Genomic DNA, 57,671 nt, shown 5'->3' with positions numbered 1-57,671 from the left:
TGTGGCTGGATGGATTGTATATGGGTGAACCTTTTTATGCGGAGTATGCGAAGCTGATGAAAAAAGATGCTGCTTTCGATGATATTGCCAAGCAGTTTATCCTGATGGAAAAGAATGCCCGCGATGCCAGGACCGGATTACTTTATCATGGTTATGATGAAAGCAGAACAGAGCAATGGGCCGATAAAAAAACAGGCCTTTCAGCAAATTTCTGGGGCAGGGCAATGGGCTGGTATATTATGGCTTTGGTAGATGTACTGGATAATTTTCCAGCCGGTCATCCACAGCGAAAGGAACTATTAGCCATTTTAAACCGTACGGCAACTGCTGCGGTAAAATACCAGGATCCGAAATCGGGTGCTTGGTTTGATATTTTAGATATGCCCACCAGAAAAGGCAACTATCTGGAAAGTTCGGCATCAAGCATGTTTGTATATGGTTTAGCCAAGGGCGTACGCAAAGGTTGGTTAGCACCATCATTTATGGCTGCTGCGAATAAAGGCTATGCCGGGTTAAAGAAAGAATTTGTTGAACAGGCAGGAAATGAAAGAATTAACCTGACCAAAACCGTTTCGGTATCGGGCCTGGGTGGAAAGCCTAAATACCGCGATGGCAGTTTCGATTACTACATCAGCGAAAAAGTAATCACCAACGATCCGAAAGGCATGGGCGCATTTGTTTGCGCTGCTGCCGAGATGGAAACTGATATGCTGCCAAAACCGGGCAAGGGTTTAACTGTTACTGTCGATAATTTTTTCAATAATGAATACACAACTGGCCCTACCGGAGATAAAATCCCTTTCCATTATGTTTGGGAAGAAGATGATAACAATGGATTTTCACTATTTGGAAAAGTATTTAACGATGCAGGCGTAAAAACCGCTACCCTTAAAACAGCGCCAACAACGTCAAACTTAAAAGGAAGTAATATTTATATTATTGTAGATCCTGATACGGAGAAAGAAACAGCGAATCCAAACTTTATGAATACCACACATGCCAAACAGATCAGTGATTGGGTAAAAGCAGGTGGTGTTTTGGTACTGTTATTAAATGATGCAGGCAACTGCGAAATCTCAAAATTCAATGTATTGCCCGAAATGTTTGGTATCCATTTTAACGAAGATAGCCGCAACAAAGTTCAGGGTGCGAATTTTGAACAAGGTGCGGTAAATATCCCGGCAGGCAACTCAATTTTTAGAACAGCCGGGAAAGTTTACATCAAAGAGATTTCGACGATTGTAGCCAAAAGTCCTGCGGTTTCTGCCCTAACTGATAAAGGTGATGTGGTCATCGCAACAGCAAAATATGGCAAGGGAACAGTTTTCGCTGTTGGGGATCCGTGGTTTTACAATGAGTACATCGATGGAAGAAAATTGCCTGCTGAATTTGAAAATTTTAAGGCAACGAATGATCTGGTAAACTGGCTGATTAAACAGGTTCCAGGAAAGAAGTAGATTTAACCACAGATAATAGGATGACTCAGATAATTTGATATTGGCCACGTAAAAGAATTTCTCAGTGTTAATCGGTACCTACGTGGCAAAAAACAAAGAAATATAAATGATGAAAATAAAGATATGGTTAACCCTGATCTGTAGCACCCTAATGCTATCGTGTTATGCGCAACAGCCAGCTGATTCTACCGCAGATAAAATGCTGGTGTATCAATTGGGCAATGGCGGCTGGCCGAAACAATTGGAAGATAAAAGCGTGGTGAACTATAGCGCAAGCCTCACACCGGAGCTTTTGGTCAGGATAAAAGCGACTAAAGATCTGCATGCCACATTCGATAACAAGGCCACCAGCAGAGAAGTGGCATACCTTGTTCAGGCCTATAAAAAAACACAGAACAAAGCCTATTTAACAGCGGCAGAAAAGGGATTGGATTATATTTTAACCGCTCAGTATGCAAATGGGGGCTGGCCACAGTATTATCCTGATAAAGCTTTGTACCGCTCAGAAATTACCTATAATGATGATGCCATGATCAACGTACTCAATATCTTACAGGATATTGCCACTCAGGAAAATGATTTTGAGGTAGTGAATCCAGCTTACATTAAAAAAGCCGAAAATGCCATAAAAAAAGGTGTCGATTGTATCATTAAAACGCAAGTGAAGCAGAATGGATCGCTAACCATTTGGGCCGCCCAATATGATAAAGATTCGATGTTGCCTGCCAAAGCAAGGGCATTTGAACCGGCTTCGTTAAGTACAAGCGAATCGGCAGGTATCGTGCGTTTCCTGATGAGACTTAAAAATCCTTCACCAGAATTAAAAAAATCAATTGCGGCAGCCGTAAAATGGTTTGATGCCTATAAAATTGTGGGTTACCGCTTCGATCGGAATAAAAATGTTTCAGCCTTGGTTGCCGATAACACGAGCATCACCTGGGCACGATTTTACGACCTGGAGAAAAACACCCCGCTTTTCGGCGACCGGGACAATACGATTAAAACAAAACTGGAAGAACTAAGTCCCGAAAGAAGAAACGGTTATGCCTGGTATGGCAACTGGGGGCAAAAATTAATTGAAAAAGAATACCCGAAGTGGTTAAGCACTAATGGAAAATAAATAAAAGTATAATTCGTCAGAACGGATAATTATGAATCACACTTTGTGCCTTTGTGCCTTAGTGGTTAAAGAACATTACCATGATTTTAAACAAAGAGAATTTAGCAAACATTAACGGCGAAAAGGTTAGCAAACCAAGTGATGAAATTTTGACCTTGCCTGAAAAAGTAATCCAGTTTGGAACAGGTGTTTTATTGCGTGGATTGCCGGATTATTTTATCGATAGGGCCAATCAAAAAGGCATTTTCAATGGCCGTATTTTAGTGGTTAAATCGACCTCAAAAGGCGGTGCGGATGCATTTTCGAAACAGGACAACCTATACACCCTTTGTGTAAAAGGCATTGAAGATGGTAATCATGTGGAAGAAAATTCAATCAACGCCTCCATCAGCCGTGTGTTATCGGCTTCACAAGATTGGGCTGAGATTTTAAAAGCCGCCCATCAACCTGAAATGCAGGTCGTAATTTCGAACACCACCGAAGTTGGGATCGTTAAAAGTGAAGATAAGATTACCGATAATCCTCCGCAATCCTATCCGGGTAAATTATTGGCCTTCCTGCACGAAAGATATAAAGCCTTTAAGGGTTCTGCTGAAAGCGGAATGGTGGTCGTACCGACTGAATTAATCAGCGATAATGCCGATAAGTTAAAAGAAATCTTATTGGATCTTGCGATCCAGAACAAGTTGGGCTGGGATTTTGAAAACTGGTTAAAAACAGCCAACCATTTTTGTAAAACTTTGGTAGACAGAATTGTACCTGGTAAACTTCCAGAGGCAGAACAAAGAGCAATTGAAAATGAGCTGGGTTACGAAGATGAACTGATGATCATGGCCGAACCCTTCAGGCTTTGGGCGATCGAATCATCAAGCGAAAAAGTGAAGGAAATTTTATCCTTTGCAAAAGCAGATAAGGGGGTTTCTATTGTTCCCTCAATCGATAAATTTAAGGAGCTAAAACTCCGTTTGCTAAATGGTACGCATACCATCAGTTGCGGATTAGCGATTTTAGCAGGCTTTAATACTGTAAAAGAGGCCATGGCGAATGAAGATTTTGCGAACAATGTGTTAAAACTGATGAAAGATGAAATCGCACCAGTTGTGGTAAATGAAGATATTACTTATGAAGAGGCGATTGCTTTTGCCGAAAGTGTGATCGATCGTTTCAGCAATCCTGCTTTAGAGCACCAGTGGCAGGCCATTACACTAAACTTCACTTCAAAAATGCAGATGCGCAACATGCCGTTGATCAGAAGGTACTATGCTTTGAAAAATGAAGTCCCTCAGCTTACCGCTTTAGGTGTTGCGGCTTACATTCTTTTCATGAACGTAAGCAAAGATGGCGATGTCTACGCTGCAAGTGCAAACGGAAAAACCTATCCTGTGCAGGATGAATTTGCTGAAATCTTATACGAATACTGGAAAAGCCCGGAAACAGTGGTAGACAATACACTTGGCGACAGGCGTCTTTGGGATAAAAACCTGAACAATTACCCAGGCTTTAATGCAGCCGTAAAATCTTATGTTGAATTATTACAAAATAAAGGTGCAAAAGAAACTTTAAGTAACTTGCATTCGGAAAGAACAATTTAAAATGGTTACGAGAATTTTAAAAATCCATCCCAACGATAATGTACTCGTTGCCCTGCAAAACCTGGCAAAAGGTGAAACCGTGATTTACGATGGACAGGAATATATTTTACAGGATGATATCCAGGCCAAGCATAAGTTTTTTATGCAGGATATGAATGTGGGTGATCACATTATTATGTACGGCGTATTGGTAGGCAAAGCGCAGCACTTTATTCTTAAAGGTGGTTTAATGGATACCGAAAATACCAAACATGCATCAGATCCTTACGAATTCCGTCCATACCATTACGAATGGCATGCCCCTGATGTTTCTAAATTTGAAGGAAGGACATTTAACGGTTATATCCGGAGTGATGGCCGTGTAGGCACCGCAAATTACTGGTTGTTTATTCCAACGGTTTTTTGCGAAAACCGCAATTTAGATGTCATCCGTGAGGCTTTGCACAACGAGCTGGGTTATGCCGTAACCGATAAATACAAATCTTATGCCCACCAACTGGTTGAGGCTTATAAAAACGGCGAGATTTTAGAAGAGGCTGATCCAGGTTCTATCGGATTGGCAAATCCATCTACCAACCGTGTTTTTAAAAATGTAGATGGCATTAAGTTCTTAAATCACCAGGGTGGTTGTGGCGGTACCCGTCAGGACGCTGCTGTATTAAGTAAATTATTGGCCGCATATGCCGATCATCCCAATGTTGCGGGTGTAACGGTATTGAGCTTAGGCTGTCAGAATTTGCAGGTTAAGGATTTTATGGACGACTTAAAACACCGTAGTCCAAATTTTGATAAGCCGCTATTCATATTCGAGCAGCAACAATCGCAAAGTGAAGAACAATTGGTGAAAGAAGCGATCAGAAAAACCTTTATCGGTTTAACTGAGATCAATAAAATCGAACGTCAGGCAGCACCATTAAGCAAACTGGTTTTGGGGGTTAAATGTGGTGGTAGCGATGGTTTCAGCGGAATCAGCGCCAATCCTGCGGTGGGTTATACGTCTGATTTATTGGTGGCTTTGGGTGGAACTGTGTTGCTTGCCGAATTCCCTGAACTTTGTGGTGCCGAACAACAGTTAATCGACCGTACAAAAGATGAAACCGCCGCGCGTAAGTTCATCCAGTTGATGACCGCATATAACCAATCGGCAGAAAACGTAGGATCCGGTTTTTTCATGAACCCATCGCCAGGAAATATCAAAGATGGTTTGATTACTGATGCGATTAAAAGCACCGGAGCGGCCAAAAAAGGTGGGACATCGCCGGTAGAAGATGTGTTAGATTATACCGAACCCGCAACAAAACCTGGATTAAATCTGGTTTGCACACCGGGAAATGATGTGGAGGCCACTACAGGCAAAGCAGCAGCTGGTGCAACATTGATTTTGTTTACTACAGGCTTAGGAACGCCTACCGGAAACCCGGTTTGTCCAACCATCAAAGTATCAACCAATAATGCATTAACCAAACGCATGGGAGATATTATCGATATCAACTGCGGACCAGTAATCGAAGGCGAAAAAACCATCGAACAAATGGGTGAAGACATTCTGGAATATTGCATTAAAGCGGCTAGTGGCGAGGTTATACCTAAGGCTGTGTTGCTTAACCAGGATGATTTTATTCCATGGAAACGGGGAGTTAGTCTTTAGTCTGAAGTCCTGGTTTTACCAAACTAAATTCTGTGATCTGTGTCCTCACAGATCACAATAGATAAATAGAAATTGAATTCCGGCCTTTGAGGACTTAGACCGGGAATAAAATAAAAATGAATAGATAATTGTTTTGATCATCTCAAATGGATTATCTAATGTCTCAAATCACATCGCATGAAACCTTTTTTAGACGAGAATTTTCTTTTGCAAAGCAAAACAGCCGAAAAACTTTACCACAATTTTGCAAAGCCATTACCGATTATCGATTACCACAATCACCTGATCCCGGAGCAGATTGCGAACAACACGCAATTCGCAAACATCAGTCAGGTTTGGCTGGCTGGCGATCATTATAAATGGAGAGCCATGCGTGCAAATGGTGTGGATGAAAAATATATTACGGGTGTAGGATCGGATTACGAAAAATTTGAGAAATGGGCAGAAACCGTTCCTTACACCCTGCGCAACCCTCTATACCACTGGACACATTTAGAACTTCAGCGATATTTTGGTATAAATGATCTGCTGTCGGGCAAAACTGCACAGAAAATTTTCGACGAATGTTCCGCAAAACTGCAAACACCGGAGTATTCGGTTCGTGGTTTATTAGCCAAAATGAATGTTGAGGCCGTTTGTACCACTGATGATCCTTTGGATAGTTTAAATTACCACCAGCAATTGGCAAGAGAGGGCGTTAACCTTAAAATGTTACCAGCCTTTCGGCCGGATAAGGCGATGAACAGCGATGATATTGAAGGTTTAAATGAATATATAAACAAGCTTGAAAGTGTTGCAGATAGAAGTATCAGCAGTTTTCAGGATTATATTGATGCCTTAAAAAGCCGTCACGATTACTTTGCGGCCAACGGCTGTTCGGTTTCCGATCATGGTTTGGAGCAGATTTACGCTGAAGATTATACTTCGGCAGAAATCTCGGCCATTTTTGATAAAATCCGTAACAAACAAGTTATTTCTTATGAAGAAAACCTGAAATTTAAATCAGCTATGCTGGTTTATTTTGCAGAGTGGGATCACGAAAAAGGCTGGGTACAACAATATCACCTGGGTGCATTGCGTAATAACAACGCCCGGATGTTAAGACAGTTGGGGCCCGATACCGGCTGGGATTCGATAGGCGATTTTAGCCAGGCCAGGACGCTATCTAAATTCTTAAACCGCCTGGATAATCAGGATAAACTTGCAAAAACCATTATTTACAACCTTAACCCTGCCGATAACGAATTAATTGCAACCATGATCGGAAACTTTAACGACGGCTCAGTTGCCGGTAAGGTTCAGTTTGGTTCGGCATGGTGGTTTTTAGATCAGAAAGACGGGATGATCAAACAATTAAATACGTTATCGAACATGGGCTTGGTAAGCCGCCTGGTGGGGATGCTTACTGATTCGCGCAGTTTCCTTTCTTTTCCCCGTCACGAATATTTCAGAAGGATTGTTTGTAACCTCTTTGGAGATGACATTGAAAATGGCGAATTGCCTAACGACTTGGAATGGGTTGGCAAAATTGTTCAGGATATTTCGTATTTTAACGCAAAAAATTACTTTAAATTTTAACCAAAATAGGGCTTTAAAGAGGCATTTCGTTGGAATCAAATCATTTCAATCGTTTTCCTTCCATTTTCATACCGTTACAGAAAACAGGGTGAAATACGCCGATCAGATACAAAAATGAGCACCGAAATATTCGCTTCATCAAAAAAAGGAAAAAAAGTTTTAAGCTTTGGTGAAATACTTTTACGCATCTGTCCCGATATGGACGGCCAATGGTTAAGAGAAAATAAACTTCCGTTTTACCTAGGTGGGGCAGAGCTGAATGTAGCCACGGCACTGGCCCTTTGGAAGGTGCCTTCTGCCTATTTATCGGCAGTGCCGGATAATTCGGTAACCCGCGAAATTGTAGATTACCTTGATGCCAGAAATATCGATACTACACCAATGGTTTACCACGGCGAACGTCTGGGTTTATATTATCTTCCAAAAGGGAAAGACTTAAAAAATGCTGGCGTAATTTACGATCGGGCGAACTCGGCCTATGCGGATTTAAAGGTTGGACAGATTAACTGGGATGAAGTTTTTGAGGGGGTGAGCTGGTTTCATTTTAGTGCCATCTGCCCGGCAATCAATCAATCTATTGCTGATGTTTGCCTGGAAGCTTTAAAAGTGGCCACTGCAAAAAACATTACGGTTTCGCTGGATCTAAATTACAGGGCAAAGCTTTGGAAATATGGTAAGGATCCAATCGATATTTTGCCTGAACTGGCGCAATATTGCACCCTGATTATGGGGAATGTTTGGGCAGCCAATAAAATGTTGGGTACTGTACTTCACGAAGATTTAACACTAACTGAAGGTTATGCAAAGGAAACGTTACTGCAACAGGCAACCAATACCTCTAAAGAAATATTAAGTTTGTTTCCAGCATGTAAGGCCGTTGCCAATACCTTTAGGTTTGATCATGGTAAAGGCATCAGGTATTATACCGCCATTTGCACCGCTAATGAGCTATCGGTGTCTGAAGAATATGTTTCAGATGAGATTTTAGATAAAGTAGGCAGTGGCGATTGTTTTATGGCAGGCCTGATTTATGGTTTTTACAACCAGTTATCGGCCAAAGAAACCTTAAACTTTGCTACCGCGGCGGCATACGATAAATTATACATTCCAAGCGACGCGACAACCAGTACCGTCGCGGATATAGAAAAAAGAATAATACGCAATGATTAGCAACAAGCACAAAATTTTAGATGCCATTTTAGAGCAGGGCATGTTACCCCTTTTTTACCAGGACAGCGAACCGGGTAGCGTAGAAATATTACGTACCCTGTATAAGGCCGGTGTTCGTGTTTTCGAATACACCAACCGTGGTAAATCTGCTTTGCCCAACTTTAAAAAGTTAAAGGAGATACGGGATGCCGAAATGCCCGATCTTTACCTGGGTATTGGAACCATTAAAACACCTGCAGATGCACATGCCTTTATCGAAGCCGGAACCGATTTTATTGTTGCACCGATCGTAAATCCGGCAGTTGCCGAAATTGCGAATAAAATCGGTATGCTCTGGATTCCGGGTTGCATGACGCCGACCGAAATCAGCGTTGCACAAGAGCACAAAGCCATGCTGATCAAAATTTTTCCTGCCAATATTTTAGGCCCTGAGTTTATTTCATCCATCAAAGATCTTTTCGCCGGGCAGTTATTTATGCCAACCGGAGGTGTAGAAATCAATGCCGATAACTTAAAAACCTGGTTTAAATCTGGCGTTTGTGCCGTTGGGATGGGTAGCAAACTCATCAGCAAAGAGGTAATGAACAAAGGCCTTTACGAAGAGTTATTCGACAATACAAAATTAGCGCTTGATCTCATTCAGCAAAGCAAATAAAAATTTAACACACCTAACCAAATGAACCAACCCAAAACAAGCAAATACAGATGGACCATATGTTTGCTGTTATTCCTAGCTACGACCATAAATTATTTAGACAGACAGGTACTTTCTTTAACCTGGACAGATTTTATTAAACCAGAATTTCATTGGGACAACAACGATTATGGAAATATTACCGCTCTGTTTTCTATTTTCTACGCGATATCCATGCTTTTTGCTGGCCGGCTTGTTGACAAACTGGATACCAAAAAAGGCTTTTTATGGGCCATTGGCGTTTGGTCTGTTGGTGCTTGTTTACATGCCTTCTGTGGTATAGCAACCGCAGGGATCATCAATGGAAACTGGTTTGTAGGCTTTGAGGGTGCTAAAGAAATCATTGCCCGGGTTAACGATACCGGCATGGTAGTTTCGGTGAGTGTAACCTTATTTATTTTTGCCCGTTTTGTATTGGCCGTTGGGGAAGCTGGCAATTTTCCGGCTGCGATTAAGGCCACGGCAGAGTATTTTCCTAAAAAAGACCGGGCATTTGCAACCAGTATATTTAATGCCGGAGCTACCGTTGGTGCTTTGGCCGCGCCCATTACCATTCCTTTTATAGCAAAGGCTTATGGCTGGGAAATGGCTTTCATCATTATCGGTGCATTAGGTTTTATCTGGATGGGCTTATGGGTATTCGTTTATAACAAGCCCGAATTGCATAAAAGGGTTAGCGCCGAAGAATTGGCTTATATTCAACAAGATGTAATCAACGATAGAAAACTAGCCGATTATGTGGAAGAAACTAAAGAGAAGGTTTCGTTCGTAGATTGTTTTAAATACAAACAAACCTGGGCTTTCGCCTTTGGTAAATTCATGACCGATGGTGTATGGTGGTTCTTTTTGTTCTGGACTCCAGCCTACCTGAAGTCGGTTTATGGAATGGATTCTACACAAAGTGCATTTCCGTTATTTGTACTCTACATGATTACCCTTCTTTCCATCGTTGGCGGATGGTTACCAACCTATTTCGTTGATAAAAAAGGCATGAACCCTTATGAAGGTAGAATGAGGGCCATGTTGATTTTTGCCTTTTTCCCGCTTTTGGCTTTGGCAGCACAGCCTTTAGGTCATATTACCTATTGGATTCCGGTAATCATTATCGGTATTGCTGGTGCAGCGCACCAGGCTTGGTCGGCAAATATATTTTCTACAGTTGGCGATATGTTTCCTAAAAAAGCTATTGCAACCATTACTGGTATTGGTGGTATGGCTGGTGGTATCGGTGCTTTCATTATCAACAAAGGCTCTGGTTTATTGTTCGATTATACGGGCAAAAACAAGATTGTTTTTATGGGCTTTAAAGGTGAAGAAGCAGGTTATTTCATCATTTTCTCCATCTGCGCGGTATGTTATTTAATCGGCTGGACCGTAATGAAAACCTTAGTGCCAAAATATAAAGTGATTGAACTAAAATAATCGCAGATTTAATGCGCAGGTAAAGTTAAATGATCTGCGTATTGATATATTTGCAATAAGGTTAATCTATACTTAAACCATAGATTAACACAATTATAAACCCCTAACAACCAACCCAAATTGAGTACACCTCTAAACCTCGAAAGTATTTTCGTTGAAGAGAGCCAGATTCCAGATGAATTTAGGCTCACGGAAGAAATCAATCAAAAGGAGTTTCTTTCCAATGGAGAAATGAAACCATGGAACGGACCATTTAATGAAGTGTTTTCTCCGGTATGCGTAAAAACCCCTGAAGGCTTCAAACGCAAGCGTATTGGTAGTTTCCCTGTCTGTACAGAAAAAGAATCTACAGAAGCTTTAGATGCAGCTGTAGCCGCCTATGATAACGGACGTGGGCAATGGCCAACCATGAGCGTTGCCGATCGCATTGCATGTGTAGAAAACTTCACCCATAAGATGATTGAGCAAAAAGAAATTGTTGCGAAATTGATTATGTGGGAGATCGGGAAATCTTATGCAGATTCGGTAAAAGAATTCGACCGTACGGTTGAATACATTTATGCTACGATCGACGCATTGAAAGATATCGACAGACAGTCGTCACGTTTTGAAATAGAGCAGGGTATTGTGGCCCAGGTGCGCCGTTCTCCACTGGGAGTGGTACTTTGTATGGGGCCGTTCAACTATCCGTTAAACGAGACCTTTACAACGCTTATCCCAGCCTTGATTATGGGCAATACACTTTTATTCAAACCACCTAAACATGGTACCTTATTACACTATCCTTTATTAGAGGCCTTCCGCTCTAGCTTTCCTAAGGGTGTTGTAAATACGATTTATGGCCGGGGCAATACCATCGTTCCGGGCTTAATGAAATCCGGAAAAATTAATGTACTTACCTTAATCGGCTCGAGTAAAGTAGCTAACGAACTTAAAAAGTTGCACCCTAAAGTAAACCGCTTAAGGGCAATTTTAGGTTTGGACGCGAAAAACGCGGCCATCATCACCAAAGATGCCGATCTTGATTTAGCTGTTTCCGAAACCGTTTTGGGTTCGCTTTCTTTTAACGGACAACGTTGTACCGCGATTAAGATTGTGTACGTTCACCGTAGCCTGGCACAGGAGTTCCTAAAGCGTTTGTCTGCTGAAGTAGAAAAATTAAAGTTTGGTATGCCCTGGGTAAAAGGTGTAAACCTTACCCCGCTTCCAGAGCTGAACAAACCAGAATACTTGAAAGAATGTATTGATGATGCGGTTGCCCATGGCGCGAAAGTGGTAAATAAAAACGGAGGTCAAACCTTGGAAACATTCGTTTATCCGGCAATTGTTTATCCGGTAAACAGCAACATGAAATTATACCGCGAAGAGCAGTTTGGTCCGATTGTTCCGGTTGTTCCATTTGATGACTTAGAAGAGCCCATCGAATATTTAATCGGTTCGCCACACGGCCAGCAGGTGAGTATTTTTAGCAACAACGCTGCGGTAATTTCTTCGTTGATCGATCCTTTGGTTAACCAGGTAAGCCGTGTAAATATCAACTGTCAATGCCAGCGTGGACCAGATGTGTTCCCTTTCACCGGCCGTAAAGACAGTGCCGAAGGAACACTTTCTGTTGTTGATGCCTTACGTTCGTTCTCGATCCGGTCTTTGGTAGCCACCAAATTTACAGAGGACAACAAAAAGTTGTTAAATGAAATTGTTAGAGGAGATGATTCGAACTTTTTAAGTACGAAGTATATTTTCTAAAAGTCTTATCAAACCAAGCCGCAGGTTCGCAGATTAAAATCTATGAATTTGCGGCTTTTTAGCATGTATTATAGCCTCGTTTGTGACAAGGTGATTCCTATGGAACAACGGGATTGCCTGGGCTGCATTTGTAATGCGGGTAATGTAATTACATCACGGCAATATAATCGCTATTCTCCTACATCCTCGTTTTTAGGAATCACCTTGTGACTAACAAGGACGATATCCGCCGTATTTTACTTCAAACTCTTCACCAAACTTAACTTTAACTCCTTTATCCCCCTCACTACCAAACCGGCAATTTGTTTAGCGCCTTCAGGACTTAAGTGCGTATTGTCTTTCTTTCCATTTGGGTAATTTACATTTCCCGAATCAACATGATTGAATAATTTGATGGATGGTTCTTCTCCCAGGCGGTTTAATAAACTTTCGGTTTTTACCAGCATATCAATCAAAGGAACGTTTAACGAATCGGCAACCTGACGGGTAATGCGTGGATAATCGCCATGTGAATCCATTAAAACCCCATTTTTGAAACTCCTGCGCGAGATTGGTGTTAGTAAAACAGGAAAGGCTTTTTTACTTCTGGTTTCCTTTACGTAATTCACCAGGTTGATTTTAAAATCAGCCAATGAAACGCCAACTTCTGGTTTGTCAACTTTCTCATCGTTGTGCCCAAACTCAATGAATACATAATCTCCAGGATTGAGTTGCGCTAAAATTGGTTCCCAACGTTTTTCGGCCCTAAAAGATTTTGTACTCCTTCCGTTCAGCGCCCGGTTGTCAACTTCAATGTCTACTTTAAAATAAGACTGTAATGCCATACCCCAACCTGTTTCAGGATAGGCTTTTTCTTCTTTATTGGCGGCAGTAGAATCTCCAATGATATAGAGTTTCGTTTTCTTTGGGATGAGTGTGAAAGAAAGTAAAACGGCTAAGCTACCTGTTGCTAAAACTTTAAAGAAATTTTTATCCATATTTTGTTGATCATGCTATAAATGAAGCGGGTTCCATTGATCGTTTCCGCCCAGTATATTTTTTAAAGTATAACTTTTCGCCTTTTGATCAGTCAATTGTTTCGCCCAGGGTAATCTTGTTTTTGGCGATGCCCCGCCACCATTATTTTTATATTCCGCATAAAAAACAGTTCGTTCTTTATCCGGAAACATCTTATCGCCTTTCCATGGGTTCCATCCTTCAGGTAAAATATGTTTGCCCAGATTGCAATTTATAAACACCGTTTTTGCATAAGGTCGCCAGGGTCTCCCTAAATAGGCCTTCGTAACAGACGGATCCGCAATAAGCTTACAATTTATAAAAACAAATCCAAATTTTTGCTGGGCAGAGGTTGATGCCGCTGTAACATATGAGTCACTTAAATTTTTAATGGTGCAGTTTTGAAAAACTACCGTGGCCTTACCGAAAATAAAATCGGTGGTGCCTTCGATAAAACAGTTCTGATAATATTGCCGGCTATTTTCAATTGCAGCATAAAGGGTATCCTGATTGCCCAAAAACCTACAGTGTTTTGCTAAAAACCGATCGCCTTCTACATGTAAGGCAACGGCCTGTCCTACCCGGCCCGCCGAATTGATAATGGTTAGTTTTTCCAAATGGATATCATTACCCTGAACCAATACCGTAAATGAGGTGTAGGTGCTAAACTTGGTATTTCCAAAGGCATCTTTCCCTAAAGGATTAGGCTTTCCCGAATAATCGTCGAAGGTGATGATCGTATGCTCAGCACTTTCGCCAATAATAGAAATATTAATTTTCCAGGAAGGAATAATCAACTTTTCTTTATAAATGCCATTTTTTACATAAATCTTCACTTCTTTCTCGCCTAAATCCCTTACGGAATTTATGGCCTCCTGAATGGTTTTGTAATTCTGGTTGCCATCTTGCCCAACCGTTATGGTAGAAGGGTATTTAGGGTCTTGGGCGTGCAGATAAAAAATGGAAAATGTATTAAAAAGGATTAGCGTAATAAAACTAAAGTAAGATGTTGTTGTCATTCTGATCGATTAAATCTGTAGCATAAAGTTCATTAAAAAAGGGCAGATTAAAACCTGCCCTAATCAATTATGAAATTAGTTCCTCCACCGTGGGTCACCTATTCCATTGCTTTTTAAATCTGCTTGGCTCATGGTAAAGTTGCCAGTTGCAGGGTCGGTAAAACCCGGATTTAATGTAGTAGCTGTTCCTGTGTCATATTTCGCGCCTGATGTTGCACTTCCTGATAAATATGTTGGTGCATTGAAATAATTATTTGCGGTAAAATTGGCCGCCACAATAGCGGTTGATGCCTGATTGGTCAAAATACCACCGGAACTGGCAACAATGTTTTTTGAAAAATAAATTTCGTGTTTAGCTAAGCGGATATAAAATAGTCTATTTGACGCGCCATTGCAAATGCCGTTTAGTGTATTGGTAGAAACTGATATAACAGAGGTAATGGCTGGGAAATTTGTAGAGCCGGTTGGGTCCATCCTGAAAAAATCTCTCGCTAATACCGAAGCATAAACCGTATTGTTAGAGAAGTTTAGTGTTTTGGTTAAACCTGATCTAAAGTCGATAAAATCTCCGCCATTACATTCTATATTGCTGATCACATTTCCCTTAATGGTAACAGATTCGATCAGTGCTTTTATGTTTACATACATCAGACCTTTAACATAGTTCTTGATCGTGCAATTTTCGATGGAAAGATTACCGTAAGCATTATCAGAGGCTTCATCGTAAATAATAGCCTGATTTCCATTTAGTGCGCCAGTACCATCTATCTCAAGATCTTTTAAACCCAGTCCTGCATTGGCTTTCAACCTTAGCACCATACCTTTAATAATTGGCTTATCAGTTGGTTTTGCCCCTTTCAGCGAGATAGAAGCACCTACTGTTACATCGGCATTGATGGTGTAGGTGCCAGGGAAAAGTGCAAATACATCACCTTCCTTAGCATTGGCCATTAAAGTGGTCAGATTATCCGTTGGCAATACTGCTATTGCACCTCCAAGATCAAGTAAGGTTGTAAAAGTAGTTGTACCCCTGATTTTTGCTCCATTGAATAGTTTTGCCGTATATAATGTTTCACCAGTCAAACCAGTTATAGTTGCTTCGCCGGCTGTAATTTCGGCAGGGGTTACGGTATGGGTGATGTTGCCTGGTGCCAAAGTGATTGTTGTTGCAGTTTCGCCAGCAGGCCAATTCAATACAACGGTATTTGATGTTAACTTAGCGGCATTTACAGTCTGGAAAATTTGTTCTGCATCTGTTTTTAATGTTGCTGTAATCCATTTAGAATCGGTAATGCCTTCTCCAACAGCTTTTACCCTAACGGAATACTGCGTATCGCCGGCAAGGCCGGTAACCGTATAGGGCAACTGTGCAAAAGTGATATTGCCTACCGACTTGATGGGCGTACCCGAAAAATCGGCATTTTCAAATACCTCTATGGTATATGTTTTTGCATTATTTACCGCTTTCCAAGATAACCTGATGCCTGTTTTATTTACGATACTTGCGCTAAGATCGGTAGGGGAAAATGTCCTGTCGACCTGCAGTTTAGTCACTTCTTCCAGCTCATTATCCTTGCAGGCTGAAAACCCGATTAAGGTGATCATAAGGAAAACGATGGTATATATATTATTTCGTTTCATTGCCGATTAGTTTATAACCCTAAATTTTTATTGTTTAACAACCCGTTAGACGAATCTAAAAAGACCTGCCATACCGGCCAGAACTGCTGTTTGTTGGGATCTTTTACCGCAAGTGCATCCCAGTAAGTAATGGCATCGCCACTGGCGGCCATCGTCCATGCCTTATTTGATGGATAGCCTAATGCAACGCCCTGTGCATCCGTATCGCCGAAGTTTAAGCCATAAATTTCTACGGTTTCACCATTTGCTGCAGTCCGGTAATAAATTTTGGCTGGAAGTGCTGCATACCTGCCTTGCCGGGTTTCCAATTGCTGAAGTTTGGTTTTCGCTTCCGCTACTTTAGCGCCTAATAGGTTCCAGCGGATCAAATCGTTTTTTCTCAACATTTCACCTGTAAACTCTAAGGCCCTTTCGTTCACAATAGCATCAAAAAATGTCTGTTTTGAAGCCGTTACAGAAGTCATAAATGCACTTACTTTTAATGGATTTGTAGGGAAGGCCCGGTCTCTGATCATTTTGAGATATGGAGCAGCTAAAGCTGGCCCATCCAATTCATTAATTGCTTCTGCTGCCATTAAAACAACATCTGCATAACGCATGTACATCCAGTTTAAGCCATCATCATTGGTAGAGGTAACCCGTCTTTTCATCCATTCGTAACGGTACTTGCCAAAGTATAATCTCCCCAAAGCAGAAGGTACCTGGTAGCCCCCGGTATCGCCGGTACCCCCATCCCATTCGTAAGGAACAATGCTTACATCTCTTCTTACATCATCCCGATCATATTCATAGAGCATAATCGGGTTTGGCCCATCGGTTCCGCCTTTGTTCTGCCCGGTATATTTATCTGTTTTAAGGTGTTTTACCCCAAGATCGAAAATCACCCTGCCTCTGCCTTCGCTAAAAGGAATTTCCCACATCGACTCTAAGCCTGCTGCACCACCTTCTTCATTCAGTTTTCTGAAAACCTCCTCAAAGCCTAACAACCTTAATTTATTGCTGTTGATAATTTCAACACATTCTTTTTTGGCAATGGCATACATTTTATCGCGCGTGAGATCGGGGTCAGAACTTAATTTCACAGTTCCATCAAGGCGCTGGGCATAACCTCCCGCAGCCAAGGCCAGGCGTGCCCTTAAACCCTTGGCAAAAGCCTTGCTTACACGCTCTACTTTAGCTGTTGTACTATTATCACCCGGCCATGGTAAATAGCCGGCCGCCTCATTTAAGTCGGCCAATAATTGCTTGTAAATAATATCCCTATCGTTTTTGGGTAGATATGATGTTTCGGTGGTAATGGGTTCGAAACGGGCCGGTACATCTCCCCAGCCTTTAATCAGGTCGTTATATAACACCGCTCTCAGCGTCAGGATTTCACCTAAAATCTGAGCCATTTGTGGGTTAGTGCTAATATTACCATAAGTTCTCAAACCCCTAATGGCCAGATTCGCCCTTTCAATACCTTCGTAGAATTTAGCCCAGGCATTATCAGCTGTATTCATTTGACCATTGTTTACATTGGCATCGTAATTTGACAATTTAGCCTTATCATCGATTGTTTTTAATCCGTTATACACTTCTGCATCGTTATTCAATCCATAATAAACCAAAAAACGGCCTCTGTAAGAATTAGTTTCCCCGAATGACTGTAAAATACCTGGAATTGTTCCTTCGGCCAAAGATGGCGTAGAAAAAATAACCGATTCATCTAAAGAGGATTTTGTTGGGGCATCTAATGCTTTTTTACAGCTGCTAACTATGGTAAGGGCTGTAAGGATAAACATTGTATATATAATCTTTTTCATTTTTTTTATATTAAACGATATGCTTAAAAGTTAACATTTACACCAAAAACGAACGACTTGCTTTTTGGATAAGCTGAATAATCTACACCAGGCGTTAGCGGGTTTTTGCGACGGGTAGAAACTTCCGGATCAAAGCCCGAATAGTTGGTTAGCAACCATAAATTATAAGCAGAGGCATATACCCTGAACTTTTTCATTTTTAGTTTTTCCGATATTTTTGTAGGTAAGGTGTAACCCAACGTGAGCGTAGATAACCTTAAGAACGAACCATCTTCCACTGCCCAATCGCTCAACACGAACGTTTTCATGTATGGTGACCAAAGGGTGGTATTTGCGTTCATTGCCGAAAGTTCGGCAGGATCGTTACTGATTGTGCCGTCTGCACGTAAGTTTGTCCAGCGGTTTCCGCTTGCCATTTCGGATATCATATTTCTGGAGCTGTACTTACTGGTAGAGGTATATTCGATTTTATTGGCATTGTAGATATCGTTTCCATAACTCCAGTTAAAATAGGCACCGATATCGAAGCTATATATCCTCGAATTTACAGAGAAACCGCCTGTGTGTAATGGATTTGCGTTGCCTATAATTGTTCGGTCAGAGAGATCAATTTTACCATCGCCGGAGATATCTTCGATTTTCATCGAGCCAGGACGTATTGTTCCAATAAATGCGGTAGCATCTACCACCCCAGGTTTTAAGGTCCAGTTGCCTGTTGTTGCATTGTATCCTGTAAAATCAGATACTTCGTATCTGCCCGCGCTACGGTAGCCATATATTCTGCCTACAGAAGCGCCTTCTTCAACCAAATAATCCACACCAACCTCTGTTGAAGCCCAACCGGATGAGGCATTGATGTTTTTAACTGAACCTAATGAAAGTACCTTATTTCTGTTAAAGCTGATATTTGCATTAAATGATAGATCGAAATTGGTTTTCTTTACCGCATTCCAGTTCAAAGAAAATTCTAAGCCCTTATTTTGCGTAGACCCAAGATTACGGTATTGATTGTCGTAACCGGTACCGCCCACAGGGAAGAGGATTAATAAATCTTTGGTTCTGTTTGAGTAAGCATCTATTGTACCCGTAACCTTCGAATTAAATAAAGCAAAATCTAACCCAATATTCCGGGTAATGGTGGTTTCCCATTTCAGATCGGGATTCGCCATCACCTTTGATGCAGCCCAATAATTGCTGAAGCCATTTACCCAGGTGGTAACAGAATTCTGGAAGCTTTGAACCGTTTGCCCAACAGGGATATTATTATTGCCTGCACTGCCATAACTTGCCCTTAATTTTAAATCGCTAAGCCATGATTTTGTTCCTTTCATAAAATCTTCCTGAGAAATTCTCCACGCTGCAGAAACAGATGGGAAATAAGTCCATTGGTTGCCCGGAGAAAATTTAGAAGATCCATCGGCCCTGAAAGTTGCACTGATTAAATATTTACCTGAATAATCATAATTGGCCCTTCCGAAAAAAGAGAACAGATTATTATCGTTGGAAAAATTATTATCGATTGTGTTGGCTTTTCCCTGAGTAGACAAAACCCTTGCCTGTTCGAAAGTAAATGTTTTAGGAAACCCGTGTACCACATTACTGAGTGTGCCGGCTTCAGTTGTCATATACTCTTGCCCCACCATCACATTTAAATTGTGTTTGTTACCTATAATTTTACTGAAATTGTAATTTAAGGTATTCGAGTTTCTAAAAGTATTGGTGCTTGCGTTTGTAAAAATAATAGCGGGTAAATTCTGGTTATCTGCAGAAGGAACATTTCTTACGTAATAGGTTGTTGTTCCGTAAAAACGGTCCTGGTTATTTCTAACATCATCAATTCCCACCTCAGAACGCAATCTTAAATTGTCGATAATATCGTAACTCAAAGCACCATTGATGTTGTATGCCTTACGTCGTGTGTACTGATTGTTGTCAGAAATGGAAACTAAGGGATTGTACAGGTTAAACTCATCATCAGTTTCTGTCGTGGTAGTTAATCCGGGCACAGGAAAAGGTGGATAAATCATCGCGAATTTCAGGCGGGAATCTGCAGATGAAACTTCATTTTGTTCATTGGTGCCTCCACCGTTGGTTTTGGCGTCAGAATATCTGAAGCCCAAATCTAATGTAAGCCCTTTAAATAACTTATGGTTTAATTTAAAGTTTAGATTTTGTCTTTCAAAATCGGAAAGCTGCATAATTGCCCTGTCCTTAACAAAGTTGTGGCTGATGCTATATTTGGTCTTCTCTCCACCTCCGCTGATGCTTAAATTGGAGTTGAATGTATTGCCCGTACGCCCAAAAACAAGCTCCTGCCAATCATTAGCAGGTATATTTTGATATAAATCGATATCCTGATAGTTGCCGAAATACTTGGTATAATCTGTTGGCGACTTGTCTAATAGCGAACGCTCATATTGCCAGCTGACATAATCGTAAGGCGTAAGTACATCCAGTTTGTTGGCGAGATTTCTTACACCGCCAAATACATTTAAACTTATAGCCGTTTTACCATCCTTACTGTTTTTTGTGGTCACCATGATTACACCGTTTGCACCCCTCGAACCATAAATCGCCGCAGATGATGCATCTTTCAGGATATCGATACTCTCAATATCCTGTGGAGCGATATCCGCAATGGAGTTTACAGGGAAACCATCAACGATATAAAGCGGGGTATTGTCGCCTGTAATGGAACCGCCCCCTCTCAGGCGCACCACTAACTCAGCGTTTGGCGAACCTTCGGTTGATGCGATACTCACACCGGCAACCCTTCCCTGAATAGCTTCCAGCGCAGAAGAAACAGGAGCCGCAGCAATTACGGCTGCCCCAACAGAGCCAACTGCACCTGTTAAATCTTTTTTGCGTACGGTGCCATAACCGATGTTTACGGTCACCTCTTCAAGATTGTTCGCATCTTCATCTAAAGAAACAGAAAGTTTCGTTTCATTCGTTACCGTAACATTTTTGGTTTTATAACCAATGTAAGTAAAAGTTAAAACCGTTCCCTTTGCAGGTATACTGATTTTAAAAATACCATTTGCATCGCTACTGGTTCCATTCTTTGAACCTGCAATGGTTACGCTAACGCCAACCAGAGACTGGCCATCTTTTTTATCTTTTATGGTTCCGGTAAGCTGTCTGTTCTGTGCCTGCACCTGGGATAATCCGAGAAAAGAAAGGAATGTAAATAAGAGTAAAACTTTGCTCATAATTAGTAATTTATTTGAAAATATTTGGTTATTGGGATGTTGCAATCGCTTGCAGATAGAATGTAATTCTATTTCGGGATGTTATTGTTTGTTAATATTTGGTTATGTTGGCATAACAATTTTACAAACTAAAAACCAATTGAAACCAGATTTAACTAAAAAAGTGTGCAAACGTTCCCAAAAACGTTGTGTTAACGTTTATTAATCTTGCATTCGGATTCCATCAAAGAGATATTTTTTGTAACTTGTACGCACCGCCAAAAATGAGATTTGAAACATCTACCATAAAAGATATTGCTAAGGCATTAGGACTGTCGACCTCTACAGTTTCCAGGGCTTTAAGAGACCGTTACGAAATTAGTGAGGAAACTAAAAAGCTGGTGTTGGCTTACGCAGAAAAGGTAAACTACCGTGCCAACCCCATTGCCAGAAGTTTAAAGGAACGCCGCAGTTATTCCATTGGCATTATTGTAAGTGAAATTGCCAATAACTTTTTTTCCCAGGTGATCAACGGTATCGAATCTATCGCTTATGATAAAGATTATCATGTAATTATCTCTCAAAGTCACGAATCGTACAAACAGGAAAAATTGAACGTAGAACACCTGGCATCTCGCTCTATTGATGGTTTATTGATTGCACTTTCTTCAGAAACACAAGATATCGAGTACCTCAGGAATTTGTATGCCAAAGGCTTACCAATAGTTTTTTTCGACCGTGTACCCAAGGATTTTGAAACCCACAAAGTAATAGCAAATAACTTTAAGGGTGCTTTTGACGCCACCGAACATCTTATTTTATCAGGAAAAAGAACTATTGCGCATTTAACAAATTCCGAAAATCTTTCGATAACAAAAGAGAGATTAGAAGGCTACAAAGCCGCATTAGTTAAATACCATATCGAATTCAAGCCCGAGCTGGTTAAATATTGTCAACATGGTGGTATGCACAATGCAGAACTGGAACAAGCCGTTAAAGAACTTTTGCCCTTTAATCCAGATGGGATTTTTATTTCAAGCGATCGCTTAACAACAGGATGTATTCTGGCCTTAAAGAAAACCAATCCCGAAGTAGCCCATAATATTGCAATCGCTGGCTTCACCAACTCTAATCTGGTAGAGCTATTTTCGCCATCATTAACTTCGGTTAAACAGCCAGCTTTCGAAATGGGCCAGGTAGCTACCGAACTGTTAATTTCGATGATCGAGGCCAAAAGACCTATCACAGAATTCGAAACCAAGGTTTTAGATACCGAACTGGTGAAGATGACGAAGCGGTAAATGATAAGCGCTTAGCGAATGGCGGTATGAGCAGATGTACGATCTCCAAACTCCCAACCTTCAACTCCAAACTAATTATTACCTTTGCAACATGGTAGAAATCACACTAAAAAAAGGTAAAGAAAAAGCTGCATTACAAAGACATCCCTGGGTATTTTCTGGCGCATTGGAAAAAGTTAAGGGAAAACCCGAAGATGGTGATGTGGTAAAAGTATTTGCCTTTGATAATGAATTTCTGGCTTATGGTTATTACAACAGCAATTCGCGCGTTGCCGTTCGTCTATTAGAATGGGATGAAACACAAACCATCGATAACAATTGGTATCAGAACCGTTTAAAACAGGCGATTGCCTCGCGCCAGTTTATTTTAAGTGAACAAACCAATACCTGTAGGTTGGTTTTTAGTGAGGCCGATTTTCTTCCAGGTTTGATTGTTGATCAATATGCCGATTTCTTATCACTACAGATCTTAAGCTCTGGAATGGAGAAAGTAAAGGCAGAGATTGTAGAAATACTAAAGGCTGAATTAAAACCAACGGGAATATTTGATAAGAGTGATGCCACGGCCCGTACCCATGAAGGTTTACCTGTTGAAAACGGATTGCTTTGGGGCGAAAACCCACCAGAATTTTTAGCGGTAAAAGAAAATGGAATCACCTATAATATCAATATCGCCGAAGGACAAAAGTCAGGTTTCTACTGCGATCAACGCGATAACAGGCACATTTTAGCTAGCTACACAAAAGGTAAAAAAGTTTTAGACTGTTTCAGTTATAGCGGTGGTTTTAGCTTAAACAGTTTGGCTAATGGAGCATCAAGCGTTACCAGTGTTGATAGTTCCGGTTTAGCTGTAGAAACACTAAAACAAAACGTAGTCTTAAATAATTTTGATGTAAACAAAGTAAGCACTATTCAATCCGACGTAAATAAGCAACTTCGTGCTTTTAAAGAATCAGGAGAATTATTTGATGTAATTGTATTGGATCCGCCTAAATATGCACCCTCGCGTTCTGCTTTAGATCGTGCAGCTAGAGCCTATAAAGATTTAAACCGTTTAGGCATGTTACTATTAGAAAAGGGTGGTTTGTTGGCTACATTCTCTTGCTCTGGAGCGGTTGATATCGAGACTTTTAAGCAGATTATCGCCTGGGCAGCACTTGATGCAGGTAAAGAAGTTCAGATTATTAAACAATTCTGCCAACCGGAAGATCACCCGGTTAGGATTTCTTTTCCGGAAGGGGAATACTTAAAGGGATTGTTGTTAAGGGTGCTGTAAAAAAAATGCCTTGGTCTGTGTCCTCACAGACCAATAATTAAATGGTTCATCCGCTCATTGGTTAGCGAGGTACAAAAACTGTAAATCGCCAACTGAAAACTTTCTTGTGGCGAAACATATCTCAGTGGTCTGTGCAACACAAAACCACTAAATATCCTCCGAACTTTCCGGCAACCGCTCATATTCACCTTTCCAGGCGTAAAAGCCGAAAATCATTAATCCAAAGCTAATTGGAAGGAAAATGAAGAGGATAATTGCCCATTGCAGTATCGTATTGGTGCGCTCGATATCGGTATGGGTTAATCCTACTTTATCTATGGCCTGGATAAACAGAAAAGTCATGGTTAATGGGCCTAAAACCATCCAAATCAATCCTAAAAGTTTCTTTAACGTATTCATCTTCTTGGTATTTAGTCGTTAATGTTTTCGTCTCTTTTGTTCGATAAATAAATGGTTCCGATCACTAAACTTAAAGCTGCGATACCTATCGGATACCAAAGCCCCGAGAGTGGCGTGGAACCTGAAAAACTGGCAATCAAAGTGGCTATGAATGGAACAAGGCCACCAAAAACACCATTGCCAATATGATAAGGTAAAGACATTGAAGTATACCTGATTTTAGTTGGAAATAACTCAACAAGGAAGGCCGCAATAGGGCCGTAAACCATGGTTACCAATAAAATCTGAAAGAAAATTAAGGCGACAAATTTCCAGAAAACAGGAGTGGGCAAAACTTTGTCTTTCAGTATTTCTTTACCTAAAAGAATACCTTTTGTTGCAGAAACGGTGTCGGTTTGAACTTTCTTAAAAGAGGCTCCGTTTTTAAGGATTACTTTGGAAGAAACCGTTCTTAAGCTATCTGCTGAGTTCGCGATCAGGACAGCGCTTACCGGTGCCGGTGTTGACGATAAAATATTTGCCTGTTCAATTTTGGTGTAATCCGTATCGTCCAAAAAAGTTTGATAAATAGGGCGGTAAAAAAGGATTCCCAAAAGCATTCCGGTTAACATGATCCATTTCCTGCCCACTTTATCGCTCCAGGCACCAAATACCACAAAAAACGGTGTGGCAAAGGCAATTCCCCAAAGCAAAATATACCGTGAGTCGTTAAAATCCAGTTTGCAGGTATTCTCCAAAAAAGATTGTGCATAAAACTGACCGGTGTACCAGATCACGCCCTGACCCATCGTGGCACCAAATAGCGCCAATAGTACCATTTTAAAATTCGCCTTATTGTTAAAACTTTCTTTCAATGGATTTTTAGATACATTACCCTCCGCTTTTAGCTTAGAAAACATTGGCGATTCGTGCATTTTCATGCGGATATAAATCGAAACCACAACCAATACGATCGATAAAAGAAAAGGAATCCGCCAGCCCCAGTCGCCAAAAGTTTCAGCCCCTAAAATATTTTTGGTGATTACGATAATGCCCAGCGAAAGAAACAGTCCTAAAGTTGCGGTAGTCTGAATCCAGCTCGTAAAAAAGCCCCTTCTGTTTTTAGGTGCATGCTCCGCTACATAAGTGGCAGCCCCGCCGTATTCTCCACCCAGGGCCAAACCCTGGATCAGCCTCAATATTAAAACCAAAATTGGTGCAGCATAACCAATGCTTTTGTAAGAAGGGATTAAACCGATAAAAAATGTCGATCCACCCATCAATACCAATGTGAGTAAAAAGGTATATTTCCTGCCTATTAAATCGCCAAGCCTGCCAAATACCAATGCACCAAAGGGGCGTACAATAAAACCCGCAGCAAAGATCGCCAGGGTGTTGATTAAGGCAGATGCGCCTGCATCTTCAGGAAACAATTGATGTCCTATAATAACCGCAAGGCTACCAAAAATGTAAAAATCATACCATTCAATCAGTGTGCCTAAAGATGATGCACCAATTACTTTAAAGATATTGTTCTTGGGTAGGGTTTCGCTCATAAGAAAAGGAATATTTGGTTTCCCAAGATAAACATTTGCATGACAATTGGCAACCTGTACTGTCTGTCATTTAATTTGTTACAATCTCAAACATTTCGGCTTTAGTTTTGTATTTTCATCCGTAACGAATTTATTTTCCAAGAATATATGCTTTTAATACAAAATATCAGGTTAAGTAGAATTTTAAGAAATACCTGGCATGTTGATCTGATCATGATCGCCTCCTGTACCGCCGCTTATTTCGTTCGTGAGTACTTAATTGCCCATCATTTTTCCATTCCATCCATTATACCAACCGTGTTGGGTACCGCAATTGCCTTTTTTATTGGTTTTAACAATAACCAGGCATACGATAGGTGGTGGGAAGCCCGGAAAATATGGGGCGCTTTTGTAAACGATTCGCGCTCTTTTGCAAGGGCTTTGATCAATTATGTTGATGAAGACGAAGAAAGTGTAAAGCGCATGATCTACAGACACATTGCATTTTTATATGCGTTAAAAGCCAATTTGAGAGGTACTGTCGACGAAATTTATACTAAATACCTTTCTGAAGCGGATTTAAAAGAAATTCAAAAACATAACAATAAGCATAATGCGATTTTAAATATCCAATCAAGAGATTTGCAAAAACTGTCGAAAGCAAATGCTGTTGATGGCTTCCGGTTTATTGAAATCAACGAAATGCTCACCCGTTTTTCCGATTCCATGGGGATGAGTGAACGCATCAAGAATACCATATTTCCAACCACCTATACCTACTTAACAAAGGTGTTTATCTGGTTATTTGTGGTTACCTTTACCCTTGTAATCAGTCAGGATGCAGGTCCTGCAGCTATATTTTTGGGCTGGCTGATCGGTTTTGTATTCGTTTCTACACAGATTAACGGCATGAGCCTGGTTAATCCCTTCGAAAATAATTCGGCAGGTGTTCCCCTTAACCAGATCACCAGAACCATAGAGATCAATCTTTTGCAGATGCTCGAAGAAGACAATATCCCCGAGCCGGTTAAGCCTATCAATGATGAATATATTCTTTAAGCTTTTTCCGTTTTATTTCCGATAAAGATGAATAAAAGAGATAAGAGCCAAAAGATAAGGATGACGATTATTGCATTCAGAATAGCTTTAGGATAGCCCAGTTGCACTACATCAATAAATGGATAAGGGTATTTATTGATGAGGTAACCCCTAATCACTACAAAAACAACATAAAGCAATGGATAAATAAGCCAGGTGATGGCCTGTTTATATTGTAGATTCGACTTTTTAACAAAAAACAGCCAAAAGATCAGGAAAACCAAAGGACTTACTACATGTAAAAGTTCATCAGCCGCTCTTGCCCAGCCTGTTGGCAATATCAGGCCCCTGAGCATTACATTATAAATTAAACCAACCACCACAATATATACAGTTATGGCCGTTAAGGTAGAAGACTTTGTAAATAGATGATCGGATCGGCCTTGTTTAAAGAACGATAGCCAGGTAAAACAAATGGCCACAATGATATTGGTGGTTACAGTGAAGTAAGATAAAAATACCTTAAGTGTGGCCAGATAATCTCCGCCCGAAAGTGCTAAACTTACACCGAATTGCAGCCCTAAGGAAAACCATACCAGAATGGCTGCGCAAATCACAAAAGGGCTGAAATTTTCTTTTAAATCCATAGGCTTACACTTCCACTACGCTCGAAGGAACAGAAAATTAAGAAATTAATAGGAATGAATTAAATTTAACGGACTTTATTTCTTTCTCAGCTCTTTTTATTCCCGTTTCCCGGATTTATTATTTGCTTGTTATTATTGCCTTTAATTTTTCTTCTAAAGTCACCGATTTAGCTTTAAACTGAGGATCTGAAAAAGAAATATTAGCTGTTGCATATACGATTTTTCCATCCTGCCCAACCAAAATATTCGATGGAAAACCATGATTGATATTTAGTTTTCGGATTTCATCCTTACTTAAGGATACGATTTCATATTTGTAACCATTTCTTTGCTGAAAACGCCTGGCACTTGCCGGAGTATCGTGGGTGATGCCAATAAACCGCACACCATTCGCACCATACCTCGTTACGAATTTGTTGAGTTCAGGCATTTCGGCAATACACGGCGGGCATTTCTCGAACCAGAAATTAATCACCACAATCTGATTTTTTAAATCAGTATTGGAAAAAGGCTTTTTATCAATGGTTAATCCCTTAAATGAGGGTATATCTTTACCTGCTAAATCTTCGAAGAAAGTTTCTTGCGTGGCCCATTTAACAGGGGCATCTTGTGCCAATAAGGGTAAGCTAAAAACAGACAGCAAAATGATCAAATTAATTCTCATAGATGCTAAATATAAAAAAAGTCCCACCAACATGGCAGGACTTTATGGTTTGTTTGGTTTGGAAATTCTTATTTAAAGGTAACTGAACCGTATTCGGTTTTAATAGAGACATTCGCTGCGCCGCCGCTACCAATTTTGCCTGAGTATTTTTTGGTTTCATCATCTTTGCTTACCATGTTCGAGGTTACATTCGAACCATATTTAAAGCCTGCATAAGATGTAGAAACGTTGAAATTGGCATTATAACGGTCTGCAAAACCCAATCCAATACTTACATATTCGCCGCCAAAGGTGAAGTTTTTACAGGCTGGGGTAATTTCATTTATGCTTAAGCGGTTATAGTCCATGTTGATGTTTGCATCACCATTCAGCGTGCCTAAAGTAACATTAGAATATTCTGCATTTACGGCTATTTTGCCTGCAGATGCAATGTTTAAATCGCCGTAGGCTTGTTTAGCAACCGTATTTCCTCTAACCGTATTGATATTTACTTTGGCATATTCCGAATTTAAAAGTAGGTTACCTCCAATGGTGCCAATGGTTAGGCCTCTGCCGTATTGTATTTTAATATCGGCTGATTTTCTGATGGTATTGATATTTACGGCAACATACTCAGCATCAAGTTGTAAGGTACCCACAGCACCAATGGTTACCGGTCCATTGTATTCATGTTTTACCACAGCAGCATTTAGGTCCTGGATATCGCATTTGCCATATTGAACATTGATGTAATTGTTTACGTTACTCAAATTGCCCGCAACCAGATTTCCATATTCTACTTTTAAAGAAGTTGGACCAGAAAAATTACCCAGTTCTACATTGCCATATTCCTGTGAAACCGTTAAAGGGTTTACTGAGGGCATATATACTACGTAATTTACCTTTACTTCTCTTCGCCAGGTGGTTACGCCATTTTTTACTCCACGGCCGTAACGTCCGTTTCTATCACCCATGTTCGTCCTGAAAGAAACCACATCACCGTTTTTAGTGGCATCAATACTTACGCCATCAATCAGTTTTTGCGCATCATTGTCTGAGTTGCTATAGGCTTTGATGTCTACATCAACACGCACTTCTCTTTTATCCCAGGTTTTAATGGTGATCGATCCGTATTGATTGCTCAAATTAATTTTATCGTTATTGTCTACGCTAAAACTCTTACTAAAAGTTTTAGAACGTTCGGCATCGCTTCCCGTTTGTTTATACTTTGAGGTATTCACCATCGCCAATGCCGACGATTTCTCCGCACTCTCCATAATTACTTTCTCTGACGGACTATTTACCACAGCTTCCTGCGCGTGGATTTTTACGGCGATTAAAGCCATAAAGGCTAAAAATATTTTTATTGTTTTCATGTTGTTAATCGTTAAACACCTAAGCGCTTAAACCTGCCGGCTGGTCATAAGCAATTTAAATGTGGTGAGCGTTCTCTTCTTAGTATCAGATATGTTGAATTAAGTATCAAGAAGCGAAAATCAGGTATCGAGACTGATTTAGGCTACTGTTTAACTTAAATCTGGTTAACTCTTTTGTAATCGTCAACCTGGTTTATAATTAATAATTGTTGTTTTAATAACTGTAATTGTATTTCGCGGTTTTTAACCATGGCTTTTACCACAAAAGTTTGATTGGGCGAAGTTGGCAGTTCTGCTTTTAATCTTTCGTAATCTTCGTCAAGCTTTCTCAGGTCTGCAGTAAATTTTTTGTACAATTCCGGATTTGCAGAAGCAAAAATGGCCAGACTATCTCTTTTCTCGGTAATTAAACCTGCAAAGTGGACTTCTTTCTTGGCGTATGAAGCGCTAACGTCGGCTATTTCTAAATCTTTGTTTTGCAACCTTGCGGCGTACAACCAAACTAAACCGAAAACCACCACGACAGCGGCCGCCGCACTCATCCATAAATATAGCTTTAGCGGTTTTTTTTTCTTTTTTGTATCTAATTCCAGTTCAATCTTTGCCCAAAGTGCGGCCGATGGCTCCATTACATCGAAGGCTTTACGGTTTTCCTTTACAAAGGTTTCTAATCTGTTATTCATCTCTCATCCCTTTCTGTTCTAAAATACTTTTTAACTTCTTTTTAGCCCTCATATACTGTGTGCGGCTCGTGTTTTCACTTATTTTTAAAATGTGTGCAATCTCTTCATGGTCGTAGCCCTCTAAAAGATACAAACTTAATACCACCCTGTAACCATCTGGCAATTGGGTAATGGCCATTCTAATTTCGTCAGCCTGCAAGCGCACTTCACTGTCATCAAAACTATCCTCATCAGGCACTTCCGATATTTCATCGGTACTTACAAATTCCATCTTGCGTTTACGCAGATAGTTGATGGATTTGTTGATCACAATCTGCTTTAGCCAAAGCCCGAAAGTGGTTTCCTGTCTAAAATCTACAATTCTGGTAAAAGCATCCAAAAATGCTTCCTGTAAAACATCTTCGGCCTCTTCCTCGTAATTTAAAATGCGCAGCGCCACATTATACATGGCCTTGGCATACAGCTTGTACAATTCAAACTGTGCTGCACGGCTGCCCTGCATGCATTTTTTTACGAGTTCTAGGTTCTTATCGATGTATACGGCTTCCAAAATTTCGAATATTCTGATTATAAGACATAAGGGATTTTAAAACGTTGCATCAAGGTATAAAAAAAATCAAAATAATGTTAATGCTATTTTAATATGGGATCAAATTGGCTTTCATGCTGAGTAAGGAAGCATCTCTCCCTATTAACAAGTGTTTTTTTTAATGAAAATTGATCATTATTAGGAAATGAAGGGTTCTGCGCTTTTGGCTGATCTGGTCCTGCTTTTCCTCCTGCCAATTTGAAGGAAATTGGCATCCGTCCAATCAGTTTATTGCACAGGGGCTGTGCAGGAAACAAAACTTTCATCCGTCGGCAAATAAAAATGGGGTTACTGTCAGGTTTTCTATACTTTTCGAATTTGTGGAAAATCAGTTTCCAGATCATCATAAATTTGAAAACCCTGATACAAACCATTAACTTCATGCCATGGAAACCGATTTAATCCTTTCAGCAATTAACGCGCTACACCAGAAAGCAAACCAGGCTTTAGAAAACAAAGACACAAATGCTTATATGGCCATATTTGATGATGCTTTGAGTTTTACCCCTTTTGAAAAACAAAGCCTGAACAAGCGCGATTTTACCATTGATTTAATGAAATATTTTAGCACAATCAAAGAAATCCATACCAGTTATTACCGCATTAAATCTGCTGTGGAAGATGAAATTTTTACGGAGAAAATAGCACGCAAATCGGTTATTTTAAAACCTAACCTGCTGATCTTTTCAAAAAAACAGACCATCCAGACCGAAGAAATTTACCATTGGAAAAATGTTAAAGACGAATGGAAAGTAATTGCTGTAGAAGTGGTATTAGAGGAGAAATATTAATTAAGCAGAATGGAGAAATACATCAGATGGGATGCTAAAATAGTTTTTTAGTTTTTGCGCCATTTTTAAAGTAATATCTCTTTTTCCTGATAATACTGCTGAAACATGCCCTTTACTACCTATAATTGGCTCCAGATCTTTAGCTTTTACCCCCATTTCTTTCATTTTATATTTAATAACCTCTAATGCATTCAATTCTGGTAGCTGGTAATTTTTTTCATCAAAATCTTTTATCAGAACAAGTAATAATTCCAGTTCATCACCCTCAGGTGTATTTGGTGCCGCGTGAAAAATCTCCATCAATCTTATTGATGCTTTATTGTAGTCGGTTTCGTTCTTTAGTATTTTCCAATTCATCATTTTATATCATTATCTGTTAAAATTTTAGTGTCAAAAGCAACCGTTTCAACGTTGATTTTATCGTATTCTTTATGTGTTCCGAACCAAATCACATAACAGGCCTGCTGTATGAAATTCACAGATACGACTAATCTGAAATCATTACCCTTAATATTGAAAACAACGCGGTTGTTTGCTACAACACTTGCACTTCCATAAGTACTTTTTAGCTGGTTGAAATTATCAAACTGTACTTTACTAAAGTCGTGAAACCAAACTAATAATGGTATTTCAGCCAAAGGGTAGGCTTTAACATAGTACAAAATAGTTTTCTTCACTAAAATTTTCATTATTCAAATATAATCAATAGTTTTCAAAATGAAAACTATTGATCGCTAAAAAAACGTAGCTCAAAAACCTTCGCCCATAGCATTAACTTTAAAACAAAATCGGTATTTTTGCCGCTCAATTTAGATTACAATATATGTTAAGAACAGTAACTTGTGGTGCATTAAACCTAAATAACTTAGGCGAAAGTGTTACGCTATGTGGTTGGGTACAAAAATCAAGAGATTTGGGCGGTATGACGTTTATCGATATCCGCGATCGTTATGGTATTACTCAGTTGGTTTTTAACATGGACGATAACCGCGAACTTTGCGAAGCTGCACGTTCATTAGGCCGCGAGTTTGTAATTAAAGCCACAGGTACCGTTGTAGAAAGAAGCAACAAAAACCCAAAAATGGCAACCGGTGATGTAGAGATTAAAATTTCTGGGCTGGAGATTTTGAACGCTGCGAAATTACCTCCTTTTATGATCGACGATGAAACCGATGGTGGTGATGAATTGCGCATGAAATACCGCTATCTGGATTTACGCCGTAATCCGGTTCGCAATAACCTGGTTTTACGTCATAAAATGGCCCAATCCGTTCGCCGTTATTTAGATGCTTTAGATTTTATCGAGGTAGAAACACCTGTGTTAATTAAATCTACTCCAGAGGGTGCAAGGGATTTCGTAGTGCCTAGCCGCATGAACGAGGGTGAGTTTTATGCCTTGCCGCAATCGCCGCAAACCTTTAAACAATTGTTGATGGTATCCGGTTTCGACCGTTATTTCCAGATTGTAAAATGTTTTAGAGATGAAGATTTACGTGCCGACCGCCAGCCTGAGTTTACACAGATCGACTGCGAGATGTCGTTCATCGAACAGGAAGATATATTAAATACTTTCGAAGGCCTGATCCGTACTTTATTTAAAGAAGTACGCAATTACGATCTGCCGGAAGTACCGCGCATGCAATATGCAGATGCAATGCGTTTATATGGTTCAGATAAACCCGATACCCGTTTTGCGATGCAGTTTGTGGAGCTTAACGATTTGGTAAAAGGAAAAGGTTTCCCTGTTTTTGATAACGCTGAATTGGTTGTGGGTATCAATGCAAAAGGTGCTGCAAGTTATACGCGGAAACAATTGGATGAATTAACCGATTTTATCAAACGTCCGCAGATCGGTGCCACCGGGTTAATTTATGCCCGTCATAACGAAGATGGAAGCATTAAATCTTCTGTAGATAAATTCTTCAACGAAGAAGACCTTAAGCAATGGAGTGAAGCTTTTGCAACAGAAAAAGGCGATTTATTGTTGGTTTTGGCAGGATCTACCGATAAAGTGCGTAAACAGTTAAACGAACTCCGTTTAGAAATGGGTACCCGTTTAGGTTTGCGTGATAAGAATACCTTCTCAGCTCTCTGGGTGTTGGATTTCCCGCTTTTAGAATGGGATGAAGAAACAGAACGTTACCATGCCATGCACCATCCGTTCACTTCGCCAAAACCGGAAGATATTGCATTATTGGATACCGACCCTAAAAATGTACGTGCCAATGCTTACGATATGGTAATCAATGGAACAGAAGTTGGCGGTGGTTCGATCCGTATCCACGATAGGGAATTACAGGCTTTAATGTTTAAACATTTAGGTTTCAGTGCGGAAGAAGCGCAAAAACAATTCGGCTTTTTAATGGATGCTTTCGAATTTGGTGCACCTCCGCATGGTGGTATCGCTTTTGGTTTCGACCGCTTAACCTCAATTTTCGCAGGTTTGGATTCGATCCGCGATGTTATTGCCTTCCCTAAAAACAATTCAGGCAGGGATGTAATGATTGATAGCCCGAGTACGATTGATGATAAACAGTTGAAAGAACTGAAAATTAAAACGGATTTATAGGTTCATGCGTTCAGTGGGCATTGGTTCATTGGGCTGGATGTATATATAGCTCCCAATATAATTATACTATTATCTTTAATAAGAAAGCCTCAGCATTTTAAATACTGAGGCTTTCTTTATGATATCTTTTGCACTTTATTAACGAATAAATCAATGGCAAAATGAAACATTAAACTAATATGTTTCGCTATCAGGCGGGATGCCATAATCGATAAATTTTTTGCTTTTTTGCTCTTTCTTTTTGCCAAACCAGCCTTTAACTGAGTTAAAAATTGCTGATATGTGCTCTGCATCCAATGATTTGCCTACCTTACCGGATATTAAGCCAACGGCAGCTTTGGTTAAAAAACCCGCACCTCTGAATAGCGTTTTATTCATGAACATGGGCAAGAGTAATGACATAGCCGTTCCGCTAATGTTCAATTTTTCGTCGGCCTTGAACAGATTGCTTGGTGTGGCATATCTTTTAATCAGTGCCCCCAATGTAAATTGGTGGAAATAAGTTTTTGCATCAGATTTAAGCATATTCTGCTTAAGCGTATACTCCACCTTAAGCTCTAATTTTTTAGCCTGCAGGTCTTCCAGGTTCCGGATGTTTTTATACCTTTTCATCTTCCTCCTTATCTGCAAGTTTATCAAAGTATTTTCTAATGGCAACATTAATAATCGCCTTCTCTATGTATTTATCCTTGGTTAAATAAACGATTATTGCCAAGAGTATATAAAATAAGGAAACACAGCCAAAGCCTCCTGCGTAACTACCCAATACATCAGATAGGTAAAGTGCTAACGTTACCGAGCCAAATAAAAAGGCCAGGATAAAACAAACAATAACCGCTGTACTGGTTACTAAATCGGCAAAGATTTTCGATACTTTTTCTACTAGATAAAGTCTGGTATATTCGACTCTGGCCTCCAAAAAGCCTTTAGCGTCGTCTACCAGATCTTCAATGCTTTTATCTTTATTTTCCTGCATAATTCAGATGAGGTTTAACCGGGCAAAACGCCCGGCTATGCAATTATTTATTAAGCGTGCTCTACGTCGTCGCTATATTCTTCTTCTACGCTTCTTAATTTTGTTTTAATTGAGCTTACCACTTTGTCTTTTAAGCTGGCCAGGTTGTTAATTTCGTCAGCAGCTTTATCCTTGATAGAATCGCCCAAATCTTTTAACGATTGACTTAATTTATCGCGGGTTTCATCACCTTTATCTGGTGCGAATAAAATTCCTAGGGCTGCACCTGCAGCTAATCCTGCTAAAAGCGCAACTACAACTTTTGAGTTATCATTCATAATTATGTATTTTAAGGGTTTAACAATTATTAAATATAAAACTACTACATTATTTTATTGTTAAGCTATATTTATAACTCGCTATGCTCGTTATTTGTTTTAATTCTTTCCAATCTTTCTGATGCAAGCGTACTGGTTTCGTAAATTTTAACGAGCAATATAAAATAAGATAATAACAACGGGCCAAAAACCAGTCCCAATATTCCGAATAAAGGAATACCAATAATTACGCCAATTACTGTAATGATGGGGTGAATGTTGCCAACTTTTTTTGCAATGATAAACCTCAAAACATTATCGATGTTAATAATGACCACAAAGCCGAAGATGAGCATTGCCCAACCCGCAAAATTGTTGCCGTTCGCGATCTGCAATATCGCCGCCGGAACAAAAACTACTGGTGGTCCCAAAACGGGCACAAATGAAATAAAAGTGGTGATTACGCCCCAAAATACAGGGTCTTTATATCCTAAAACATAAAATGAAATACTCACCAGTGATCCCTGCACCAAACAGATCAATCCCTGGCCTAAAACATTTGCATAGGTCGTATTCCTCATTTCATCACCAAAACGAAGTGCATTCTGTTCTCTGAAAGGGGCGTATTTTACTAAAGAAAATTCGAATTTTTTACGCTCGATCAGCATAAAATAGAGTAAAAAGTACATCACCAATAAACTTAGTATAATATTTACTGCACTCGATATCAGCGAAGGGAAGAGCTGCGTAGCCCAGCTTCCCAAGCGGTTCATACCTTCCTGTATTAAATCTTGATTGATCTTAATGGGCACAAGATGCTGTAATTTTACCAACAGGTTTTTAAAGAAAATTTCGTTACTTCTCAGTTCTGATATTTTACTGATGACCATGCTGCTTAAAGCATAAAACGGCAGAACGATTAAAATAATGCTTATCATAATCAAAAAGATGGCAACCAGTCTTTTATTCCACCCTTTATTTTCGGCCAAATGAATGTAGGCAGGACGCATAATGGTATATAGTACCAAAGTACTTAAAATGGCACTAAAAATACTTTGCAAGGAATATGCAATTAATACCCCAAGCGCAATAATAATGACAAGGTTAATGTTGTTACGCTGTTTATAGGAGAATACAGACATGTGATTTAGATAAAAGGTATTCTTTAAATGCTAAAAAGGTCAATTTTGTTTTCTCTATTTGCAATTTAGACCTCATCATCAAATTTGATGATTTTAATTTTATTATAAAGCGTTTTCCTGTCGATATTTAAAATTTTTGCAGCCTTGGTTTTATTAAAGTTAACCTCTTTTAAAACGCTTAAAATGGCCGAATATTCAGCCTCCTGAGTGGTGTTTTTTAAATGCTTTGGCTTATTGCCTGGCTTGGACTTAGGCTGGAACAGCTTTTTTTCGTGATGTTGGTTCTTTGAATAATTAAATGTTTTTAGCTCAATAGGCAAAACACTGGTTTCGATCTGATTTCCATTTGTGAGTAGGGCTACCCGCCTGATGACATTCTTGAGCTCGCGTACATTGCCGGGCCAACTGTAGGTTAAGAAACTATTCTTAACCGCCTTAGAAAAAGATGTAATGTTTTTATTCAGCTCTTCGTTCGTTTCTCCCAAAAAAAAATCTGCAAAAATGAGTACGTCTTCGCCTCTATCTTTTAGCGAAGGTACGTGAATCGAAAACTCATTGAATCGATGGTACAAGTCTTCCCTAAATGTTCCTTTTTGTATACAGTCTGCTAAATTTTCATTCGTCGCAATAATAATTCTGACATCCAAATCGATCTCTTTTGTACTGCCTATCCGTTTAATTTTTCGTTCCTGAACCGCCCGCAATAAAGTTGTCTGGATTTCGTATGATAGGTTGCCCACTTCATCAAGAAATAAAGTTCCGCCATTGGCCTGTTCAAAGTGACCGATTTTGGTAGACAGAGCACCCGTAAATGATCCTTTTTCATGTCCGAAAAACTCACTTGCAGCCAACTCTTTTGTTAAAGACCCACAATCCATGGCTATAAAGTTGCCTTCTTTGCGCAAACTGTTTAAATGGATGGTTTTTGCAACACATTCTTTTCCTGTGCCACTTTTTCCGGTTAAAATAATACTGTAATTTGTTGGGGCAATTAGATTAATCTGAGTTAACAGGTTTAATGAAGCTTTGCTTTTGCCGTTAATATATTGAGGCTGATTAAAAAAATCAACCGTTCCGTTTTTGGCGTTTTTATATTTTTTAAATATTTTTTGGGTTTCCAGTGCCTTATTTATCGTATTCAATATCTCATCAGGATACAATGGCTTAACAATATAATCGTAAGCACCAAGTTTTATAAGTTCTACAGCAAGCTTGATATCTGAATAACCGGTTATAATAATAACACCTGTTGCAGAGTGGTTTTCCTTTACGTATCTTAAAATTTCCTTGCCATCTGTATCATCCAAACGGTAGTCGCACAGAATCAGGTCGAACTTTTCGTGATCCAGCATTTCTAATGCACCGCTGCCCGTGGTGGTATGCGATACTTCGAAACCACTTTTGGTTAAGAATTTAGAAAGCAATAAACCGATATTTACTTCATCGTCGATTATAAGTATTTTGTTTTTCATTAATAGGATTTTTAGCCCTAAAAAGAACCCCGAATAATTAAGTGGGATGAGTCAAAATGATTGAGATTAAGCATTTTAGATCACGCATAATTACTCAAAAAATATTATAATGAAAAATATTTTATACATTTTAATACTATGTAGTTAGAATTAATACTACAATTGGGCTATTTGCCTAAAAATATGGCTTTTCTCTTCTCTAGAAATGCCGTTACACCCTCTTTAAAATCGGCAGTTTCAAAACATTTACCAAAGGCTTCAATTTCAATAGCATAACCATTATCGTTATTTACTGATGCAATAACCGATTTTATCGCGGCAGAAACAGCTAGAGGTGCCCGTTGCTTAACTACATTTAGAATCTCTTCTGCTTTGCTGATCAAATCTATCTGCGGAACGACATAATTTACAAGACCAATTTTCTCTGCATCAGTAGCTGTAACCATGTTTGCCGTAGTAATCATTTCTATCGCCTTGCCTTTTCCAACAAGTTGTGTTAAACGTTGCGTACCACCATATCCGGGAATCAATCCTAAAGTAACTTCAGGTAAGCCTAACTTGGCATTTTCTGATGCGATGCGCATGTGGCAGGCCATGGCAAGTTCTAATCCACCGCCCAAAGCAAATCCGTTAATGGCCGCAATAAATGGCTTTGGAGAATTTTCGATGGCATTAAAGACCCGATCATGGCCCTGTTTAGCCAGTTCTTCTCCTTGTTTACCGCTATAATCAGAAAACTCTTTAATATCTGCACCGGCAACAAAAGCTTTTTCTCCGGCTCCGGTTAAGATAACACCTCTTACTTCATCGGTTTTACCAGCAAAAGCAATGGCATCTGCCAGTTCTGCCAAAGTATCTTTATTTAAGGCATTTAACGATTTTTCACGATTGATGGTCAGGTATAAAATGTTTTCTTTTACTTCCGATATTAAATTCTGATATGCCATAGCTTAAAAATTTCTATTTTCTGTAACCCAATTTTGAATATATTCTACAATACTGGCCATGGTTGTGCCCGGTGGAAATAATTCTCCAACGCCCATGTCAGCAAGTTTTAACCGATCTGCTTCCGGAATGATCCCTCCACCGGTTAATAACACATCACCCATCTCTTTTTCTTTCATAAAATGAATAATTTTCGGAAAAACGGTCATATGCGCACCCGAAAGGATGGAAATCCCGATGGCATCAACATCTTCCTGAAGTGCTGTGTTTACAACCATTTCCGGTGTTTGGCGTAAACCAGTGTAAATCACCTCCATGCCCGCGTCGCGTAGGGAAGTCGCGATTACTTTGGCGCCCCTGTCGTGGCCATCTAAACCAACTTTAGCCACCAAAACGCGTATAGGCCGATTTAATACTTTGCTCATAGTGAATATTAAGTTGATGTAAATGTATTGAATTTATTAGGGAATTGAGAAACAGGAAATGTAGATCATGAATAAGGATTCATTGTTCATGGCAGTGCTTTTTGGTAATGAATTGCCCCATAATACCAATATATTGGTCTTTTCATCGTACGATGATGAAGTTCCGGGCTAATAACGGTCAACTGTAGGCTAATAAACCTATAATCATTGTATAAATCCGCTCAATCTTTTTACATTTGCATTCCTAATTTACAGGTTTTTATGAGTGAAGAGAAGTCATTGAACTTTATTGAAGAAATTGTTGAGAACGACTTAAATAGTGGTAAGTATGAAACTTTGGTTACGCGTTTTCCGCCGGAGCCTAACGGTTATCTGCACATCGGCCACGCGAAGGCAATATGCTTAAATTTCGGACTAACACAAAAATACGGCGGTTATACCAATCTGCGTTTTGATGATACCAATCCGGTAACGGAAAAAACGGAATACGTGAACAGCCAGCAGGAAGATATCAGGTGGCTGGGTTTTAACTGGAAAAACGAATTATATGCATCAGATTATTTTGATGACCTATATGGTTTTGCCGTTAAGCTGATCGAAAAGGGCCTTGCTTACGTTGATGAAAGTTCTGCAGATGAAATCGCAGCCTTAAAAGGCACACCAACTGAACCAGGACAGGATAGTGAATACCGTAACCGCAGCATTGAAGAGAATTTAGACATTTTTACAAGAATGAAAAATGGCGAATTTGCTGATGGGGCTTTTATTTTAAGGGCTAAAATCGATATGGCCAGTCCGAATATGTTGATGCGCGATCCGATTATCTACCGCATTAAACATGCCGAGCATCACCGTACAGGCAATAAATGGTGTATCTACCCAATGTACGATTTTGCGCACGGACAGAGCGACAGTATCGAGAACATCACACACTCGATCTGTACTCTAGAATACGTTTCGCACCGCGAATTGTACGATTGGTTTATTGAAAAACTGGATATTTTCCCTTCAAAACAATATGAATTTGCGCGTTTAAACCTAACCAGTACGGTAATGAGTAAACGTAAACTGTTGCAATTGGTTAACGAGAATTTAGTAAACGGATGGGATGATCCGCGTATGCCAACAATAAGTGGTTTACGCAGAAGAGGTTTTACGCCAAAAAGTGTGCGCGAGTTTTGCGAACGTATCGGTATTGCCAAGCGCGAAAATTTAATTGAGCTAAGTTTATTGGAATTTTGTATCCGTGAAGATTTAAATAAAACGGCGAACCGTGTAATGGCGGTTCTGGATCCGATTAAATTGGTGATTACAAACTACGAAAAAGGTACAGAAGATTTAATTGGCGAGAATAATCCCGAGGCAGAAGATGGTGGTGGCACACGTGTGATCCCTTTCAGCAACGAGTTGTGGATCGAGCGTGAAGATTTTATGGAGGTACCTGCAAAAAAATGGTTCCGTTTGGCACCTGGTGCAATGGTACGCTTAAAATTCGCCTACATTGTAAAGTGCGAAGATTTTGTTAAAGATGAAAACGGAAACGTTACCGAAATTCACTGTACTTATATACCAGAATCGAAAAGTGGAAACGATACCAGTGGCGTAAATGTGAAAGGAACCATCCATTGGGTGAGTGCACCACATGCCAAAACTGCCGAAATCCGTTTATACGACCGTTTGTTTACTTCTGAAACACCCGATGCTGAGGAAGGCGATTTTAAAGATTACCTGAATCCTGAAAGTTTGACGGTTTTACCTAATGCTTATATCGAACCCGCTTTGGCCGATGCAGATTTAGAAGGCCGTTATCAGTTTATCCGTAAAGGTTATTTCTGTTTAGATAGAGATTCAACTGCCGATATATTGGTTTTTAATAGAACAGTTACTTTAAAGGATACTTTTAAGAAACCGAATTAGCTTTAGCTTTTTTGGCTACGGAGGCGCAGATGAACATGGATTTTTTGTTTATCTGTGCCTTTTTTATTTGTTCATTAGTTGGTTGTATTCTGCCGGATAACTCCGTCACCCATTTTCCATCTTACATCATCTATCATTAACCGCAATTGCAAAGGAGCTACGCTATAGGCCAAATGCTCTCCACTTAATACTTCGTATACACATTATACAACACCAAAACATCAACTGGTGTTAAAGTTGGGGTAATATCAGATTGGATGTAATGGATTTTAAAAGCCGTTATGGCAGCAGCCAGATTGCTCGTATCGTATCCAATATATTTTAAGGCCATTTCGGTATTGAAATCTACCGGTGGGTTTTTTAGCACATCATCATACCAATAACCGAAACCTTTATCTGCCAGTTTTTTCCAGGGGAAGTTCTTTGGATCATTTTTACGTTTAGGGGCAATATCGGCATGACCGATGAAGTTCGCGGTTGGGATACTGTAGGTTTTCTTTAAGGTAGCCAATAATTTCAGTAAACTATTGATCTGTGCATCGGGCCATGGATCCGTAAGTCCGTTGTTATCCAGTTCTATACCGATAGAAGACGAATTGAGGTCGGTATCTTTCCCCCATTTGCTGATGCCTGCATGGTTTGCCCGCAGATAATCGTTCACCATATGCACAACCTTCCCGTCGCGGCTAATGACATAATGTGCACTGGTGCCTGCTTTTGTAGAGAAAAATGTTTTGATCGTTTGGGCCAGGCTATCCTGTGCGGTATGGTGGATCACTACAAAATTTGGTTTACGTATCCCAAAATTTACAGAACCAACCCAGGTTTGATTTGTTGCTTCTAATGAATCGTAAAGTTGACCAACGGGAGGTGTTGTGCCGATTATTTTAGAAAAATCTTTTGCCTTTTCTTTATATATTTTTTCGGTTGCAGCATACTTGCTGCTTCCACAGGCGGATAAAATGAGGAGAAGTGAAAGCGCGGAAACAGATAGTGGATTTGATAATTTCGAAAATAACATGGGCATGAATTGTTAGCAAGTTGAAGTTACAAAGTTATGTGAAACTTCGCCCAATGCATCAAACTTTATACAAAGCCTTCAAATTTTGCTAATTTAGCAGCAATATACTTTAATAATGAAGAATTTATACAAATCATCCCTATTATTATCTGCCCTGGCCATTTCAGTTGGATCATTGTCGTCTTGTACAGGCAATAATAAACCTAATGGTGCAAAGACTATTGTGGTAAAAAACGATAGTCTTACCAATTACGTTGCACAGCGTTTGCCCATTTACGAAAGGGTTAAACTCACTACAAATATCAATCAGCTAAGTATAACCGACCGTAAAATATTACCGCTGTTAATTCAGGCAGCAGAAATAATGGATGAGCTTTATTGGAAACAGGCTTATCCACAAAAAGACAGTTTGCTGGCAACCATTAAAGATGAAAAAACGCGCGAGTTTGTAAACATCAACTACGGTCCGTGGGATAGGTTAAATAATGACAAGGTTTTTGTTGAAGGTGTTGGGGCAAAACCAGAAGGCGCATCTTTTTATCCTTATGGTATCACTAAAGAAGCAATAGAGAAATCAGACCTAACCGATAAGTTTGGCGCCTATTCTGTTGTTCAGAAAGATAGTACCGGCAAATTATCTACCGTACCTTACCACGTTTTATTTGCATCAGAATTGCAAAAGGCGAGTTCATTATTAAAACAGGCGGCATTAATTGCTGATGATAAGGGCTTAAAAAAATACCTGAATTTAAGAGCTGATGCCTTGGTAACAGATAACTTTACCGCAAGTGATTACGCCTGGTTAGATATGAAAACCAATGGTTTGGATATTATTATCGGGCCGATTGAAAACTATGAGGATAAACTTTTTAATGCCCGTACCAGTTACGAAGCTTACGTTTTAATTAAAGATAAAGAATGGAGCAAGCGCCTGGAGAAGTATGTAAAAATGCTTCCGGAGTTACAGAAAAACTTGCCTGTTGCGGCAAAATATAAAACAGAAACACCAGGAACTGATTCTGAGTTAAATGCTTATGATGTGGTTTATTATGCAGGAGATTGCAACGCAGGATCGAAAACCATTGCCGTTAACCTGCCGAATGATGAAAAAATCCAACAGGAAAAAGGCACCCGCCGTTCACAGTTGAAAAATGCCATGCAGGCTAAGTTTGATAAGATTTTGGTGCCCATTTCGAAAGAATTAATTGATGCCGATCAGCAGCAGTACATTAAATTTGATGCTTTTTTTGCCAATGTGATGTTTCACGAGGTTGCGCATGGTCTGGGAATTAAAAAAACCATCACCGGAAAGGGTTTTGTGCGTGCAGCATTAAAAGAACAATACAGTTGGCTGGAGGAGGGCAAAGCTGATATTTTAGGTTTGTACATGGTAACCGGTTTGCTTAAAAAAGGCGAATTAAAGGGTGATATAAAAGATTATTATACTACGTTTATGGCGGGTATTTTGCGCTCGGTACGCTTTGGCGTTTCTGAAGCGCATGGAAAGGCCAATATGCAATGTTTCAATTACTTTCAGGAAAAGGGCGCTTTTGAGCGTACCGCTAAAGGCACTTACAAAGTTAACTTCGAAAAATTTGCTACCGCAATGAACGACTTAAGTGCATTCATAATTACTCTTCAGGGTAATGGCGATAAAGTGGCGGTAGAAAAAGCACAAAAGGATAAAGCAGTTATCCATACAGCATTACAAAATGACCTGGATAGGCTAACCAAAAAGAATATACCGGTTGATGTTGTTTTCGCACAAGGTGTTGATGTACTTGGGGTAAAATAGAATATTCCTGTTTAAGGATTTAAAGCCACGGAGCTACTGGTGTTAACTTGTAGCTCCGTGGCTTTCTGCGTTAAGGGTTAATTGTTTAACTGGTTAATTGATGTCAAAAGCTCAGACCGGTTAACCGTTGAATTGGTTAGCTGACTGTAAACTTATTTATTATAGGATAAACTAAAGACGCTCAACTTTTTCAAAATCCTTGTAACCTTTTCAAAAAACGGTCGTCTTACTTTTAACTAAACAAGCGGAAACCTTTCGTTTCCGGGCTAAACTTTAAATAAGCAAGCAATTAAATGGACGGCGTGCATAGTACGCCATGGAATTTTTTTTGCCTGATTTTTTAAAAATATAAAACATCCCAATGAAAAATTTATACAGAATATCCCTTACCCTTTGCCTCTTTTTAACCGCTACAACTGTTTTTGCACAAACTACCCCTAAAGCCAATATCAGTGGTGTAATTTTAGATGAGAGCAAAAAACCTGCAGATTATGTTACGGTTGTATTGTTCAAGGCATCTGATTCGAGCGTGGTTAAAACGGCATTTACCGATCCTACAGGAACATTCAGTTTTAATGTTCCCGCTAAGGGGAGCTATTATTATAAAGCCAGTAATATGGGTTATAAAACGCTTAAAAGTAAAACAATAGTTTTAACGGAAGAGAACCAGAAAATAGATTTTGGTACTGCACAGCTTACCGCAAGCACCCAAAACTTAAAAGAGGTAAATGTGGCGGTTACCAAACCATTAATCGAAAGAAAAATGGATAAGGTGGTGATGAATGTTTCGAGCAGTTCGATCATGAGCGGCTCTACCGCGCTGGAGGTTTTACAAAAAGCACCAGGCGTAACGGTAGATCAGAACGATAATATTTCAATGATGGGCAAACAGGGCGTATTGATTCAATTGGATGGCAAACAAACCTATATGAGCAGTGCCGATGTGGCCAACCTGCTCCGTAACATGCAAAGTTCCGACATCGAAAGCATCGAACTGATTACCAATCCTTCTTCAAAATACGATGCTGCCGGTAACTCTGGCATCATTAATATTAAAACGAAGAAAAGTAAAAATGGCGGAACCAACGGCAGTGTAAACGGAATGGCAGGCTATGGTAAAAACTTTAGGGGTAATGCAGGCTTAAGCCTAAACCATAGAACGCAAAAACTAAATCTTTTTGGGAACTACAATTATGGAAAGAACGAGCGCGAGAACCGGATCGATATCGACCGGATTTCTAACGGGAAAACTGCTGACACCTATTTTATGCAGGTTGGTTCGAGCCTCAGAAAACAAAACAACAACAATTTCAAAGCTGGCTTAGATTATTTTATCGATAAGAAAAATACAATTGGTGTTTTGGTAAACGGTTATTTTAATCATGGAACGGAAGCATCGGTAAACAACACCCTAATCGGACCATCTTTTCAAAAAGTAGATTCCATGTTGGTTTCGAATACCCTGCAAACCAATAAGTACAACAATCTTTCTTATAATTTAAACTATAAATCGGTGTTGGATACCGCTGGTTCAGAGATTTCGGCCGATGTTGATTATTCGAGATACAATGGAAACGATGGTTCAAAATATGATAATGATTACCTGTTCCCTAATGGCGACAGGATCCGCCCAATTGTTTACACCAGGAATAATACACCCTCTATTATCGATATCAAGGCCTTTAAGGTTGACTACAACGTTTCATTGAGTAAAACGGTTAAACTGGAGGCTGGCATTAAAAGCAGCTGGGTTAAAACTGATAACGATCTTCAGGCCGAAGAGTTTGTTAGCAATAGCTGGCGGAATGATGTAAACCGCAGTAACCAGTTCATTTACGATGAAAACGTAAACGCCGCCTACACCAACTTAAATAAACAGTTTAAAAATACAAGCGTGCAGATTGGTTTAAGGGTAGAGCAAACCAACTCCAAAGGCAATTTAATTACAACGAATACAGTGGTTGAACGGAGTTACTGGGATTTCTTTCCAACAGTGTTTGTGCAACAAACCCTTTCAAAAAACAACCAGTTGGGTTTCTCTTACAGCAGGAGGATAGACAGGCCGAGTTATGATGCTTTAAACCCTTTTATTTATTACCTGGATCAGTATACCTATAATAAAGGTAACCCGTTTTTGAACCCACAGTATACCAACAATTTCGAACTGAGTTATACCTTTCTACAGAAATATATGCTTTCAATAGGTTATAGCAGGGTTAATGACGTTATTACTGAGGTGCTTTTGCCTGATACCGCTCAAAAAGCGCTATACCAAACCAATGCGAATCTTGCCAAAAACATCAGTTATAATGCCAACTTGAATATACCTGTTCAGATTACCAAATGGTGGCAGACCAATAACAATTTAAATGTTTTTTATCTCAGTTTTGAGGCACCGGATTTAGCCGGCAATGCCTTAAAAACCGGAAGAACTTCTTTTCAGTTTAAAACACAACAAACCTTTACCATTGTAAATGGCTTTACAGCAGAATTGAGTGGCAGCTATGAGTCGCCACTTGATTACGGTACTTTTTCTATCCGGCCACGCTATTCCATTGATGCGGGTTTGAGCAAAGCACTATTTAATAAAAAAGCGAGCTTGAAATTTGCCTTATCAGATGTATTTAATACCTATAAAACCAATTTATCGAGTATATATTCCGGCTTAACTTATGAAGTGCGCCAGAAAAATGAAAGTCAGGTAGCCAGGCTCAGTTTTACGTACCGTTTTGGTAAAAATGAGATTAAACCTGCCCGCCGTCGTTCTACCGGTACTGAGGCTGAGCAGGGAAGGATGAAGAATTAGAAGTAAAAAAGGGGATCATACGATCAGTTAAGATCTGTCATGTTGAGCCTGTCGAAACACTTTACAATATTTTAGGTTGGTCCTTCGACGGGCTCAGGATGACAAACTTTTGAAAGGTTTATCTCCTGCGCGCTACACCTTGCTGTCCCGAATCTTTGGGATCAACATCTATCTTGCTATAAAGATCCTGAAACAAGCTCAGGAAGACGATTCTTTGGTCGCTTATACCTTTGTCTGTATCATGTGGATTATATAAATACTTAAAACTTGTATTCCATCACATAATCGTCCATGAAGTAGCCTTCACCGATATCAAGCTTTACGGATTCTTTAATGGTAAACCCTCCTTTTAAATAGAAGTCCTTAGCATTATTGTGTTTATTCACATTCAACTGTAAAGCGCTACCTCCTGCATCTTTAACCTGGTTAAAAACCTCGTTGATCAGGATTTTACCAACACCTTTACCATGTGCAGATGGCAATACATAAAGCTTGTGTAATTTATAAATGCGTTCGTCATGGCCAACAATGGAGTAGCCTGCAAAGCCATATTGCTTTTCGCCGTCTTCGGCAATCAGGAAGATATGGCCTTCCATAAATTGTTTCAGCAGCTCACCTTTATTGTACATCTTGTCCAGCATATAATCAATCTGTGCCTGTCCGATAATATCAAGATAGGTTGATGGCCAGGTAGCGGCAGCAATATCCCTGATGATTTCTATATCTTCTTCTTTTGCTTTTCTAAGGGTAATCATATCGGTTCACTAATATAAATCGGTTGTCCGGAAAAAGTGAATTCTACAAATCCGTCTTTCACCACGATAAAAATTTCTTCTTCATTCTGCATCAGATTGGTTACTTCGATATACCGGTTGCCGTGAATGAGGAACTCGCTTCCGGCAGGTTTCCAAACGGAAAATCCCGACTTTATCGGGTAGTGTTTTGCTTTTTCGGTAAATACCACAAGATTGATCTGGTCTTCAAATCCTGCAAATTTTTCGAGATCGAATTTTTTGGCAATCACATTTACCGCGGGATATTTCTCTTCGTACAGATAATTGATCGCCACCATTAAAGCATCAACTGGCCCCTGGATTACTTTTGTATCCTCTTGCGTTTCCTGTCCACTCCCATTTACCAGCACATCTACCTTTAAGCCTAAAGAAAATATTTTATCATAATTTTCTCCGTTAACCAGAAGTGTAGGGCTCCATTCTAACAGTTGGCCCAATAACTCTTCGTTAAAATTTCCAAGCTCATCAATATATAAAGCCGGCTCTTGTTTTTCTTTTACAATATGGTGTGAAGACATACTGCGAATATATAAATTTCGTACTAAGTAAAATACATCAAGAATCAGAACCGGGTAAAATGATTAACGATTATACGGGTATTCACTTACCCAATGGAATCCCCTGTTGATGAGCCTGAAATCTTTCAGGTCTTTTCGTTTAAAGCTTACTGATATCGGATCTTTATCGCTCAGGCCAGAGAAAACCAGCTTGTCTTTTCCGATGGCACGGTAGTTTAACACATATTTTGAAGAATCTTTAGCAGTAGATTTTAATACCAGTTCTTTCTTTTTCTGATCAAAAACAGTAGTGAAATTAACCGTACTATCGTTCATTTTTTTTACCCGCGCATAACCGGTATAACTGATCACCATTTGTTTCCAACGGATACTGTCGGTGGTTAGCGGTGGCAGTGTTTTGTCTTTAAGCCTCATGTCTTCTACATTATAAATGCCATATAAAAATGGTTTGGGTGCCGCACTGCCGTAAGTTTTGGTTTGTTGGATAAAGGTGTATAGCATAGCAACTATCCCGGCAGTGATGTAGAGATATTTTAAGGTATAAGCCGAAAGGTAAAGCCATCGCTTTTTAAAGGCAGGCCGGTACATTTTATCGAGCTGCTGGTTTTCATATCTGATGAAGAAGCGGTATAGTTTTAAGAAGTGGGGTGCCAGGATAAAAAGGCTCATTACCACAAGTGCAGTAGAGAGTAGTTTTACAGGCACATCGAAAAAATAATTCATCGACATCACGTGTGCAGTTGCCGCCAGCGCTAAAAAGGCGCCTACCACTACCGTTCTGCGGAATAATAATAAAACAGCAGAAACCTCTACAATGCCCATAAAAGTATTGTATCCCTTCGAAAAACCCAGAAATGTCCAGGCCAGGCCCATAGGCGAGGCATCGCCAAAAGGCTGTAAAAGCCTGTTTAGGGAAGGATCCGGGAATTGGAGTTTGATTACTTTTATTAAACCGTATAATATTAAAGTAAAGGCCAGATAAAACCTCACCAGCACCACGAGCCAATAATATGCCGCATTGTAGCTTTTACGCTTACGGTCTAAAACCGACCAGATGATACAGCCGGTTACCGAAACCAGAAACATAAAGAGCAATAGTACCCAATCGTAAGACGTATCTCCACTGCCGTTGGTGGTGATTGTAAAATCGTAGTTATAATGAATGATATTTTTCGAAAACCATGGAATTAAATGGTGCAGTACCAGACCAGGCAGCTGTAGTAGGCCAGATATAAAAGGAAAAGCCCCGTTATTGTTCAGGAGAATAAAAAGAGGTAGCAGGAGAAAGAAAAACCTGAAAGCGATTTTTTTATAAATATTCCAGGTCATGTTGGTTTGAAGAGCGTTTTCTGACATATTTGTTAGGGTTTATTCCAAAACTAAAAAATATCCAGCGGGCTTCAAATTATAAAATGTTAATTCACAGCACTTTCTTTAACTAAACTGTAAAAATCCTGATAGGCTTCTATAGGATCATCAGCAAAATTAATCGCTCCAGAGACGGCAATTCCATAAATACCGCTTTGCATCAGCGCTTCCACATCGTAGGTTTTAACGCCACCCACAGCAAGCACCGGAAGATGGATCTTTTGATCTTTTAATTCCCTAACAGCATTTTGATAACCTTCGATTCCGAGAAGGGTATAATTATTGGGTTTGGTTTCGGTTACGGCATATGGACCATAGCCAGCATAATCGGCACCTTCATTTGCAAGTCTGATTAAATTTTCGATGGTATTTGCAGAACCTCCAAGCGTAATGTCGTTACCGACTAATTTTCGCAGGGCGATAATATCGGCATCCATATCTTCGATGTGGAAACCCTGAATATCGGCCTTTCCATTGAAGTGGATATGATCGGTAACGATTAAGGTGGTGCCCCAATCATCGCAAATTTCTGCTATGGTGTTAATGTCCTGTAAGAGTGCTTCATCGGTTTTGCTCAAACAGCGATATTGGACCCACTTTGCCCCGGCCTCACAAGCCAATTGTACCTGTTCGATATGGCTTAGATGTGGGATGTCGTGTGTGATGTAATGAAGTTTCTCGATGTATTTCATAACTGCCGCGGGTCAGGATGATTAAGATTAAAGAATTTTAAGATTTCAGGATGCCAATATAAACAAAATCGTCATGGCAAGCGTGCGCTGCAATGACGATCCTTTTTTTAGCTTTAGGAATTCGAGTTGACAACTTTACAGGCGGGTTGCCTGTAAAGTTGTCAACGCTGAATGATAGATTTAAAACTTCACATTCAAACTTAGCAAAAAGTTGCGGGTAGCTTGTGGGTAATAATAATTTGAACGGCTTAAATCGCCATTAAAAAGATAGGGATACGTACCCCCATTGCTTTCGTATAAGGTGCTAAATACATTATTGATCAGCAAACTCAAACCCACGTTCTTTACAGCCGCAAAGGATGTATTATAGCTTAAACGGATATCATTCACAAAGAAAGCCGATAGTGTGCGGCTGTCGGCCGATGTATTATCAAGGTATTGTTTGCCCACATATTTAGTCAACAAAGCTACACTTGCATTTTTCAATACATTGTAATTGATTTCACTAGAAGCAATTATGGATGGGGAAAAAGCAATGGTGCTATTCTTGTAATGGTTAATGATTACTGGGGTAGCTGCTGTGGGGTCTTCATCGTAAATGTATTCTTCAAAATTCTTGATTTTGTTTCTACTCAAAGTTGCTGTTGCAGCCCAGGATAGGTTTTTAAGAATTTGCCATTTTCCATCAAATTCTATACCTGCACGATAGCTATCCGGAACGTTTTGACGTGTTTGTCCGCCAACATCATTTAATTTTCCGGTATTGATCAGCTGATCTTTATAGAACATGGCAAAACCATTTAAGCCAAAAGAAAGTGTAGAAAACTGTGTGCGATAGCCAGCTTCAACATCTGTTAAATGTTCGGGTTTAGGTCTGCTGTTGATATCTGAATCTGTAAAATCATTTCTGTTTGGTTCTTTATTGCCAATGGCAACAGAGGCATATACATTGCTTTTATCGTTAAAATTATAGGTTAAACCTGCCTTTGGGTTGAAGAAATTTAATGCTGCATTTTGTTGCGCGGGTGTTCCATCCGGATCTAGTCCAAAATATGAATAATAAACCCTTCTGTATTGAAGATCGGCAAATAAACTAAACTGATCAATTTGATAATTTGCCCTTCCAAAAATATTGAAATCAGACTTAAAAGCATCGTTATCGTTGTACCGGTGACGGATAGACCCGCTCCCGTCGTAATTGGCAAACTGCGCCCAAATCACCTCGTCGAAATGTCTTCCCTTATATTCATTGTAGGCGCCGCCCAGAGTAAAGTTTAAGTTGTTTTTTGGTGTATAGTTTAAGGAATAGGTAAGGCCATAAAAATCGTTATCCAGCCAAAGCCTTCTTACCAAGTCTGATTCATCCTGTGTTACCCCCCCAAGCACAACTGCAGGGATTCCGTAATCGGATAAACTTTGTTTATCCTTATATTCTTCGTAGTAACCTCTTCCGTAAGTGTAATGAAGTGCTGCATTGGCAACCAGTTGATCACTTAAATTTCTGGTATAGAACAATTGATAATGATCTTGCTGATAATTATCGGTTTGGTTATCGTAGGTGAAATCGTTATGCCTGCGGTTGGTATCAAGTGTTACCTCACCAATTCCGTTCCAGGCTTGGTATGTTTTTTCTGTACCGCTAAAAACATTGGCGCGGAGAATATCTTTTTTGCCATAGTAGGCACCGGAAACAAAGAAAGATTTAAGGTCAGACGATGCGCGGTCTACATAACCATCAGATTTAATCCGCGATAAACGGCCATCGAAGGTGAATTTATTATTGATTAAACCTGTACCCACACTAACCGTATTTTTCCAGGTATTGTAAGAACCATAAGTATTGTTCAGTTCGGCATAAGCAGAATCTCTGCGCGTTGTGGTCTGAATGTTTAAACTTCCGCCAAATGCACCGGCTCCATTTGTGGAGGTGCCTACCCCACGTTGAATCTGTATATTATCAACTGATGATGCTAAATCTGGCAGGTTGATAAAAAAACTGCCCTGACTCTCTGCGTCATTAAGCGGGATTCCGTTTAAGGTTACATTAATCCGGGTTGCATCGCTACCACGGATCCTCATTCCGGTATAACCAATTCCGGTTCCGCCGTCAGAACTGACCACAACGGAGGGCGTTTGGTTTAATAAATATGGAAGATCCTGTCCCAGGTTGTTCTTCGCCAGTTCGGCCTTGTCTAAATTGCGAAAAGTTGTTGCCGAATTTTTAGATGCCCTCGTTGCGCTTACCACAACCTCATCAGCCAGGAAATTTTGGGGTGAGAGACTAAAATCTGCTGTGGTATTCTGATTAAGCTCGACAGTTTTTTCGATGGTTTTGTAACCTACATAACTCACTACAAGGGTATATTTTCCGATATTCAGGTTTGTGATCGTGTAGTTCCCATTCGCGTCGCTAACTACAGCCGTTTTTTGATTTCTCAATTTAACCGTAGCACCCGGAAGGGCCTGCTGGTTTTGGTCTGTTACTTTACCGGTAACAGAAATCTGTGCCGATGCAAAGAAAGGCAACATTGCAACAAATGCTGCAAAAAGTAAATTTTTCAATCTGATTGTTTTTAGTTAAACCCATCGGAAAAAGGGGTTTCCCCGATTTCAGTTAAACTTCCATAACTCCAATCCCTACGCCGGCATTACCCGGATCAGGTGCATTTATAAGGCTTAGGATTTAGGGCTCAGGGCTTAGGGTTTTACCCTTCACCTTTTGCCTTCTACCTTTCACCTATAAAATGGGTATGATCTCAGCCTGTTTTTGTGTTTATACAAACAAGGCACCCCTAATGATGGGACAAATGTAGAAAATATTTAGCAATAAGAAGAGTTGTTAGCTTTAATCGCCCGTTTTATCAGAAATTTGACAGCTGAACTTTAAAATCGTAGAAAAATATAGACTGTTGTCTGCAAAAACACAAAATGCATATCAATTTAGTTATTGTTGATTTGGAAATGGATGGCTCTGGGCCTTTGGCATCTTTAGCCCTGTTCCGTTTCTTCTTCCGATGGAAAAATCGGCAGTCGTGTTATACGCCATGGTAACGATCCCTTGTTCAATAAACCCGACAGCAGCGAACACGAAATCCCGACATCAGTCGGGATGAGTAAAGCGGATGGCGGGACTGTCGGCAGCCATATACCACAATCAATACATTTCCAAAAAAAGAGAAATCCTGCCTGATCTCCTATCTCCCCAAAAACTCATCAACGGTATTAACCGCATTTGCGATCCTTTCTTCCCCCAATCCGCCAATAACTTTATAATTAGCGTTTAAGGCCTTAAGCTCTTTGTGCCAAACCTGCATAAAATATTCGCGTTTATCAGGAAAATCACGTAATGGGTCATCTTGCCAGGGCAAATCGATATCCATTAACAGATACAGGTCGTATGTTCTTTTAGGCAAGGCATTTAACACAATCTCTGGGGTTTCGCCAAGTACTTCATCACTCCATATTTTAACGGTAACGAAAGTTGTATCGCAGATAATGAAGTCGCTTTCAGAAGTTACTAAAATGGCGTCTTCCAAAGCCACCTGGCCATAGTACATATTTATTTCATCTTGCAATGTATAATCGGCAACCAGGTTCTCACAATAGTAACGGGCATATTCTGGCACCCACGAAACTTTATAATATTTCGCCAACAACTGGGATATGGTAGATTTTCCTGTACTCTCGGGGCCAACAACGGCAATCTTTTTGATGTTTTTATTCACGATAACCAAATGTAAAGGAAAAAGCTTTAAAAGAAAAAATCCGGTTGAGGAGGGCTCCTCTAACCGGATAATAAACCAAACAAACTATTTATGAAGAAATCCTCATGGCGGGTAACTAATCCGCGGAGGAAGCTTTAGATCTTTTTCTAAAGTATATACAAAACGCATATATGTTCTGCTTAGTACAACATTATTGCCAATATTTCGATCATCACAACTTCGTGACTTAATTCTGACGTATAGCGCCACTATTGGTAAATTCTTTTAACAATAATTAACATTTCAGCTAAGGTTATACATTAGCATTCGACAGCCGTGTATAATTTATAGTACATTATGTAATTCAGGTGTTCATTATTTAAAACTATTTGTATAGAATGGTGTTATTTATTTAAGACATCAACAACTAAAACGTTATATCATGAAAAAGATATGTGTTGTATTATCCCTTTTAATTGTATTTGCTTTAGGCGCAATTGCTTTTACGAATATTAAATTGGGCGGAATAATCGGAAAAATCAGTCCAGCGGATGCCGTTTCTTCGGTTTCGCTTGTAGCTGCAACAGACACGCTGAAAGCACAAATCAGTCAGGGCGTTTTTACTTTTACCAACCTTAAAGAAGGCGTTTATACGGTGGTTGTAAAAGCCAATGCGCCATATAAAGATGCCGTGATAGAAAAGGTTGCCGTTAAAGATAGTGCCACGACAGATTTAGGCGAAATTAAATTACAGCAGTAGTGCTTTTTGCAAAAGAAAAATTTAAAAAGAGGACATTATAAACCCTCTTTTTTATTTTAAAAAAATCAGCTTAAAATCCCTCTAAAGATGTATCTTTGCATCCCGACAGAACAGTTGGGATTTTTCTTCTTACAAGCACAAAATCTCGTTGCTTTCAAGGTTCCAAAAAGAACCAACACTTTAGAATTTTAATTATTGTTTAAGCTTTATCATGCCTAAAGACACTTCCATTCGCTCAGTACTGATTATCGGATCTGGACCAATTATTATTGGCCAAGCCTGTGAATTTGATTACTCGGGTTCGCAAGCGGCTCTTTCTTTAAAAGAAGAAGGAATTACCGTTTCCATTATCAACTCCAATCCGGCTACCATCATGACGGATAAGGTTATCGGTGACCATGTTTACCTGCGTCCGCTAACTGTTGATTCAATAGAGGTTATTTTACAAGAGCATATCGACTCTGCAGATTTACCTAGAATAGATGCAGTACTTCCTACCATGGGAGGCCAAACCGCGCTAAACCTATGTAAAGAAGCTGAAGAACGCGGTGTTTGGGAAAAATACGGGGTTAAAGTTGTTGGTGTAGACGTTGCGGCGATCGAAAAAACCGAAAACCGTGAAGCTTTCCGCCAGTTAATGGTTGATATCGGTGTAGGTGTTGCAGAATCTAAAATTGCCAACTCATTTTTAGAAGGCAAGGAAGCGGCACAAGAAATCGGTTATCCATTGGTAATCCGCCCGTCATATACCTTAGGTGGTTCTGGTGGAGGTTTTGTACATAAGAAAGAAGAATTCGATGCAGCGCTAAAGCGTGGTTTAGAAGCTTCTCCAACACACGAGGTACTCGTAGAGAAAGCAGTTTTAGGCTGGAAAGAATATGAGCTGGAATTATTAAGAGATAGCAACGATAACGTAATCATTATCTGTTCGATCGAAAACTTCGACCCGATGGGTATCCACACCGGAGATTCGATCACTGTTGCTCCTGCAATGACTTTATCTGACCGTTGTTACCAGGAAATGCGTAACCAGGCGATTAAAATGATGCGTGCGATAGGCAACTTTGCCGGTGGATGTAACGTTCAGTTTTCGGTTAACCCTGCAAACGACGAAATTATCGCCATCGAAATCAACCCACGTGTATCGCGTTCATCAGCTTTGGCCAGTAAAGCAACCGGTTATCCAATTGCAAAGATTGCAGCAAAACTGGCAATCGGTTACAACCTTGATGAAATTGAAAACCAGATTACCAAAACCACTTCGGCTTATTTCGAACCTACTTTAGATTATGTAATCGTTAAGGTACCACGCTGGAACTTCGATAAATTTAAAGGCGCAAATAAAGAGCTTGGTTTACAGATGAAATCGGTAGGTGAGGTAATGGCCATCGGGCGTACCTTTATCGAAGCACTGCAAAAAGCTTGTCAGAGTTTAGAGATCAACCGCGCAGGTTTAGGTGCCGATGGCAGACAAAACCGCAACATTAATGAAATTATGGATGGTTTGGAGCATGCTTCATGGAACCGTCTGTTTTTAATAAAAGATGCCATGACGATGGGTGTGCCTTTGGAGTCGATCCGTAAGGTAACTAAAATCGATAAATGGTTCTTAAACCAGATTCAGGAGCTTGTATTGCTTGAAACTGAACTAAAAAGATACTCGCTAAACAATATCCCTCAGGATTTCTTTGTTAACCTTAAGCAAAAAGGCTTCTCTGATATTCAGATTGCCTGGTTGTTAGGAAACGTTACCGAGGATGAGGTTTACGATCGCCGTAAAGCTTTGGGAATTAACAGGGTATATAAAATGGTTGATACCTGTGCTGCGGAGTTCCCGGCAAAAACACCATACTATTACTCTACTTTTGAAGAGGAAAACGAATCTGTTCCATCTGACAGGAAAAAAGTAATTGTTTTGGGTTCAGGGCCAAACCGTATTGGCCAGGGTATCGAATTCGATTATTCGTGTGTACACGGCTTATTGGCTGCAAAAGAATCAGGTATCGAAGCCATCATGATCAACTGTAACCCTGAAACGGTTTCTACAGACTTTAACATGGCCGATAAATTGTACTTCGAGCCTGTATTCTGGGAACACGTCCGCGAAATCATTGAGCTTGAAAATCCAATCGGCGTAATTGTTCAACTGGGTGGACAAACGGCTTTGAAAATGGCTGAGAAATTAACCGAAAAAGGCATCAAGATTATCGGAACATCTTTCGAGAACATGGATATCGCCGAAGATCGTGGCCGTTTCTCAGATTTGTTGAAAGAATTAGATATTCCTTATCCAAAATATGGTGTTGCAGAGAATGCGGAAGAAGCAATTGTTGTAGCAAACGAGGTAGGTTATCCAGTGTTGGTTCGTCCGAGTTATGTATTGGGCGGACAAGGGATGAGCATCGTCATTAACGATGAAGACCTTGAAAAGGCAGTAGTAAAATTACTGGGCGATTTACCGGGCAACCGTGTGTTGATCGATCATTTCCTGGATAGAGCAGAAGAAGCAGAATCAGATTCGATTTCTGATGGCGATGATGTGCACATTGTAGGTATGATGGAACACATTGAGCCTGCAGGTATCCACTCGGGCGATTCGTTCGCCGTATTGCCAACCTTTAGTTTATCAGATAAGGTAACTAAAGCCATGGAAGAATATTCGATCAAAATTGCAAAGGCTTTAAATGTAATCGGATTATTAAACATCCAGTTTGCAATTAAAGATGAGAAGGTGTATGTTATCGAGGCGAACCCAAGGGCATCGCGTACGGTTCCTTTCATCGCAAAAGCTTACGATGTGCCATACATCAACATCGCAGCAAAGATTATGTTGGGTGCAGCAAAACTGAAAGACTTTACGATTGTGCGCAAGCTTGAAGGTTATGCCATTAAAGAACCGGTTTTCTCATACGAGAAATTCCCGGAGGTAGCAAAAGAGTTAGGTCCTGAAATGAAATCTACCGGTGAGGCGATCCGTTTCATCAAAGATTTGGAAGATCCTTACTTCCGCAAGCTTTATAAAGATAAATCAATGTATCTGAGTAAGTAATTTCTTACGAAGTTTCGAAAGGCGAGAGCCGGTAGAACTTCGTAAGTTTACATGAAATAGTAAAGGCCAGTGAAAAATCACTGGCC

General features: G+C 39.8%; 47 protein-coding genes (1 of these 47 running past the window's edge). 19 read left to right on the top strand and 28 right to left on the bottom strand.

The genetic code is table 11. The features are described 5' to 3' along the window. The 9 genes from AC04Q1_RS22520 to AC04Q1_RS22480 form a co-directional block, all read left to right on the top strand. A protein-coding gene (locus tag AC04Q1_RS22520; protein ID WP_478366798.1) for a glycoside hydrolase family 88 protein crosses the window boundary here: on the top strand, positions 1-1,457 show its 3' portion. It extends 475 nt beyond the left edge of the window; only the last 1,457 of its 1,932 coding nucleotides appear in the window; its start codon lies off the left edge, out of view; the stop codon is at positions 1,455-1,457. 106 nt (positions 1,458-1,563) lie between these two features. After that, the gene (pelA, locus tag AC04Q1_RS22515) at positions 1,564-2,577 is read left to right on the top strand and encodes a pectate lyase (RefSeq protein ID WP_478366797.1); all 1,014 of its coding nucleotides are present in this window, start codon (positions 1,564-1,566) and stop codon (positions 2,575-2,577) included. Between the two features lie 80 nt (positions 2,578-2,657). Next, positions 2,658-4,169, top strand: coding sequence for a tagaturonate reductase (locus AC04Q1_RS22510; protein ID WP_478366796.1), 1,512 nt, complete (start codon positions 2,658-2,660; stop codon positions 4,167-4,169). A 1-nt stretch (position 4,170) separates the two neighbouring features. Then, positions 4,171-5,817: a UxaA family hydrolase gene (locus tag AC04Q1_RS22505; protein ID WP_478366795.1), complete on the top strand. Its 1,647-nt coding sequence runs from the start codon at positions 4,171-4,173 to the stop codon at positions 5,815-5,817. Between the two features lie 177 nt (positions 5,818-5,994). Continuing rightward, positions 5,995-7,395, top strand: a complete 1,401-nt coding sequence (gene uxaC / locus AC04Q1_RS22500) for a glucuronate isomerase (RefSeq protein ID WP_478366794.1) — start codon at positions 5,995-5,997, stop codon at positions 7,393-7,395. A 114-nt stretch (positions 7,396-7,509) separates the two neighbouring features. Next, on the top strand, positions 7,510-8,565 hold the full coding sequence (locus tag AC04Q1_RS22495; protein ID WP_478366793.1) for a PfkB family carbohydrate kinase: 1,056 nt from the start codon (positions 7,510-7,512) through the stop codon (positions 8,563-8,565). Then, the gene (locus AC04Q1_RS22490; protein WP_478366792.1) at positions 8,558-9,220 is read left to right on the top strand and encodes a bifunctional 4-hydroxy-2-oxoglutarate aldolase/2-dehydro-3-deoxy-phosphogluconate aldolase; all 663 of its coding nucleotides are present in this window, start codon (positions 8,558-8,560) and stop codon (positions 9,218-9,220) included. Before AC04Q1_RS22495 ends, AC04Q1_RS22490 begins: the two co-directional genes overlap by 8 nt. Before the next feature lie 21 nt (positions 9,221-9,241). Then, positions 9,242-10,681 carry an MFS transporter gene (locus AC04Q1_RS22485; RefSeq protein ID WP_478366791.1) on the top strand — a complete coding sequence of 480 codons (1,440 nt, stop codon included), beginning with the start codon at positions 9,242-9,244 and terminating at the stop codon, positions 10,679-10,681. 120 nt (positions 10,682-10,801) lie between these two features. Beyond that, entirely contained in the window at positions 10,802-12,427 is a 1,626-nt protein-coding gene (locus tag AC04Q1_RS22480; RefSeq protein ID WP_478366790.1) for an NADP-dependent glyceraldehyde-3-phosphate dehydrogenase, read from the top strand. Between the two features lie 236 nt (positions 12,428-12,663). Here AC04Q1_RS22480 and AC04Q1_RS22475 read toward each other — a convergent pair whose 3' ends face one another. From AC04Q1_RS22475 to AC04Q1_RS22455, 5 genes are all read right to left on the bottom strand, one after another. Beyond that, positions 12,664-13,404 carry a rhamnogalacturonan acetylesterase gene (locus tag AC04Q1_RS22475; RefSeq protein WP_478366789.1) on the bottom strand — a complete coding sequence of 247 codons (741 nt, stop codon included), beginning with the start codon at positions 13,402-13,404 and terminating at the stop codon, positions 12,664-12,666. A 15-nt stretch (positions 13,405-13,419) separates the two neighbouring features. Next, a complete protein-coding gene (locus AC04Q1_RS22470; protein ID WP_478366788.1) occupies positions 13,420-14,442 on the bottom strand; it encodes a pectinesterase family protein in 1,023 nt (340 codons plus the stop codon). Positions 14,443-14,517: 75 nt separating this feature from the next. Then, positions 14,518-16,083, bottom strand: a complete 1,566-nt coding sequence (locus AC04Q1_RS22465) for a DUF4957 domain-containing protein (RefSeq protein ID WP_478366787.1) — start codon at positions 16,081-16,083, stop codon at positions 14,518-14,520. Positions 16,084-16,094: 11 nt separating this feature from the next. Further along, positions 16,095-17,888 carry a RagB/SusD family nutrient uptake outer membrane protein gene (locus AC04Q1_RS22460; protein WP_478366786.1) on the bottom strand — a complete coding sequence of 598 codons (1,794 nt, stop codon included), beginning with the start codon at positions 17,886-17,888 and terminating at the stop codon, positions 16,095-16,097. A gap of 23 nt (positions 17,889-17,911) precedes the next feature. Further along, positions 17,912-21,100 carry a SusC/RagA family TonB-linked outer membrane protein gene (locus tag AC04Q1_RS22455; protein WP_478366785.1) on the bottom strand — a complete coding sequence of 1,063 codons (3,189 nt, stop codon included), beginning with the start codon at positions 21,098-21,100 and terminating at the stop codon, positions 17,912-17,914. Positions 21,101-21,363: 263 nt separating this feature from the next. Here AC04Q1_RS22455 and AC04Q1_RS22450 point away from each other — a divergent pair, with 263 nt between their 5' ends. Then, the gene (locus tag AC04Q1_RS22450) at positions 21,364-22,380 is read left to right on the top strand and encodes a LacI family DNA-binding transcriptional regulator (RefSeq protein ID WP_478366784.1); all 1,017 of its coding nucleotides are present in this window, start codon (positions 21,364-21,366) and stop codon (positions 22,378-22,380) included. A gap of 91 nt (positions 22,381-22,471) precedes the next feature. Next, on the top strand, positions 22,472-23,656 hold the full coding sequence (locus AC04Q1_RS22445; protein WP_478366783.1) for a class I SAM-dependent rRNA methyltransferase: 1,185 nt from the start codon (positions 22,472-22,474) through the stop codon (positions 23,654-23,656). 147 nt (positions 23,657-23,803) lie between these two features. Here the strand turns inward: AC04Q1_RS22445 and AC04Q1_RS22440 are convergent, their stop codons facing one another. Both AC04Q1_RS22440 and AC04Q1_RS22435 read right to left on the bottom strand, forming a co-directional pair. Continuing rightward, positions 23,804-24,055, bottom strand: a complete 252-nt coding sequence (locus AC04Q1_RS22440) for a DUF6814 family protein (protein WP_478366782.1) — start codon at positions 24,053-24,055, stop codon at positions 23,804-23,806. Positions 24,056-24,066: 11 nt separating this feature from the next. Further along, positions 24,067-25,590, bottom strand: a complete 1,524-nt coding sequence (locus AC04Q1_RS22435) for an MFS transporter (protein WP_478366781.1) — start codon at positions 25,588-25,590, stop codon at positions 24,067-24,069. Between the two features lie 147 nt (positions 25,591-25,737). Here AC04Q1_RS22435 and AC04Q1_RS22430 point away from each other — a divergent pair, with 147 nt between their 5' ends. After that, positions 25,738-26,628: a bestrophin family protein gene (locus AC04Q1_RS22430; RefSeq protein WP_478366780.1), complete on the top strand. Its 891-nt coding sequence runs from the start codon at positions 25,738-25,740 to the stop codon at positions 26,626-26,628. Here the strand turns inward: AC04Q1_RS22430 and AC04Q1_RS22425 are convergent. The 5 genes from AC04Q1_RS22425 to AC04Q1_RS22405 all read right to left on the bottom strand — a co-directional run bounded on the left by AC04Q1_RS22425 (position 26,625) and on the right by AC04Q1_RS22405 (position 30,458). Next, a complete protein-coding gene (locus AC04Q1_RS22425; protein WP_478366779.1) occupies positions 26,625-27,254 on the bottom strand; it encodes a Pr6Pr family membrane protein in 630 nt (209 codons plus the stop codon). The genes AC04Q1_RS22430 and AC04Q1_RS22425 overlap by 4 nt on opposite strands. 118 nt (positions 27,255-27,372) lie before the next feature. Continuing rightward, on the bottom strand, positions 27,373-27,918 hold the full coding sequence (locus tag AC04Q1_RS22420; protein WP_478366778.1) for a TlpA family protein disulfide reductase: 546 nt from the start codon (positions 27,916-27,918) through the stop codon (positions 27,373-27,375). Between the two features lie 68 nt (positions 27,919-27,986). After that, positions 27,987-29,273, bottom strand: a complete 1,287-nt coding sequence (locus AC04Q1_RS22415; protein WP_478366777.1) for a hypothetical protein — start codon at positions 29,271-29,273, stop codon at positions 27,987-27,989. Between the two features lie 155 nt (positions 29,274-29,428). Then, positions 29,429-29,956 (bottom strand): hypothetical protein, encoded by a 528-nt coding sequence (locus AC04Q1_RS22410; RefSeq protein WP_478366776.1) that lies wholly within the window; start codon positions 29,954-29,956, stop codon positions 29,429-29,431. Then, positions 29,949-30,458 carry an RNA polymerase sigma factor gene (locus AC04Q1_RS22405; RefSeq protein WP_478366775.1) on the bottom strand — a complete coding sequence of 170 codons (510 nt, stop codon included), beginning with the start codon at positions 30,456-30,458 and terminating at the stop codon, positions 29,949-29,951. Before AC04Q1_RS22405 ends, AC04Q1_RS22410 begins: the two co-directional genes overlap by 8 nt. Positions 30,459-30,931: 473 nt before the next feature. Between AC04Q1_RS22405 and AC04Q1_RS22400 the strand changes: the two genes are divergently transcribed. After that, on the top strand, positions 30,932-31,336 hold the full coding sequence (locus tag AC04Q1_RS22400; protein ID WP_478366774.1) for a hypothetical protein: 405 nt from the start codon (positions 30,932-30,934) through the stop codon (positions 31,334-31,336). On the opposite strand, the gene AC04Q1_RS22395 is transcribed toward AC04Q1_RS22400, so the two are convergent. Together AC04Q1_RS22395 and AC04Q1_RS22390 are read right to left on the bottom strand one after the other, a co-directional pair. Continuing rightward, entirely contained in the window at positions 31,337-31,696 is a 360-nt protein-coding gene (locus AC04Q1_RS22395; RefSeq protein ID WP_478366773.1) for a helix-turn-helix domain-containing protein, read from the bottom strand. Beyond that, a complete protein-coding gene (locus AC04Q1_RS22390; protein ID WP_478366772.1) occupies positions 31,693-32,025 on the bottom strand; it encodes a type II toxin-antitoxin system HigB family toxin in 333 nt (110 codons plus the stop codon). The genes AC04Q1_RS22395 and AC04Q1_RS22390 overlap by 4 nt, the downstream gene beginning before the upstream one ends. 134 nt (positions 32,026-32,159) lie before the next feature. Between AC04Q1_RS22390 and aspS the strand changes: the two genes are divergently transcribed. Then, the gene (gene aspS / locus AC04Q1_RS22385; RefSeq protein WP_478366771.1) at positions 32,160-33,905 is read left to right on the top strand and encodes an aspartate--tRNA ligase; all 1,746 of its coding nucleotides are present in this window, start codon (positions 32,160-32,162) and stop codon (positions 33,903-33,905) included. A gap of 174 nt (positions 33,906-34,079) precedes the next feature. On the opposite strand, the gene AC04Q1_RS22380 is transcribed toward aspS, so the two are convergent. The 7 genes from AC04Q1_RS22380 to AC04Q1_RS22350 form a co-directional block, all read right to left on the bottom strand. Beyond that, complete coding sequence (locus AC04Q1_RS22380) at positions 34,080-34,517, bottom strand: hypothetical protein (protein ID WP_478366770.1); 438 nt, start codon at positions 34,515-34,517, stop codon at positions 34,080-34,082. Further along, a complete protein-coding gene (locus tag AC04Q1_RS22375) occupies positions 34,504-34,881 on the bottom strand; it encodes a phage holin family protein (protein WP_316844738.1) in 378 nt (125 codons plus the stop codon). The genes AC04Q1_RS22380 and AC04Q1_RS22375 overlap by 14 nt, the downstream gene beginning before the upstream one ends. Before the next feature lie 50 nt (positions 34,882-34,931). Beyond that, a complete protein-coding gene (locus AC04Q1_RS22370) occupies positions 34,932-35,198 on the bottom strand; it encodes a YtxH domain-containing protein (RefSeq protein ID WP_025142262.1) in 267 nt (88 codons plus the stop codon). A gap of 71 nt (positions 35,199-35,269) precedes the next feature. Continuing rightward, complete coding sequence (locus tag AC04Q1_RS22365; RefSeq protein ID WP_478366769.1) at positions 35,270-36,319, bottom strand: AI-2E family transporter; 1,050 nt, start codon at positions 36,317-36,319, stop codon at positions 35,270-35,272. Between the two features lie 65 nt (positions 36,320-36,384). Continuing rightward, positions 36,385-37,791, bottom strand: coding sequence for a sigma-54-dependent transcriptional regulator (locus AC04Q1_RS22360; RefSeq protein WP_478366768.1), 1,407 nt, complete (start codon positions 37,789-37,791; stop codon positions 36,385-36,387). A 167-nt stretch (positions 37,792-37,958) separates the two neighbouring features. Further along, complete coding sequence (locus AC04Q1_RS22355) at positions 37,959-38,738, bottom strand: enoyl-CoA hydratase/isomerase family protein (RefSeq protein WP_478366767.1); 780 nt, start codon at positions 38,736-38,738, stop codon at positions 37,959-37,961. A gap of 3 nt (positions 38,739-38,741) precedes the next feature. Next, on the bottom strand, positions 38,742-39,161 hold the full coding sequence (locus AC04Q1_RS22350; RefSeq protein ID WP_478366766.1) for a cobalamin B12-binding domain-containing protein: 420 nt from the start codon (positions 39,159-39,161) through the stop codon (positions 38,742-38,744). A 261-nt stretch (positions 39,162-39,422) separates the two neighbouring features. Between AC04Q1_RS22350 and AC04Q1_RS22345 the strand changes: the two genes are divergently transcribed. Next, positions 39,423-41,078, top strand: a complete 1,656-nt coding sequence (locus tag AC04Q1_RS22345; protein WP_478366765.1) for a glutamine--tRNA ligase/YqeY domain fusion protein — start codon at positions 39,423-39,425, stop codon at positions 41,076-41,078. A gap of 184 nt (positions 41,079-41,262) precedes the next feature. Here the strand turns inward: AC04Q1_RS22345 and AC04Q1_RS22340 are convergent, their stop codons facing one another. Next, positions 41,263-42,099, bottom strand: coding sequence for an N-acetylmuramoyl-L-alanine amidase (locus AC04Q1_RS22340; RefSeq protein ID WP_478366764.1), 837 nt, complete (start codon positions 42,097-42,099; stop codon positions 41,263-41,265). A gap of 115 nt (positions 42,100-42,214) precedes the next feature. Here AC04Q1_RS22340 and AC04Q1_RS22335 point away from each other — a divergent pair, with 115 nt between their 5' ends. Both AC04Q1_RS22335 and AC04Q1_RS22330 read left to right on the top strand, forming a co-directional pair. Then, entirely contained in the window at positions 42,215-43,894 is a 1,680-nt protein-coding gene (locus AC04Q1_RS22335; protein WP_478366763.1) for a dipeptidyl-peptidase 3 family protein, read from the top strand. Positions 43,895-44,255: 361 nt separating this feature from the next. Further along, complete coding sequence (locus AC04Q1_RS22330; protein WP_478366762.1) at positions 44,256-46,700, top strand: TonB-dependent receptor domain-containing protein; 2,445 nt, start codon at positions 44,256-44,258, stop codon at positions 46,698-46,700. Positions 46,701-46,960: 260 nt separating this feature from the next. Here the strand turns inward: AC04Q1_RS22330 and AC04Q1_RS22325 are convergent, their stop codons facing one another. The 6 genes from AC04Q1_RS22325 to AC04Q1_RS22300 all read right to left on the bottom strand — a co-directional run bounded on the left by AC04Q1_RS22325 (position 46,961) and on the right by AC04Q1_RS22300 (position 53,797). Next, entirely contained in the window at positions 46,961-47,455 is a 495-nt protein-coding gene (locus AC04Q1_RS22325; RefSeq protein WP_478366761.1) for an N-acetyltransferase family protein, read from the bottom strand. Continuing rightward, on the bottom strand, positions 47,452-48,012 hold the full coding sequence (locus AC04Q1_RS22320; RefSeq protein ID WP_478366760.1) for a thiamine pyrophosphokinase: 561 nt from the start codon (positions 48,010-48,012) through the stop codon (positions 47,452-47,454). The genes AC04Q1_RS22325 and AC04Q1_RS22320 overlap by 4 nt, the downstream gene beginning before the upstream one ends. A gap of 63 nt (positions 48,013-48,075) precedes the next feature. Beyond that, complete coding sequence (locus AC04Q1_RS22315; protein ID WP_478366759.1) at positions 48,076-49,368, bottom strand: hypothetical protein; 1,293 nt, start codon at positions 49,366-49,368, stop codon at positions 48,076-48,078. A gap of 59 nt (positions 49,369-49,427) precedes the next feature. Then, entirely contained in the window at positions 49,428-50,072 is a 645-nt protein-coding gene (locus AC04Q1_RS22310) for a thiamine phosphate synthase (protein WP_478366758.1), read from the bottom strand. Positions 50,073-50,252: 180 nt separating this feature from the next. Beyond that, entirely contained in the window at positions 50,253-52,634 is a 2,382-nt protein-coding gene (locus AC04Q1_RS22305) for a TonB-dependent receptor (protein WP_478366757.1), read from the bottom strand. Between the two features lie 632 nt (positions 52,635-53,266). Continuing rightward, positions 53,267-53,797 carry an AAA family ATPase gene (locus AC04Q1_RS22300; protein WP_478366756.1) on the bottom strand — a complete coding sequence of 177 codons (531 nt, stop codon included), beginning with the start codon at positions 53,795-53,797 and terminating at the stop codon, positions 53,267-53,269. A gap of 421 nt (positions 53,798-54,218) precedes the next feature. Here AC04Q1_RS22300 and AC04Q1_RS22295 point away from each other — a divergent pair, with 421 nt between their 5' ends. Next, on the top strand, positions 54,219-54,536 hold the full coding sequence (locus AC04Q1_RS22295) for a carboxypeptidase regulatory-like domain-containing protein (RefSeq protein WP_478366755.1): 318 nt from the start codon (positions 54,219-54,221) through the stop codon (positions 54,534-54,536). A 211-nt stretch (positions 54,537-54,747) separates the two neighbouring features. Beyond that, positions 54,748-57,585 carry a carbamoyl-phosphate synthase large subunit gene (carB, locus tag AC04Q1_RS22290; protein WP_478366754.1) on the top strand — a complete coding sequence of 946 codons (2,838 nt, stop codon included), beginning with the start codon at positions 54,748-54,750 and terminating at the stop codon, positions 57,583-57,585. The last annotated feature ends 86 nt before the right edge of the window (positions 57,586-57,671 follow it).

This window comes from Pedobacter humicola (genome assembly GCF_056490705.1).
Note: the sequence above shows the minus strand (reverse complement) of the source record. Positions and strands in the feature narration are given on the sequence as shown.

Coding starts and splice junctions, on each gene's coding strand:
- pelA (WP_478366797.1), top strand. CDS start 1,564: ATGATGAAAATAAAGATATGGTTAACCCTGATCTGTAGCACCCTAATG.
- AC04Q1_RS22510 (WP_478366796.1), top strand. CDS start 2,658: ATGATTTTAAACAAAGAGAATTTAGCAAACATTAACGGCGAAAAGGTT.
- AC04Q1_RS22505 (WP_478366795.1), top strand. CDS start 4,171: ATGGTTACGAGAATTTTAAAAATCCATCCCAACGATAATGTACTCGTT.
- uxaC (WP_478366794.1), top strand. CDS start 5,995: ATGAAACCTTTTTTAGACGAGAATTTTCTTTTGCAAAGCAAAACAGCC.
- AC04Q1_RS22495 (WP_478366793.1), top strand. CDS start 7,510: ATGAGCACCGAAATATTCGCTTCATCAAAAAAAGGAAAAAAAGTTTTA.
- AC04Q1_RS22490 (WP_478366792.1), top strand. CDS start 8,558: ATGATTAGCAACAAGCACAAAATTTTAGATGCCATTTTAGAGCAGGGC.
- AC04Q1_RS22485 (WP_478366791.1), top strand. CDS start 9,242: ATGAACCAACCCAAAACAAGCAAATACAGATGGACCATATGTTTGCTG.
- AC04Q1_RS22475 (WP_478366789.1), bottom strand. CDS start 13,404: ATGGATAAAAATTTCTTTAAAGTTTTAGCAACAGGTAGCTTAGCCGTT.
- AC04Q1_RS22470 (WP_478366788.1), bottom strand. CDS start 14,442: ATGACAACAACATCTTACTTTAGTTTTATTACGCTAATCCTTTTTAAT.
- AC04Q1_RS22465 (WP_478366787.1), bottom strand. CDS start 16,083: ATGAAACGAAATAATATATATACCATCGTTTTCCTTATGATCACCTTA.
- AC04Q1_RS22460 (WP_478366786.1), bottom strand. CDS start 17,888: ATGAAAAAGATTATATATACAATGTTTATCCTTACAGCCCTTACCATA.
- AC04Q1_RS22455 (WP_478366785.1), bottom strand. CDS start 21,100: ATGAGCAAAGTTTTACTCTTATTTACATTCCTTTCTTTTCTCGGATTA.
- AC04Q1_RS22450 (WP_478366784.1), top strand. CDS start 21,364: ATGAGATTTGAAACATCTACCATAAAAGATATTGCTAAGGCATTAGGA.
- AC04Q1_RS22445 (WP_478366783.1), top strand. CDS start 22,472: ATGGTAGAAATCACACTAAAAAAAGGTAAAGAAAAAGCTGCATTACAA.
- AC04Q1_RS22440 (WP_478366782.1), bottom strand. CDS start 24,055: ATGAATACGTTAAAGAAACTTTTAGGATTGATTTGGATGGTTTTAGGC.
- AC04Q1_RS22435 (WP_478366781.1), bottom strand. CDS start 25,590: ATGAGCGAAACCCTACCCAAGAACAATATCTTTAAAGTAATTGGTGCA.
- AC04Q1_RS22430 (WP_478366780.1), top strand. CDS start 25,738: ATGCTTTTAATACAAAATATCAGGTTAAGTAGAATTTTAAGAAATACC.
- AC04Q1_RS22425 (WP_478366779.1), bottom strand. CDS start 27,254: ATGGATTTAAAAGAAAATTTCAGCCCTTTTGTGATTTGCGCAGCCATT.
- AC04Q1_RS22420 (WP_478366778.1), bottom strand. CDS start 27,918: ATGAGAATTAATTTGATCATTTTGCTGTCTGTTTTTAGCTTACCCTTA.
- AC04Q1_RS22415 (WP_478366777.1), bottom strand. CDS start 29,273: ATGAAAACAATAAAAATATTTTTAGCCTTTATGGCTTTAATCGCCGTA.
- AC04Q1_RS22410 (WP_478366776.1), bottom strand. CDS start 29,956: ATGAATAACAGATTAGAAACCTTTGTAAAGGAAAACCGTAAAGCCTTC.
- AC04Q1_RS22405 (WP_478366775.1), bottom strand. CDS start 30,458: ATGCAGGGCAGCCGTGCAGCACAGTTTGAATTGTACAAGCTGTATGCC.
- AC04Q1_RS22400 (WP_478366774.1), top strand. CDS start 30,932: ATGGAAACCGATTTAATCCTTTCAGCAATTAACGCGCTACACCAGAAA.
- AC04Q1_RS22395 (WP_478366773.1), bottom strand. CDS start 31,696: ATGATGAATTGGAAAATACTAAAGAACGAAACCGACTACAATAAAGCA.
- AC04Q1_RS22390 (WP_478366772.1), bottom strand. CDS start 32,025: ATGAAAATTTTAGTGAAGAAAACTATTTTGTACTATGTTAAAGCCTAC.
- aspS (WP_478366771.1), top strand. CDS start 32,160: ATGTTAAGAACAGTAACTTGTGGTGCATTAAACCTAAATAACTTAGGC.
- AC04Q1_RS22380 (WP_478366770.1), bottom strand. CDS start 34,517: ATGAAAAGGTATAAAAACATCCGGAACCTGGAAGACCTGCAGGCTAAA.
- AC04Q1_RS22375 (WP_316844738.1), bottom strand. CDS start 34,881: ATGCAGGAAAATAAAGATAAAAGCATTGAAGATCTGGTAGACGACGCT.
- AC04Q1_RS22370 (WP_025142262.1), bottom strand. CDS start 35,198: ATGAATGATAACTCAAAAGTTGTAGTTGCGCTTTTAGCAGGATTAGCT.
- AC04Q1_RS22365 (WP_478366769.1), bottom strand. CDS start 36,319: ATGTCTGTATTCTCCTATAAACAGCGTAACAACATTAACCTTGTCATT.
- AC04Q1_RS22360 (WP_478366768.1), bottom strand. CDS start 37,791: ATGAAAAACAAAATACTTATAATCGACGATGAAGTAAATATCGGTTTA.
- AC04Q1_RS22355 (WP_478366767.1), bottom strand. CDS start 38,738: ATGGCATATCAGAATTTAATATCGGAAGTAAAAGAAAACATTTTATAC.
- AC04Q1_RS22350 (WP_478366766.1), bottom strand. CDS start 39,161: ATGAGCAAAGTATTAAATCGGCCTATACGCGTTTTGGTGGCTAAAGTT.
- AC04Q1_RS22345 (WP_478366765.1), top strand. CDS start 39,423: ATGAGTGAAGAGAAGTCATTGAACTTTATTGAAGAAATTGTTGAGAAC.
- AC04Q1_RS22340 (WP_478366764.1), bottom strand. CDS start 42,099: ATGTTATTTTCGAAATTATCAAATCCACTATCTGTTTCCGCGCTTTCA.
- AC04Q1_RS22335 (WP_478366763.1), top strand. CDS start 42,215: ATGAAGAATTTATACAAATCATCCCTATTATTATCTGCCCTGGCCATT.
- AC04Q1_RS22330 (WP_478366762.1), top strand. CDS start 44,256: ATGAAAAATTTATACAGAATATCCCTTACCCTTTGCCTCTTTTTAACC.
- AC04Q1_RS22325 (WP_478366761.1), bottom strand. CDS start 47,455: ATGATTACCCTTAGAAAAGCAAAAGAAGAAGATATAGAAATCATCAGG.
- AC04Q1_RS22320 (WP_478366760.1), bottom strand. CDS start 48,012: ATGTCTTCACACCATATTGTAAAAGAAAAACAAGAGCCGGCTTTATAT.
- AC04Q1_RS22315 (WP_478366759.1), bottom strand. CDS start 49,368: ATGTCAGAAAACGCTCTTCAAACCAACATGACCTGGAATATTTATAAA.
- AC04Q1_RS22310 (WP_478366758.1), bottom strand. CDS start 50,072: ATGAAATACATCGAGAAACTTCATTACATCACACACGACATCCCACAT.
- AC04Q1_RS22295 (WP_478366755.1), top strand. CDS start 54,219: ATGAAAAAGATATGTGTTGTATTATCCCTTTTAATTGTATTTGCTTTA.
- carB (WP_478366754.1), top strand. CDS start 54,748: ATGCCTAAAGACACTTCCATTCGCTCAGTACTGATTATCGGATCTGGA.